Source organism: Acinetobacter sp. GW821-FHT09D10 (genome assembly GCF_059416285.1).
This window is the reverse complement of the sequence record NZ_JBWKOW010000004.1, coordinates 1-57,671: the sequence shown is the minus strand read 5'-3', so window position 1 is coordinate 57,671 and position 57,671 is coordinate 1. Positions and strand designations below refer to the sequence as shown.

Here is a 57,671-nt window from a genome sequence, read left to right as displayed (position 1 = left end):
CAGATCAAAAGTCATATGAACGTGGGTATAAAGAAGGTCTGGGGTATTATTGCCAGCCAACAAATATTTTTTATAACGCTTTAGAGGGTAGTGGCAATATCAATGTGTGCCCAGTTGAGCAGCGTAATCGTTTAAGACCTTATTATCAGGCAGCTTCCGATTACTACAATGCAAAAAATGAATATGACCGTTATGACGAAAAGTTTAAGCAATATTCTGATAATGCTTACAATGAAAAGTTGAAGCCAGAAGAGCGTGAACGTTATCGTAAACTTTTAAAAGAATTACAAATTGATCGTGACCGTATTAATCGAAACTATTGGAACTCAATTCGCGATATCGAACGTTTCAAATATGATCATGGCTTAAAATAATATTTTAAAAGGATTGATCTAGTTCAGATCAATCCTTTATTTTTTAAAGGTAATAACTGGTTTTTGTCATGAGTTTTGAAATGGCGGTCATGGTGATTTTTACTGCATATGGTAATTCAACGCCACCTGCTTCAAGTGCAGTGTGACGATGATGCAATTCATCTTCATTCATTTGCTCTAAAATTTTACGAGAGCGATCATCTTGAGGAGGTAACTGGTTTAAATGATCTTGTAAATGAAGGCTGACTTGACGTTCAGTTTCGGCCACAAAACCTAAACTATATTTGTCACCTGCGATACCCGCAAGTGCGCCCATGCCATACGAAAGCCCATACCAAATTGGGTTTAATAAACTGGTATGACTATTTAACTCTTTTAAGCGAACTTCACACCAAGCTAAATGATCTTGTTCTTCAATTGCTGCTTGTTGCATTTCTTGACGCACATTGGGTAATTTTGCAGTTAATGCTTGTCCATGATAAAGGGCTTGAGCACAGACTTCACCACTATGGTTAACTCGCATTAAACCCGCTACATGGCGAGCATCTTCTACCCCTAGTTTTGCTTCAACTGTTTCAGCTGGATTTTGGCGCTGCGCTGCTGTTGCACCCGGAACAAGACTACGTAATGCTTGATCAAAAGAGTTAATAAGTTGATCAATTCCAGTATAGTGGCGCATAAATTAGTCCTCCAAAGAAAGATGTGCTGTGGCAAGCATTGGTTTTAGTCGTGCTAGAAGCCAAATACTAAAGATTGCACTAAGTACAGCTGTAATAATAAAAAGTATTTTAATATCAATTTTTAAAACACTTAAGATTAAGATTGAAAAAATTGCAGAAGAAACCATAAAAACGGCATTTAAAATGTTATTAGCCGCAACAACACGGGCACGATGTGAGCGCGGAGAATAAGCCTGCATCATGGCATAAAGGGGAACAATATAAAAACCGCCACTAATCCCCAGTAAAGTCACTGCTAACATCACATGATAGTAAACCCAGCCTTGAGTAAAAATATCTTTTAACGTAAGTAATGCCCCAGTTCTTTCGGGAACAAAAGCTAAACTGGCAGCAAGGTAGAGCGCAAAAACAGTAAGACCAATGGCACCAATCGGTACCATTTTAATATTAATTTCTGAACCACCAATTTTACGGCAAAGAAGTGACCCGACACCAATACCGACTGAAAAGAAAGTAAGCAAAAGGCTGACGACATTTTCTGAAGCATGGAGATTTTGTTGGGTGAGCTGTGGAATTTGAGTTAAATAAGTAGCGCCATAAAACCAGTACCATGAGTTACCTAACAAAATAGTGAACACTAAAGGTAAGCTTTTGGCATATTTAATGGTTTGAAAACTCGTACGAATAAAATTCCAGTCAATCTTTAAATCAGGAGCAGCAACTTTTTGAGGTAAAATGAACCGACTACATAAATAGCCAATGCAAGCAATAATCACAACAGTAAGACTAATCCACAATAAGTTCCCATGTGATGATGCGATTACAGCACCACCTAAAATCATCCCAAATAAAATTGCCATTGAAGTGCCCGATTGAAACAGAGCATTGCCAGACATTAACTCGTGCGGCTTTAAAATTTCAGGCAAAATTGCGTACTTGATGGGTCCAAAGAATGTGGAATGTGTACCCATTAAGAATAAAGCAAGAAGAAGCAACCATAAGTGCCCCAATAAAAAACCAGCAGAACCAATGAGCATAATAATAATTTCTAAAATTTTTATGCCACGAACAAGTTGTGAACGCTCATATTTATCTGCAATTTGTCCAGCAGTGGCCGAAAAAAAGAAATAGGGCAAAATAAACAAGAGAGCCGCTAAGTTATTAAGGGTACTTACTGGGGCAGATTGTTGCTGAATCAAACCATAGGTAATCACTAATAATAAAGCTTGCTTAAAAACGTTATCATTTAATGCGCCAAAAAACTGGGTAAAAAACATCGGTACGAACCGACGTGATGTCATCAGGTGCTCATCTTGTTTCATCATGTGCAAACTTCATTGTGTTTTATAAAAAAATGTGACCGAGTGTTAATTTGCATCGAAAACCATGTATGATATTTTTAACGCTTGATTAAATGAAAAATCAATGGTTTTGAGTGAGTTTTACACTTACCTTGGTGCGTTTTATTAAAAAATAAGTCTAGAGTTTTCTATGCCTTCTAAAATTAAGTTTAAACAGTCAACTCTCACTCATTCTATGCATTTAATTTTAAAAATGCAGGGGATTCCTAAACTTATTTGTAGCAGCTTGTTGTTAACAGTTTGTGTAACCCCAAGCTTTGCTCAAACTTCTGTCGCAGCTATTTCGTCAACTGCAAGTGCAACTGTGTCTGATACTTCAGCAGAACAATTAGCGTCAGTGGATCAGCAAACTACTGCTCCAATTATAGATATTGCTACACTTGTTACCCAAGCTCAGCAACAACAAGATAGCTTGGCTATATTGCAACAACAAGAACAATTTCCAAATCAAATTGACGAATTTAAGCCAATTACACTGGATAATCTCGAAGATTTACCAGATATGCCTGTTGACCAAAACATGGCAAATGAAATTTATAGGGTAGCGGAAGAAGCTAAAAATGAAGCGCAGAGTTTTCAAAATGGCACTCAGAAGCTACCTGAAGTAACGGTAAGTGATGCAACGCAGTCTGAAGTACAGGAAATTAAACAAGCACCTGTAAATATTGACCAGCTTATGCAAGAGATTCAATCTGATAGCAAGATTGTAGTCGAAGCCAATGAAACAGGAAAAACCTTACCAGAGTTAACGCCAGAGACCGATGAACCACCTGAACAAGCTGGTTTCTTTAAGCGTATTTTAAATAAAGTGCGTCCGCCACGTGCAATTCCAATGGAACAAGTACCACGTATTAGTGCAGAAGTAAGTGGTGCTTCAGATTTGCTGGCTAAAAACATTAAAGGTAAGTTATCGACATTTACTCAAGAGTCATTTGAAGATTTCAATGCTGCTTTACCTCAACTTAGAACATTAAGTAATCAAGCAGCACAGGCAGTTGGTTATTATAATGCTGAGTTCCGCTTTGAAAAATTAAGTTCGAGTCGGGTTCGTGTAAATGTTACGCCGAATGAACCAGTACGAATTAATGAGCAAAATATTGAATTTACTGGTGCGGGTGAAAAGCAACCACAGTTTCAGGTTATTCGTTTAGTTCCTGATCAGGATGTAGGTGACATTTTTAACCATGGTTTATATGAAACCACTAAAAGTCGTATTGTTGATGCCGCATCTAATAATGGTTATTTTGATGCTTACTGGCGTTTGCATGATGTGAAAGTGAGTCAGCCAGAAAATAAGGCTGATATTAACTTACGCTATGAAACAGGTGAGCGTTACAAATTAGATAAGGTTGAGTTTCGTATGAGTGATCCATCGAAACCTTTGCCATTAAATTTGAATATTTTAGAAAGTATGGCGCCGTGGAAAGAGGGCGATGACTATGCATTTTGGCGGGTAAATACTTTAGCAAATAACCTAACCAACTCACGTTATTTTAATTACACTTTAGTTGACTCTGTTAAACCAGATCCAATTGAAAAACGACTTGAGCTACCACCAGATTTACAGGCTTTGGTCGATGAACAAAGCATTGATGTTGATGAGTCTAATTTACTTTCACCTGAACAACGACAATTGGCTAAAGCACGTCAATTAGCCACATCTAATAAAGAAGTTACACAAAACGTAGTCGATGAAAAACAGTTTGCAGGAACACAAAAGGCAAAAGAGGCAGAACCTCAAACTGCTATGTTGCAAAGTGCGTCAGTTCAGCAGGAAGAACAAGAAACTGAACAGGACCGCTTGCAAGCACAAGCACGTGAAACTAAAAGAATTCCAGTCATTGTGACTTTAAATGCAGATAAGCTAAATAGTTTAGAAACAGGTGTTGGTTACGGCACCGATACAGGCGCACGTTTACGTAGTCAGTATCGCCGTTCTATTGTCAATAAATATGGTCATTCTTTTGATGCCAACTTAGAAGTTTCTGAAATTCGTCAATCTATTGATGGTCGATATAGTATTCCCTATAAACACCCATTAAATGATTACTTTAACATTGTGGGCGGATATGAGCGTGAAACCCGTGATGATATTGGTCCAGATGTAAGTTTGCTTACTGAATCTGCTGTTGTTGGTGGAGAGCGTATCATTAAACGTCCGTTAGGGAACTGGCAACATACTTTTGGTGTCCGCTATCGTTTAGACCGTTTAACCCAACAAGGTAATGTTGATATTTCTGAATTACCAGATGCTTTTAAAACTGCCGCATCAGAGCAAGAAGCATTATTATTTAGTTATGAAACTTCTAAAACTTCTAGTAATACACGTTTGAACCCAACTAAGGCTTTTAAACAAACCTATAAAGTAGAATTAGGTAGCGAGAGTTTACTGTCCGATGCCAATATGGCAATTGCAAGTGCGGGTTGGAGATTTATTTACTCTCTTGGCGAAAATGATGATCATCAATTTGTTGGAAGATCTGACTTAAGCTACATTTTTACCGATGATTTTGACAAAGTTCCATACAATCTTAGATTCTTTACAGGTGGTGACCAAACCATTCGTGGCTTTGACTATAAGAGTCTTTCCCCAGAAGTAGATGGATATAAAATTGGGGGACAAGCTTTGGCTGTCGGTTCTTTAGAATATAACTATCAGTTTAAGGACGGTTGGCGAGCCGCTGTTTTCTCTGACTTTGGTAATGCCTATGATAAAGACTTTAGTAATCCAGCAGCTTATAGCGTTGGGGTTGGAATTCGTTGGAAGTCTCCAATTGGGCCAATCCGTTTAGATGTCGCTTCGGGTATTTCAGATGAAAACCATCCGATTCGTTTACATTTCTTTATAGGCCCACAACTTTAAAAATAAAATTTTATTAGGTTTATTTTATGGCGGAAGTAGAACAGCAGCCCACTTCGGCACCTGGCTCACCTAAGAAGCGACGCATTTTGCGTAGCTTCTTGCTGACGATATTGATCATATTTTTATTATTAGCGTCTTCGTTAGTGATCATGATGTCAACAGATCGCGGAAGTCGTTTTTTATTAGATCGGGTTTTAGACGCTCAGAAAATAATTAAATATGAATACGAGGGCGGGAACTTACTGCGCGGAATTATTCTTAAGAATGTTTTGGTGCAATTAAAGGACGTTGATGTTTCATTAGATAGAGCTGACGTAGGCTTAGGCTGGCGCTCTTTATTATTAGAAAAAGAAGTGCATTTGAGCCATGCGGATGTGCGTAACTTACGTATTATTAATAAAACTCCGCCTTCTGGTAAGGCGTTTGAATTTAAGCCCATTAAGTTGCCATTTGTTCTACGTGTTGATGAAGCCGATGTTGATCATTTAGAAATTAAGCTAGCAACCTCAGATGTAAGTTTTCATGATGTTCATTTGCAAGATGCACTTTGGTCTGAGACAAAACTGGAATTTGAAAAATCCAGTATGGATATGGGCTATCTCTCAGTCCACAACGCCACAGGAAAAATGGATTTCAGTGGTAAATATCCATTAGATGCAACAGCAGATTTAAGAATCCCATCTTTAAAAAGTTTAAATATTCAAGATATTAAAGTCGCAGCTCGCGGAACTTTAGATACTTTAAAAGCTGGTGTTGCAACAACAACCCCCGATTTGTTAACGGGTTGGGTGGTATTGCATCCTGTTCGTGATGAAGTTCCAATGCAAGGTGAGTTATTACTCAAAAATTATTATTTACCTTTATTGATTGAACAAAAATTATTTGCAAAAAATGGTGTGATCAAGTTTCAAGGCAATATTAAACAACTTAATTTAGCAGTTGATACAGATTTAAAGGGTGAGAATTTACCTGAAGGTCAATACAACGCTTTAATGAATACTGACTTAGTTCATCAACTTAATATTACCGATTTTAATGGCCAAGTCATGAAAGGGGTTGTTAACCTTAAAGGTTTGGTGAACTGGAAAGATCATGTTACTTGGGATATCAAAGGCCGTTTAGACCATATTAACCCTAAAGACAAAGCAATTCCTCAGGTTGTTCAAGACTTTTTACCGCCAAGTTTAGATGCTGCTGTTGCTTCAACCGGCTCTTTGGAAAAAGGTACTGAAGTATTTGCTAATGTTGATTTTGACCGTTACGAGTCTTGGAAGCTTAAGTTTAATCAAGCCCCAGAAAAAAATAATAAACCTCAACCGATGCTCATGAATGTGGCTTGGACGAAAATAGACCGTGCGATGCCTTATATTGGATGGTTAAGCAGTGACAGTGGTCAGGTTGATTTAACATTACGTGATGGTCAGCAAGACATTAAAGTTGCTACAAAAGTATATCAGCATGAAAAAACTTTATTGCCAGCAGGGCAATATCTAGCCGATCTGAATATTAAAGATAATGTTTTAAATGTTCCCAATTTTAGTTTTACTGCTGAAAAAGGTAGTTTAACTGGTCAGGCTAAAGTGTTGCTTCCTACCGAAAAACGTCAGTTGGTTTGGAACGCATTGTTAAATGCAAAAGATTTTAATCCACAAAGTATCCATGCAGCAGCGCCTGTTAATCTTTTAAATGGTTCGATTAAAGCAAATGGTTTTGCTAAACCAAACCAGCAAATCATTCAATTTGAAAAAATTGATTTAACTGGTCGATTGGCTCAAGCAGGTCAAGAAACTGTAAGTTTAGGTGGTAAAAGTACAGCAGCATTATTATTCAATGATGTGAAAGCTGGTGGTGGCTTTAAAGGTTTTGCAGTTAATTATGATGGATCTTTAAAAGCCTTAAAACAGGCAAATGGTTTATTGAAGTTTTCTATAGCCGGTACACCAGATTTTATTCGAATTAACCAGTTACAGCACGATGGCGTCGCTGGAAAAATCTATGCAACAGGTTCTGTAAATTTAAAAGATGGCATTGCATGGGATATTAATAGTTCACTGGTACGCTTTAAACCCCAATATTTTACCTCAACTGTAAAAGGTGAAATTTCAGGAAATCTGAAAACTCAAGGAGTTTGGTCAGACCATTTGAAACGAATTAATATTCAGCAATTGAACCTTGCTGGCTTTATAAATAATAAACCTGTTCGAGGTAAGGGTAATTTATCTTTATTGATGGACTCTAATCAAAAGGGCTTTTTTCCTCAGCAGTTTGAAGCCAATAATTTATTTTTAGTGTATGGGCAGAATCAGCTACAGGCGACAGGTAATGCACAAAATCTGAAAATCAAGCTCAATGCACCTGCACTCTACGAGTTATATCCGGGGTTGCGTGGTCGAGCTTATGGCGACCTAAATGTACAATCGCAGCCACGTTTAAAAGCAACAGCAAATATCGCTGTAGATAACTTTGCATTTAATACTTTAGTAAGTGTGAAGAGGTTGAGTATTCAAGGGGAGCTTCCAACATCGGAAACAACACCAACTCAATTAACCGCAAAATTAGATAATTTGCGTAGTGGAAATAGACAAATTCAGTCTGCCGAATTGAATTTAACTGGAACAAGAAAAGCGCATCTATTGAAAGTACTCGGCAATAATAGTATTTCCAAGTTCTATGTTCAGTTGGCAGGTGGGTTTAACCAAAATAATGATTGGTTAGGTCAAATTCAAAAAGGAAGTTTTGATTCAAGACGAATTCGTCTGGCACAAAATCAAAATGCTCCAGTGATTTTTTCTTCGGCACGGTCTGAGTTATATGTAGGTCAACACTGCTGGCAAAGTGCGAATAGCCAGCTCTGCTTTGACCAGCCGGTACGGGTAAGTAAAGCACGCGGTAATATTTCGTTTGTAACTCAGAACATGGATTTAAGTGACTTCGCGGCATTTATGCCAGAAGGCTTAGCGATGACTGGACAATTAAATGGTTATGCCAAGGCATCGTGGGTAAATGGAGGCAATCCAAAACTTGACGCACGTTTAATTACACGTAAAGGTGAAATTGGTTTAGCTGCTGAAGATCCTCAAGACCCTGCAACTACTATGGCTTATGATGAGCTAAGTGTTATTGCAAAAAGTGTATCAGAAGGTCTATTGTTCCGTGTTGATGTTAAAACACCTGATATTGGTACAGGATATGCGAATGTTATTATCAATCCATTCCAGCCATCAATGCCAATGTATGGTGAGGTTGCTTTTAATGATGTTCAATTAAAAGTCTTGAAACCATTTATTCAAGATGTCCGCACACTAAGTGGAACTTTAGCCTTGGCTGGTAAAGTCAACGGTACATTAACTCAGCCACAGTTTACTGGTGAAATGCGTCTGAAAAATGGTGCAATCAGTATGATTTCGCTGCCAGTTAATTTAACTAATGTTCAGGTTTACTCATCAATTCGTCAGAATATGGCAACAATTGATGGCGCGTTTAACAGTGGTCAAGGTGTAGGGCTTTTAAAAGGTAGTTTTGAATGGAAAGATGCACCGCGTCTTCAATTAAACCTCAAAGGTGATAATTTACTTGTACGTCAGGCGCCATTAATTACTGCAATTGCCAATCCAAACCTTACACTTGATATGTATCCTTTCGATAAGCGTTTAAGCTTAAAAGGATCGGTGGATGTTCCTCGTGCGCGAATTTCAATGCCAGAAACAACTGCTCCAGTCATTAATACTTCATCAGATGTCCGCATAGTTCGACAAGGCCAAGACCCGCTTGCAATTTTACGTGCTGCTAAACCTTGGGATATCCGAGCTGATATTACTGTTAATATTGGAAAGCAAGTAATATTCCAAGGCTTTAACAGTAATATTCCGTTAGTTGGTCGTCTAAACTTAAGTCAACGTGGTTACGAGACTGCGATGAGAGCTAACGGGGCAATTGGTGTCAGTCAAAAAGTGAAAATTGAAGCTTATGGACAAAGTCTAGATTTGAATCGAGCGATTGCCCGTTTTAATGGTCCATTGGCAAACCCAACATTAGATATAGATGCAAACAAAAATGTTCAGGGTAGTATGGTTGGGGTACGTGTCACAGGTACTGCGACATCGCCAAATATTCAGGTTTATAATGATGCAGGACTATCTGAGCAAGAAGCATTAAATGCGCTCGTCACGGGACGTATTAATGAAGGTTCAAGTGGTTTAAGTAATGCGGAAGGTTTTAAGTCTGATGTAAATAACACCATTGCTGCTGCTGGTATCAGTATGGGCTTGGGCGGTACACGTGCTTTAACTAACCAGATTGGACGTACTTTCGGTCTAAGTGGATTAGCTTTAGATGCTCAAGGTACAGGTGATGATACTCAGGTGAGTTTAACTGGCTATATCACACCGGATCTATTTATTCGTTATGGTGTCGGAGTATTTACACCAGTCAATAAGCTTACATTACGTTATCAAATGAACCGCCGGTTATATTTAGAAGCGAGTCAATCTTTAGAAAGAGCGATCGATTTATTCTACAACTGGCGTTTCTAGTAGATGGAAATTAAGTATTAGAAAAGTACGTTAAGTATCTCTGTAATACTGTAATTGATTTCAATCAGTAATAACTAAATTAAGAGCTCACCTTCGGTGGGCTTTTAATTTAATAACACCTTCATAACATTTAAAAAAGTTGAATATTTGTCATATAAACCATCGATTTTCTTAAAAGGAATCACACCTTGAACAGACTCTAATTAAAGAAAATTCACTTGAAAATTGTTGTTTTATAAATTAGTTTTCAGAAACATTAAATGAAATTAGATTGATAATACCTTGTTGATAAGTACAAATAAGGTGAATTTCTCAAGGAAATAACAGTGAAAATAGATACTTATGTTGAAATCAAACATGGCAAGGACAACGATACAAATATTAAATATCGTGGGCTAATTCACAAGTTAACAGCAACATTGTCGTTGACGCTTTTGTCATTTGGATGGTGCTCCACTGTAAATGCTGCACAGCAACAAATCGCTTTAGTGGGGACATGGACATCTATCCCTGATGCACCGCTTGTGCAAAAACCAAAACAAGCCAGTGAAGGTTTGTACCAGCTTCAAGTGAATAGCAATGGAACTTTAACTCCTATTAATGTGTTGAAAATGAAAAGTCCTTCTTGGATTGTAAAATCGAAAGATGGTCGTTTTGCCTATACCACTAATGAAGAAAATGAAGGAGCGGTGACTGCATTATCAGTTCAAAATGGTAAGGTAGAAGTGTTGAACACAGTGAATAGCCATGGTGGGCATCCAACACACGCATCAATCAGTTTAGATGGTAAATTCCTGTTTGTGTCGAACTATTCGGCATTCGATAAAGGTCGTGGTGGGGTGGCTGTTTTGCCAATTTTGCCAAACGGCCATTTGGGTGAAAAATTACAAAATATTGTTTTCGCGGAAGGTTCTGGTCATGTTAAAGGGCGTCAGGAGAGTGGTCATGCACATTCGACAACTTTCAGCCCTGATGGTAAATATCTATATGCGAGCGATCTTGGAAATGACAAAGTCTATACCTTTCGTTATAACCCGAATAAGCCTCAACCACTCGAAGCGGATAGTAGTCGAGATGTGACCTTTACGCATGGTTCTGGCCCGCGCCATATGGTCTTTTCACCAAATGGCAAACATGCGTACATTACTGCAGAAATGCGAAGTGAAATTGTGACATTTAACGTGCAAGATGGTCATTTGAAAAAAGTAGCTGAGCTAAAACTAATTCATGAGGACAAAACACCTGAATTTAAGAGTGCGAGTGGAATTATCCTCAGCCCAAATGGCAAATATGTGATTGCTGCTAATCGTGGTGCAGACAACAAACTTTTGGTATTTAAAATTCAACAAAATGGATTGCTAGGTAAACCAACAGTTTATAAAGCGAATGGTATTGAACCAAGGGCTTTCTCATTCGATGCGTCTGGTAAATACCTATATGTGACAAACGTTTTTAGTAATAACATTAGTTTATTCCGCTTTGATGCAAAAAATGGCACTTTAAAACCAGTTGGCGATGCAGCAAAAATATCAACACCGACTGATATCAAATTTTTTAATTAACCAGACTCATGAAACTGGCATTTCTAATGTTTGTATAAAAAGATCGAGGTTTTTATCTCGGTTTTTTTATGGCAATTTTTGCAAAAATGATGATTTTCCGTATGATATCAACAGCAATAATTAGTGTAGTGAAATGATGAAAAAGATTTTATTGATTGCAATGAGTTTGTTCTTTGTCGGTTGTTCAGAAAAGAAACCTTTAACACCTGAAGAGCAGTGGCATGGCTTTTGTACTAGCGTAGGAAATGCAGCGAGAAGTATTGTTTTTGATCGTCAGCAAGCAATTGAAAAAGCTCAAGCAGTTGAGCATGCAAATAAAATTGAAGATGAAATTACGAAAAAATTTATTCTTAATGTTATTGAAAAAGTTTATGCAATTCCAAAAGAAGAACTGACTAAAGATTCTCAAGCACTCCAAGAAAAAGTTAGAAAGCAAGCAATGGACGAATGTTTGGCAACGCCTCATGACAAAATGCCAAAATATAAATCGTTCTAATTGAGTACGGTTATTGAATTTTCTCTCATCTGAGGTTTTTTTGCTTAAAAATAGCCCAGATTTGGCTAATATGCTTATTATTTATACATGGGTATTTAGATACAAAATAATGGGCATCACGGAGAAACACCCCGTTTTCATTAACTTTTACCTTGAACTCTAGTAAACTTTTATAGTCCATATTACTTGTGAAGCTTTTTAAGAAAGCAGGAATTTGCAAGTAATTTTTCAAAAAAAGAGGAATGAACACCGTGCTAGAAGCTTACCGCCAACACGTTGAAGAACGTGCCGCACTCGGAGTCCCACCGAAGCCACTTGATGATGCTCAAACAGCTCAGCTTGTTGAACTATTAAAAAATCCACCAGCAGGCGAAGAAGCGTTCTTGGTTGATTTGCTTGAAAACCGTGTTCCTGCAGGTGTTGACCAAGCAGCTTACGTAAAGGCAGCGTTCTTGGCAGCAATTGCAAAAGGCGAAGCAACTTCACCACTCGTTTCTAAAGAACGTGCAGTTTACTTACTTGGCACCATGCTTGGTGGTTATAACGTAGCACCACTTGTTGAGCTTCTTGACAATGCTGAACTTGCAAGCCTAGCTGCTGAAGCGTTAAAGAAAACGCTTCTTGTATTTGATGCATTCCATGACGTAGCAGATAAAGCAAAAGCGGGTAATGCCAATGCTAAAGCTGTTTTACAATCTTGGGCAGACGCAGAATGGTTCACAAGCCGTCCTGACGTTCCAGAAGAAATTAAAATCACTGTATTCAAAGTAACTGGTGAGACAAATACTGATGACTTGTCTCCAGCACAAGATGCTTGGAGCCGTCCAGATATCCCATTACACGCAAATGCAATGTTGAAAAACGAGCGTGATGGTATCAATCCTGAAAAACCAGGTGAAGTTGGTCCATTAAACCAAATCAAAGAACTCATCGCGAAAGGCAACCAAGTTGCTTATGTTGGTGACGTTGTTGGTACGGGTTCTTCACGTAAATCTGCAACTAACTCTGTACTTTGGTTCTTCGGTGACGAACTTCCACACATTCCAAACAAAAAAGATGGTGGTGTGTGCTTAGGTTCTAAAATCGCTCCAATTTTCTTTAATACAATGGAAGACGCAGGTGCATTACCTGTAGAAATCGACGTTGCTAACATGAACATGGGCGACGAAGTAGTATTGAAAATTGACCACGCTGCTGCAAAAGTTACTGCTTTTAAAGATGGCGTACAAATTTCAGAAGCAGAACTTAAAACTCCAGTACTTTTAGACGAAGTACGTGCTGGTGGTCGTATTAACTTGATCATTGGTCGTGGTTTGACAACTAAAGCACGTGAAGAATTAGGTCTTGCACCTTCTACATTGTTCCGTACACCTGTACAACCTGCTGACACTGGTAAAGGCTTCACGCAAGCTCAGAAGATGGTTGGCCGTGCATGTGGTTTAGCTGAAGGTCAAGGTATTCGTCCGGGTACTTACTGTGAACCTAAGATGACGACTGTTGGTTCTCAAGATACAACTGGTCCAATGACTCGTGACGAGTTAAAAGACTTAGCTTGCTTGGGCTTCTCAGCTGACTTAGTAATGCAGTCTTTCTGTCACACTGCTGCATATCCAAAACCAGTTGACGTAACAACTCACCATACATTACCTGACTTCATCATGAACCGTGGCGGTGTATCTTTACGTCCAGGTGACGGTATTATCCATTCTTGGTTAAACCGTATGTTACTTCCAGATACAGTTGGTACTGGTGGTGACTCACATACTCGTTTCCCAATCGGTATCTCTTTCCCTGCGGGTTCTGGTCTTGTTGCGTTCGCAGCTGCAACTGGCGTTATGCCACTTGATATGCCTGAGTCTGTACTTGTTAAGTTCAAAGGTAAAATGCAACCTGGTATCACTTTACGTGACCTTGTACATGCGATTCCTTACTACGCGATTCAAGCGGGCGACTTAACTGTAGAGAAGAAAGGTAAGAAAAACATCTTCTCTGGTCGTATCCTTGAGATCGATTTATCAGAAATGGAAAATGACTTGACTGTTGAGCAAGCATTCGAACTTTCTGATGCATCTGCTGAACGTTCTGCTGCTGGCTGTTCAATCACACTTTCAGAAGAGAAAGTTGCTGAATACTTACGTTCTAACATCACCATGTTGAAGTGGATGATTGCAGAAGGTTATGGCGATGCTCGTACAATGGCGCGCCGTGCTGAAAACATGCAGAAGTGGTTAGACAACCCAAGCCTGTTAAAAGCTGATGCTGATGCAGAATACTTAAAAGTTTACGAAATCGATCTTGCTGACATCAAAGAACCAATTCTTTGCTGCCCGAACGATCCAGATGACGCGAAACTTCTTTCTGACGTTCAAGGCGACAAAATTGATGAAGTATTCATCGGTTCTTGTATGACTAACATCGGTCACTTCCGTGCAGCTGGTCAGTTACTTGATAAAGTACCTAGTGGCTCACTGTCTACTCGTTTATGGTTGGCTCCACCAACACGTATGGACGAGCACCAATTGATGGAAGAAGGCTTGTATAACATCTATGGTCGTGCAGGTGCGCGTACAGAGATGCCAGGTTGTTCACTTTGTATGGGTAACCAAGCACGTGTAGCACCGAACACAACATGTGTATCTACTTCTACTCGTAACTTCCCTAACCGTTTAGGTCAAGGTGCAAACGTTTACTTAGCCTCTGCTGAGCTTGCATCTGTAGCTGCAGTTCTTGGTAAATTACCAAGCCCAGAAGAATATCAACAGTACGCGTCGCAAATCGACAGCGCTTCTGCTGAGATCTACAAATACTTAAACTTCGACAAGATGAGCGAATATACTAAAGAAGCTGATCAAGTTGATACTAAGAAAATCTCTGCTGCTCAATTGACTTAATGAGCTAGGATCAAGAAAAGCCGGTAGGCTTTTCCCTAGTGCAAGAGCAAATCTATGATTTGCTTGAGCAAAAAGCTAGAATAAGGGCTGATTAATCAGCCCTTATTTTTATAATGAAAAGCATTTTAAATATAGAAGACAATATTCTTGAATTAGAAAATATTTTGAATAAAAAACAAAAAATTGAAGAGTTAGAAAGCTCAATTCAGCAATTATTCTCCACAATATTAAAAGATTATCCTTATCTAAAATCACCAACGTTTTCAATGATTCCAACAAAGGATCTAGAGTTTATTCTTTGGTATCAAGATCCGAATGCCATTACTGAAACCTTATTAATTAAGCAGAATAGTTTTGAAGCATATATATGGAGAAGTTCTGATCAGAAATGGTATTTGGATGATTTTTATTCTGAACCGCATCAAATTGCCAGCAAAATAATAGAAAGTATTCCTATGTTTCATTCTATTCCTGAAAACCCTAAAGAGGTGAAGCACTTGCTTGAAGTTGGAATAATGCTTTTTGATATGAATGTTTTGCCAAAATTTTCAGAAATAAAGCCAATGGATTGTAGAGAGGTGCTTACATGGGATGATCACTTTTTACTAGTAGGTACCCAATTGACCAATCTTAAACTTTATAATCATGAAGAGTGGAATGCCTTGATTGATAGAGAGAATTCTTATTTAAATTAAAATTAGGCAAAAGATTTTTAAGATTAAGAGATATTTATACTGATGGTAATATTATTTATACATTCGCATTTAAATTTAGAGGAACATTCCTATTAGCATAAGAATGTTCCTCCATATTTATAAAATCACCAATAACCCAACACTTTCCACCAAAGTCCGCCAATCACCACAAAAATAATGATATTAACCACGCTCATGACAAAGCCAGCTTTCCACCATTCACCCAGAGTGGTGTAACCCGAACCGAACACTACAGGGGAAGTGCCAGTCGCATAATGGGTCAATGTCATCATAATACTTGAAGCCGCTGCCATCATTAAGGCAAACAACATTGGCGGTGCACCGAGTGCAAGTCCCGCCGTATAAAAGGCTGCAAACATTGCGGTAATATGTGCCGTGGTGCTAGCAAACATATAATGTGCATACAAATAAGCCAGCATTAACAATAAACAAGCAGGCATCCAGCTTAGACCTAAATGACCAATACTAGTTTCTAAAACACCCGAGAACCACGTGATCAAACCCAGTTTATTTAAATAAGTCGCCATCATGACTAGTGCTGCAAACCAAGTAATAGTATCCCACGCATTCTTTTGCGTCAGAATATCATCCCAAGTTAAAACACCTGTAAGTAGTAATAATCCTAAACCAATAAAGGCAGTCGTAGTTGGGTCAACAGCCCAAGCAGAGCCAAAAATCATGGCAGGAATACCCGCCCATAGCATCAATAAAATACCGAATACACCAAGCATGATGATTTCATTTTTACTGACTGACCCCATTTCTTTTAATTTAGTTTTAGCAAACTGAGCAGCATTAGGTGTTTCTTTGACTTCGGGTGGATACATCAAATACATAATCAAAGGCATGATGATTAAAGCAATTAATCCAGGTAGTAACATCGCCAGTGCCCACGTGCTCCAACTTAAAGAAATTTCACTGTGGGTAGCCTTTGCCACTAAATCAACTACTAAGGGGTTAGGGGCAGTTGCTGTAATGAACATTGCAGAGGTAATCGGGTTGGCTTGGTAGTTAACCAAGGATAAGTATTTTCCCATCCGACCTTCGGTGCCTTTGGCAGGATCAGAATCATAACTAGTGGAAATTGCCAGTACAATTGGGTGAATAATTCCACCACCACGTGCCGTATTGCTGGGTGTTACAGGGGCGAGAATGAGTTCGGAAAGCACCATGCTATAGCCGATACCAATGGTTTTTTTGCCCCAAACTGCGATAAATAAATAGCCTAACCGTGCACCTAATCCAGTTTTTTGCAAACCTTTAGAGATCATGATGGAAATACCAATCAACCAGATTAGGGGATTAGCAAAGCTACTAAGGGCATCTTGAATGGCTCCACTTGGGCTGTCATTGGTAACACCTGTCACAGCGACTAAGGTGATAGCAATAATCGCAATTGCACCAATTGGCATAGCTTTACCGATGATTGCGGCAATCACACCTACAAACATCGCTAATAAATGCCATGCATCAGGATCAACACCTGCGGGTACAGGAATCACAAACCAGATTAACAATGTAATAAATAAAGAAATAAGTGTAGGGAGGGCTTTAAATCCCATGTAATTTCCCCTTGTTTTCATATGTTTAAAAAAATAAAGTTCTTTATGAGTGAATCGCTAAAGAAATAAGTATTAAAGTTCTATTATCGATTAAATGATACAAAAATTCAAAAAACTTAAAAATAACGAGTGGGAAGTACTAATTTTCATCTTAATAAAAGGGATGAAATTTTTGTGTTAAGAATTTCTTTGGTTTATTTGGTATTATTAAGTTTTTCTGAAGTTTTGGCTCTGAAATTGATTCCAAAATTATAAATTCTCTGTATAGATATCAGCCTAATAAATAGTACCTAGTATTGTTAGTTTTAGAAAAAGCTATAAAGATATCTAATTAAATTAATATATTCTAATACTAATTTTTAGAAAATTTTAAAGATCAAAAAATAATTTATATATCTAGATTAAGATATAAAGAGTGAAAAAACTATTTAATAAAATAACTTATATATAATTTTGGGTAAAAAATAGACTTTATGAATTATTGTTTTTATTAAAAGTGTGAATTGTTTCATATTTATATTTAAAAATAATAAATATGACATTTTTTAATTTGATATATATAAAATTAAATATAGTACTAGAAATTAACTGGTTTTTTGTTTTAAAATAATTAAACGAACTTAAAAATAATTAAAAAAAATATGGGTATTTTATATAGGGAATTTAAGAATGCTAAAGACAATTGTTGAATTTAAATTTGATGATTATCAACGATATGATCAAAAAACATACTCTGATGAAGGAGGTGTTTTAGTTCAAAAAACTGAAGATATTGCACAATATATTTTTAGTATTTTGAAAAATAGATATCATTTAAATATAGAGCTATATAGTGAAAACTGGGGATGGCAAATTGAAATTCCTTTGCCAGAAATAACCATGTATCTTGGAATCAGTGTCTATGAAGAATATAGTAATGGATTCGCAATTTTTATTTCTCCAAATACACCTATTTTAAGAAAGTTTTTATTTAGAAAGCTTGATATTACTCATCACATTATGTTGCTGCAAAACTATATTAATCTTATTTTGAAATCACACCCAGGCATCTATGATGTGCAGTGGTGGGAAGAAAATGAATTCCGATGTGTAGCGATGACTTGACCTGAGAAAAAAGTAGAAAATTTTAAATGCTCAAGTGAGTGAAGTAAAATTTATTAAAGACTATATTGGTCAATAGAGGGCGAGAGCTTACTATATCTTTAATATCAAGTGGTCAGATCAATATGCAAAATTCAGCTTGGAAGGTATTGCGTAAGTTTTTCTATAATAATCTTCATAATCATGACTATGAAACTGCCGTAAGTAGATGTATTAATTATTTTTTAGTTGTTTTAATTGTTGGCAACGTCGCTGCCGTTTTATTAGAAACAGTAAATGATTTGTACACAAGCTATCATGTTTGGTTCGACTATTTTGAAGTTATTTCAATTGCAATTTTTAGTATTGAATATCTATTAAGACTATGGAGTGTTGCAGATCGAGATACGACACAATCTGCATGGAAAATCCGCTTGAACTGGATGAAAAGTGGGGAAGCAATTATTGATTTGATGGCAATCTTACCTGCTTATCTCAATTTCTTCGTACGAATCGATCTTCGTATGCTCAGAATATTACGTTTACTTCGTTTATTAAAATTAACGCGGTATTTTATCTCACTACAGATATTGTTATGTGTGATTAAGCGTGAGAAGGGCTCTTTTCAGGCAGTTATCTTTATTTTAATTATTATGATTATTATGACTGCTTCTGGCATTTATGTGGTTGAAAATAAAGCTCAGCCAGAAGCTTTTAGTTCAATACCTAAATCTATGTGGTGGGCCGTTGTTACTTTAACCACAGTAGGTTATGGCGATGTCACCCCAGTGACCAGTTTAGGAAAGTTATTAGGTGCACTCATTACCATTTTAGGTGTTGGTATTGCAGCGTTACCAGCTGGTATTTTAGCATCTGGTCTGGCAAATGAGCTCAATCAAAGGAATCAAAGACTAGAGCAAGAGTTTCGTGAGTTACTTCAGGTACGAGGGATTGATATTTTACATGACGAAATTGAAATAGAGCGGATACGTCAAAAAGTGGGATTGCCAAAAGAACAAGCGCATAACCTGATTATTCAAATTATGCGTGAAAAAGTATTAGAGGAAGAAGAGTCGGTTAGAGAGACAAAATGTTATTGTCCTCACTGTGGCGGTAAGCTAACTGACTAGAAATAATAAGTTAGCCTCTTCTTTGATTAAATTTTCTTACGTGCTTTTTCTACTGCAAAGGCAATAAGTAAAATGATAAGACCACCGAGGCTTAAGACAAAACCGACCCAGATTGGCGCGATCCAACCCATTTGGTGACTGAGTACCCATCCACCTAGAAATGCACCTAATGCATTGGCCATATTAAAGGCAGAGTGGTTGAGTGAAGCTGCTAATGTTTGGGCATCGCCCGCGACATCCATTAGGCGAGTCTGTAATGCTCCACCTAACCCCATTACGGTAAGACCGATCAAGAATAAAGAGGCAATGGCAGTATAGATATTACTCATTAAGAAACTAGCCACAACAAAAGCGATCGCTGAGCTAATGAGTACGCCTACAATCGTTTTGTTTAGATTTTTATCTGCAAGCCATCCTGCGGCTAAGCCACCAATAACCATACCAATACCCCAAATAGCCAAAGCGATAGGGACGATTTGGATATTCACTTGTGTATATTCAGTCAAAATGGGGGAGACATAGCTGTAAACAGAAAACATGCCTCCAAAACCGATTGCACCTACCGCTAGTGTTAACCACATGTTGATATTTTTAAGTCCAGCTAATTCTGTTTTTATGCTTGCTTTTGCTTGGACTGGAATATTGGGTACAAAGAAGCCAACAGCAATTAAGGTGAAGAAAGCGATAGTCGCTGAAAATTCAAAGCCTGCTCTCCAACCAAAATTTTGACCTAACCAAGTTGCCAAAGGTACACCAATCACAGTTGCAACTGTAAGACCCATCATCATTTGGGCAACAGCAGATGCTCTTCGTGAAGGACCTGCTAGTTCAGCTGCAACTAATGCACCAACACCAAAATATGCACCGTGTGGTAAACCTGCAATAAAACGTGAGATTAAAACAGTTTCAGGTGTATGGGCTAAAGCGGTACAGGCATTTGCGATACCATAAAAAAGCATTAAGCCGAGTAATAAAGTTTTTCTAGGAACTTTGGCACCAAGAATAGCAATGATGGGAGCACCAATAACCACACCTAATGCATAAGCACTAATAAAGTGTCCAGCTTCTGGTACTGTAATTTTTAAGTTATTGGCAATTTCCTGAATCAGTCCCATTGCGACGAATTCAGTGGTTCCAATACAAAAACCACCTACAGCGAGTGAGAAAATTGCTAAAAAGAGTGAATAGTGTTGATGTGTAGATAGAGGGGATTGCGGGGACGCCATAATAGGTTAAGAAGAGACTCAAAAAAGAGAAGTATAAGGGAAAAGAGATCAAAATAATAAAAAACTAAAATATTGAGAAAATGATTACATATTCAAATGAAGTAAATTTAAATTTTTTCATGGGAAATAATTCATCGAAAAACTTTTGAAAATTATATATGATTGGCGCGTAATACTTTAAGCATTACAACAAGTTGTATAAATATCTAAAAATAGAGATTTTAAGTCGTGAGAAAATTATTTATTACCTGCCTTATGGGTGTGGTTATTTTATATATGTCTGGTTGCTCAGTATTTATGGCGGGTAATCAACCAAGTAAAAAAAATGTAAATGTTCTAAATCCAGGTAGTTCTCGTAACTATGTGATTGCCGAGTTTGGAGCACCTGTACTTTCAGAATACCGTGATGGAACACGGGTTGAAATCTATACTTTTCAGCAAGGTTATTCAAAGTGGGTGAAAGTCGGCAGAGCTTTTGGTCATGGTGTAGCAGATGTTGCTTCAATCGGTCTTTGGGAGGTATTTGGGACGCCGACAGAAGCATATTTTAACGGTAAAGAAACATCTTATGAAGTATCTTACGGACCAGATGATTTAGTAAAAAGTTATAAGCTTATTGATTTTAATCAGGCATTTCCAAAAGTAAAAGAGCAATAATGTAGATGAAAGAGGCCTATGGGCCTCTTTCTTTTTGAATAAAAGATTCGAGAATTTTAAGCTTAAATATTAAATGATAATAATAATGATTTTTATTTATGTATACTGTAGCTGCTTATCTTCTGTCTAAATTTTTTTTAACTTTGTGTACAACAGGATTTTGTAAGAATGAATAAATTTTTAATTGTGCCTCTTGCATTTATATGTACCACAGGCTTTGCTCATGAGCCCTATGTAGCGCCTTTAGCTTATAAAACAGAACAAACTCAAGTACCCGTAATTGCAGGTTATGCCGAAGAAGCATTAAATAGTGAGTATGCTTTAAAGGATGCCAAACTTACTGTAATTACTCCTAAAAATGAGCTTAAGACGATTACTGCTGAAGCTTTGCATAAATCGGCCACGGTTTTTGATGTAGATTTGCCGGAAGAGGGAACTTATATCATTCAGACACAAGCAAGTTATCCTTTAAAATATGTATATGATCAAAAAACATGGCATTTATTTTTTGATATGCCAGCTGATAAGGCTCCACCGAAAGCAGAACGTGAATATTTAATTCCAGCTGATATTAAAGCGAAAAATATTAAAACAGAGGAAGTAACGAGAGAGTGGGTATTACAAAGTTATCTTTCTAAAGGAAAAGTTTCAGATATTCAACTTCCAAACACACCGATTAAAGTTAACTTCTCTGTACATCCCAACGCAATTAAGGTTGCTCAACCTGTTAAATTAACCATAAGTGAGAAAGGAACGAGTCTCGCGAATGCTGAAATTAATTTAAGAGAAAAAGGCACGACTGATAAACAAGTGCAGCAGTTTAAAGCAGATAGCAACGGTCAGGTTGAGCTTAAATTTCCAAAGGCTGGAGAGTATTTAGTAGAAGTAACAGCTCCACTAAATTTAAAGGAAAAACCTAAAAATCAAAGTTATACGATTGTTAGCTTAAATGTGTGGGCGCAGTAATTATTACTTTTTATAAGAAATAGACCTAGAATGGGTCTATTTTTTGTTTTTATAAAATTCTTTTCGATTTCAATTAAACAGTAATTGTAAGCTACACAGTTGTACCTTCACCTTTAAATTAAAAAAATTCATCTAATAGAATAATTATGAAAAATAATTCATGTTGAGACAAATTAATTAATTCCATGGTAAAATGAATAATATTCATTAGTGAAGATTTATCTACAGTTATCCTATTTGTTGAAAGGCAAAGATGAGATTAAGACATTCATAGATAAATCTCTTTTTTAGGCTTGGGCCCATGTTAGAAATACGCCACCTTAAAACCTTAGTTGCTTTACGTGAACATGGTTCATTAGTTTCAGCTGCGAATGATCTTTGTTTAACGCCCTCGGCTATTTCTCACCAATTAAAAGAATTAGATCATTGGTATGGGGTAGAGGTGGTGAATCGACGTAGCCGGCCTGTTAGCTTTTCTAATGTTGGGCAACGCTTACTCAAGTTAGCCGATGATGTTTTACCGCAAATACAGATTACACATAGTGATATTACTCGTATTGTGCATGGGCAGACAGGCAGAATTATCTTTTCATCTGAATGTCATAGTTGCTTTGACTGGTTAATGCCGTTGTTGAATCAATATCGACATCAATACCCAGATGTTGATTTAGACTTTGCTTCTGGATTTGAAGCTAATCCACATGAGCTTTTACAAAATGCTGAATTTGATTTGCTTATTACAGCCGATCCAATTGCATTAAAAGGAATTGAGTATTTCCCTATTTTTGAATATGAATCGCGTTTGGTTCTATCCAACACGCATCCATTGGTTCGTGCTGAAAATATTACAGTTCAAGAGTTAGCAGAAGAAGTTTTAATTACTTATCCAGTTGATAAGCATCGTTTAGATATCATGTCGAAACTTTTCATTCCGGCGAATATTCAGCCTAAACAAATACGAACAACAGATTTAACCCAAATGCTTATTCAGCTTGTTGCGAGTGGGCGGGGCATTGCGGCATTGCCTGATTGGGTAGTGAATGAATATGAACAAAAGGGATGGGTTACGAGTCGCCGTTTAGATTGCGTTTCACCCAACGGCTTACGACGGACGTTATATGCGGGCTATCGAACTGAAGAAAAAGAAAAAAGTTATTTTGAAGGGTTCTTAAAGCAGTTAGAAAAGTTCTCTTTAAAACGAACTTCGTATTATTCTGGCTAGAACAATTCATTTAGCTTAAGCATAAAAAAGGCACCCAATGGCGCCTTTTTTTAATATCGAAAAAATTTATTTACCGATAAACAACGAGAGCAAGCCTGCTGCAATAAGAGGGCCGACAGGTACACCACGGAGCAAGGCGACGCCTGCAACTGTACCAATTAATAAACCTGCAACAACATCAGGCTGACTCGACATAAGTTTTACACCGCGACCACCTAACCATGCGACTAACAGACCGATTGCAATGGCAACCAGTGATTTAAAACTAACAAAGGACTTTAAAATAGTCTCTCCACTCAGTTTTCCACTGGCAATTGGTGTGAGTACCCCAATGGTTAAAATAAGAATTCCTAAATTAAGACCATGTGCTTGAATAAAAGGGAAAAACTGATTTAAAGGCGTAATTTTAACGACAATTAACACACCTGCTGCAATGGTTACAGCTGCATTTTGACTTAGTAAACCACAGATAAGTAGAACTAGAAGGACAACTAAATTAACATCAAATTGGGCAAGCATGGGAGCGGGATAGGCAAGTAAATAAAATGGAATTGTATAATATTTAAGAGTAGGAATGTGAAAGCTTTAAACGATTCAACAGATCTTAGATTTTATCTTTAATAAAATTTCATTGTATATCGCTCATTGATAAAGAGTTTTAATTTTCGGTTACGCTTGGACACAATGTTATATAAATTAACAAGTTAAAACTTATAGTTTTTCGAAGTTGTGTTATAAAAATAGTCATTACTCATGAACATAGGATAATGACTATGGAAATTGTAGATATCAAAATTAAAGATCAGTTTGATCAGATTCATGATGCCAAGGCTCAACTAAAGCAAAATTTAGTTGAACACGAAAATGAAATTTTAAAGCTAAGCCAGCGTATTGAACATATTATTGTTGATAATGAAATTATTTTACCTACAACCGAATTGTTATTCGAAAGTGAACAGAACGAAAATATTTATCGAGTAGTTGAAGAATAGAGTGCAGTTTAATGAACTAAATGCAAAGAGTAGTGAGTAGGGAGTTGAAACTACGTTAAAATAAGTGTTTTGTTCTAAAGAGAAACCTCCATGCTGCTGGAAAAAATTTTACAATCACAAGGGTTTGGTTCACGTAAATATTGTCAGCAGTTAATAAAAAATGGTTCTGTAAGTGTTGATGGAGAAATTGCTGATGATCTTAAAAAGCAATTTTCTCCTGAAAATTTAGAATTTTCGCTTTTTGGACAAACTTACCAATATCGAGAACAAGTTTATATTGCATTAAAAAAACCAAAAGGTTTTGAGTGTTCACATCAGCCTCAGCATCATCAAAGCGTTTTTAGTCTTTTACCTGAAATCATGATTCATCGAGGCGTCCAAGCAATTGGGCGTTTAGATCAAGATACAACAGGCTTACTTTTATTGACTGATGATGGTAAATATCTTCAAGCTTTAACCCATCCTCGTAAACATGTTCCAAAGGTTTATCATGTTACGACTCTCGATCCAGTTACACCTGAGCAAATCGTAATGTTAAGCGAAGGTGTCAGCTTACATCAGGAAAAAGGCATTTTTGCTGCAACCGATGTAGCAATGTTGGAAACTCACCAATTAACGATGACCATTCATCAAGGTGTTTATCACCAAGTCAAAAGAATGATTGCTGCTGTAGGAAATAAAGTAGAAGCATTGCATCGCCATCAAGTAGGTCAATTGGTTTTACCTGAAATAGCAGATGGGGAATGGATTTATTTAACAGAGCAGCAAAAGCAGCTAGCACAAAATATTATTTAAGAAAGCAATGGAATGTCTGGAACTCACTATCCCGAATGAAGCCCATTTGTTCATATAGACGATGAGACTCATGGTTATTACTTTGAGTTTCTAGGCTAATGCGTAGGGCATTTTGTTGTTTTGCAAATAAAATGGCAGTATCAATTAACTGTTTGGCTGAGCCTTGGCGACGAAAAATTGGCGTAACATATACATCATCTAAAATATAATATGTTGAACAAGCAACTGAAGAAAAACCTAAATAGAGTAGAACGAATCCGGTGATTTTTTCATCTTTAATATGAATGAAAAAAACACTTTCTCTATTCTCAAAACGTTGTTTAAGAAAGTAAAGTGATTCATTAAAATTAGAAGAAGCCCCATAAAACTGGCGGTATTCATCAAACAAAACGGCGAGTTGGTCTAAATCTTCAAAAGTCGCTCGTCTAACGATCATTTGGTACTCCTTGTAACTTATCATTATATTTTTACAAAGAGAGCATAACGAAAAAAAGAGCTTTTTGACGTTAAAACTTGTTTATAAATGCAACAGTGTTAAGTTTTGTCGCTCTCACCAAGAAGTGCGTTTAGTTCTTCAAACAAATCTTCATGGTCATCATCTTCGCTTAAAGTCGATGGGTTTTGATTTAATGAAGATGCTTTTGCTTTTCGGAGTTTTAATAATTGTTCCATATTAATACTCTGATTTTCGATCGCAAAAGGAATAGATTTAGTTAATACGACCTGTTTAAAAAAAAGTCGTACCGCTTGGGCAGGGGTAATTCCCAATTGTTTAAAAACAGCAAAAGCCTGCTTTTTCTCTTGGGAGTCCAGTCGAACCTGATAAACTTCTGTTTTTCGCATGAATAACAAAACCAAATGATTTTTAATTTTTAGGAATTTATTTTAAACCATCGCAATGTAATTTCAATGTTTTTCGGCATAAAAAACAATCTTTTTGTCATTACGCTTACATTACAACGTCAATTCAAACTGAGAATTGAAAAACATTTCCCCTTTTGTGAGTGGATCGACAAATGAAATGTGCTTAGCTAAAAGTTGTAATGGCTCTGAAAAATCATCATCTACCTTATGTTGAACAGTCGGATAAAATGGATCATTTTTAATCGGAATATCTAGATAATTAAGATGAACACGAAGCTGGTGCTGTTTACCTGTCGTTGGTGTTAACCGATATTTAGCCCAAGTCTGGTTGTGTTCAATAAGCTCAATATAGGTTTGAGTGTTTGCTTTAGCATTTGCCACAACTTGCATGGTGTAAAAAGGAGTCCCTTTATCTAAATGCAAATGTAATGTTTGAGGAAGTTTTAATTCTTTTTTATAAGGAGCGATAGCGTGGTAAGTTTTATTGACTTGACGCTCTGCAAATAATTGTTGGTAAATACCTCGCGATTCAACCCGTTTGCAAAATAGAACAACTCCAGCAGTTTCACGGTCTAATCGATGTATCGGTGTTAAAAATTCATTGCCTGTCTGTTTTTTAAGTCGAACTAATAATGTTTCTTGTACATATTGTCCAGTTGGGCTAATTGTTAAAAAATGAGGTTTATCGACCACTAGTAAGTCATCATTTTCAAATAAAATCCGATGTTCGAAAGGAACATGTGGCTCATAGGCAAGAAATCGATAATAAAAAATATGGGTATTGCTTTGATAAGGGCTATCTAATGTTAATTTTTGTCCATTTGCCCCATAAATAAGTCCATCTTGAAATCGTTGCTGCCACTCTTGTACTTTAATATGTTGAAAATTTTGGCATAGATACTCATAAATAGTTTGAGTATTTGTTTGTGCAGGAAGATAAACTTGGCTTGCGCTTACACCATCAACCATAGGTGGCAAAAAATCGTTCGGACTAGACATAAAAAAGTATAAATATGTAAGAGAATTGATATAAAAAAAGCCAACTTCTAGGGCTTGAGTAGGCTTTTAAGGCAGGGCAATGTTATCATATCGATTATTTTGAATCATGTTATGTGTGCTATGTCGTATTCATTGAAATTGGTCTTAAATCATGAAGAAGATACTGGGCGTCTAGCTCAAGCGTTGGCGCAACATGTTCAGTCAGGTGTGATTTATTTAATTGGAGACTTAGGTGCGGGTAAAACCACACTTACGCGCTATTTCTTACAAGCTTTGGGTCATAAAGGCTCTGTTAAAAGTCCAACCTATACACTAGTTGAGCCGTATAAAATCAATGAGAAAGAAATTTTTCATTTTGACTTATATCGTTTGAATGACCCTTATGAACTTGAATTAATGGGAATCCGTGATTATTTAGATGTCACAGATGCATTATTTTTATTTGAATGGCCATCAAAAGGTGGTGATGAAATTCCTCAGGCAGATATCATTATCGATATTCAAAAGTCAGAGGATGAGTTGAGTCGTTTTGTAACTTTAACTCTACCCACAGAACATTTGTATCAGACTTTGCAGGAACAGCTTCATGACTGATGAAAAGCTAACACAACGTCGTATTCATACTTTAGACGCAGCGTTAGCCAACCAGATTGCTGCTGGTGAGGTGATTGAACGTCCTTCGTCTGTTGTTAAAGAATTATTAGAAAACTCGATCGATGCGGGTGCAACTGAACTCATTGTACGGATCGCTCAAGGTGGTTCGACGCTAATAGAAATTATTGATAATGGGCATGGTATTCATTCTGAGGATTTAGCATTAGCCGTAATGCGCCATGCGACAAGTAAAATTAAAACTGCAGAAGATTTACACGCTATTGTAAGTTTGGGATTTCGCGGGGAGGCACTTGCTTCGATTGCCGCAGTTTCAAGATTGACATTGACCAGTAGCCAAGATGAAAGTGGTATTGGTCATCAGGTTGAAGTCAATGGTACAGCCTTTGATCATCAAGAAGTGCAAGCTGTTGCTGCTCAAAAGGGAACCCACATACGTGTTCAGGACTTATTTTTTAATGTACCGGCGCGTCGTAAATTCTTAAAAAAACCAACGACTGAATTTGGCCATATTGAAGAGATTGTTCGTCGTCTGGCTTTAACACATTTCGATATACGTTTTGTGCTTGAGCATAATGATAATATTCGAATTAATTTACCTATAGCAGATAGCGGAGAGCTCCGTTTTCAGCGCGTACAGCAATTATTAGGTTCGCAATTTGTACAAAATGCATATTGGATGGATGCTGAAAGTATTAGCATGCGTTTATCGGGGTGGCTTGGTCATCCTTCAGATGCACGTGCGCAGGCTGATATGCAATATGTCTATGTGAATGGTCGTATTGTTAAAGATAAAACGATTTCTCATGCATTACGCATGGCATATGACGGTATTTTACATGGCCATCAACATTCATCTTATTTACTTTTCTTAGAAGTTGACCCTGAAAATATCGATGTGAATGTTCATCCTACAAAACATGAAATTCGCTTTTTAAATCAGAGAGAAGTGCATGAGTTTGTAAGACATTACGCAAAAGAAACTCTGGCGCAATTTCAGACAGCGACTGCTGATTTAGCTCAAGCGATGAAAGTGGATGAAACCTCAGATTATTCTGTACAGCCTCAACCTAAATATCAGGAACAATTTACGCTGCATCGGGCAAATGAAGCTTTAAATCCAGACAATGAAGCGCGAGCTCAGAATGCACCGACAGAGCTATTAACTGATTTTAATGCTAGTCGTCCGCAAGCTGTTCACTATGCAGATCAAACACCAAAATATAACGGTTCTCCTCAGTTAAATAATGCGTTAAAGACATACTTAGCGCCACTGCGTGATCAACCTGCTAATTTTTCAGTAAATCAAGATATTGAGCCCGTAACTAAAGTCGATGAATTTCCGTTAGGCATCGCAATTGCTCAACTTCATGGAATTTATGTTTTAGCGCAAAATACTGAAGGGCTGATTATTGTTGATATGCATGCAGCCCATGAGCGTATTTTATTACAGCAAATGAAAAATGCTTGGGACAAACCAGAGTTTTGGACATCTCAGCAGTTGCTTATACCTAAAGTCATTTCTATTAGCCGTATGCAGGCTGTGCGGGTAGAGGAGTTGAAACCTCAACTGGAGCGTTTAGGACTTGAAATTGATTTATATGGGGACGAGCAGATTATTGTACGTGGTGTGCCAGCTATATTACAAAAAGCTGACTTTGAAAATCTTATTCCTGAACTTTTAAATGATTTAGATCCAAATGATGAAGCACAAGGATTACTTCAAAAAAGAGATGAGTTATTAGCTGGAATGGCATGCCATGGAGCAGTACGTGCACATCGACAACTCGGTCTTTCGGAAATGAATGCTTTACTTCGTCAAATGGAACAAACTGAATTTGCGAGCCAATGTAACCATGGAAGGCCAACTTGGCGTGCATTTCCATTATCTCAATTAGATAAATTATTTGCTCGAGGAGAGTAGTTTTACATGTCAAATCAATTGCCCGTCATCAATTTAATGGGACCAACTGCAAGCGGAAAAACCGCTTTGGCATGTGAATTATACGAGCGTGGAAATTTTGAGCTGATTTCTGTTGATTCTGCTCTCGTTTATAAAGATATGGATATCGGTACTGCTAAACCAACTCGTGAAGAACAAGCGCTATATCCTCATCATTTAATTGATCTGATTACTCCTCTTGAAGTTTATTCAGCTGCTCAATTTGTGGAAGATGCATCTAAGTTGATTGATGACATGCATTCACGTGGGAAAACTCCTATCTTGGTAGGAGGCACAATGTTGTACTTTAAGGCACTCTTAGAAGGTCTATCGAGTAATTTGCCGAGTGCAGATCCCCAAGTTCGGGCAGCAATTGAAGAAAAAGCTTTAAATGAAGGATGGCAGGCTGTTTATGACGAATTAGTTTCCGTAGATCCTGCCGCGGCTATAAAATTTAATGTGACTGATAAGCAAAGGATTATTCGAGCAATAGAAGTTTATAAGCTTACGGGTGAGCCAATTACTAAATTGCAGGCAGAACAACCCAAAAACGTACCATATCGATACATATTTCATAATTATGCTTTACTTCCAGATCGGGTAGAATTACATCAACGCATTGAGCAAAGATTAAGCAAAATGTGGGATATCGGTTTTTTGAGTGAAGTTGAAGCTCTAATTGAAAAATACGATTTAGATGAAAATTTACCCTCAATGCGTTCAGTGGGTTATCGACAAGCACTAGAATTTCTATTAAAAAGTGATATAAGTCTCAAAAGTAAACGTGAAATGGAGGATAAAGCTTTATTTGCAACACGACAACTTGCCAAACGTCAATATACGTGGTTACGTTCTTTGCAAGAAATACACGATTTTAAAACTTACTTGACGATAAAGCAGGCGAAAGAAGACTTGCGAAACTCTTATGGATAAAGCAAAATTTGCACACTGTCTTTTTATAATTTTTAGTTGAAAAATAAAGATAGTTTTTTTTGCGCTGATTTAAAAATTTTTTTTTGGAGTTAAAAATGTCTAAAGGTCAAACTTTACAAGATCCGTTCTTAAATTCTCTCCGTAAAGAACGTATCCCTGTTTCTATTTTCCTTGTGAACGGTATTAAATTACAGGGTCATATTGAATCATTTGACCAATATGTTGTTTTATTAAAAAATACAGTAAGTCAAATGGTTTACAAACACGCGATTTCAACTGTTGTTCCAGCTCGTAACCCACGCCCAGCAGGCGCGCAAGGTACAGGCTTCCCAGCACAAGGTGGCACACAAGGCGGCTTTGGTGGTGGTCAACCTACTGGTGGCTTCGGTGGCGCTCAAGGCGGCTTCGGTGGTGCTCAAGGCGGCTTCGGTGGCGCTCAAGGTGGCTTCGGTGGTCAAGGCGGCTTTGGTGGTGGTCAAGGTGGTGGCTTCGGCGGTCAAGGTGGCTTCGGTGGTCAAGGCGGTGGTTTCGGTAGTCAAGGCGGCTTCGGTGGTCATCAAGGTGGTTTTGACAACGATACTAAATTTGAAGATGGTCAAGAAGACGAAAATAATCGTTAATTGATATCTAAAAAAAACCAGTCAGATAATGACTGGTTTTTTTATGTTTATTTAAAAGTTAATTCAAAATATTAAACTCATCAAAGGTCATAATTTGACCATGGTGACTCATATATTTAAATAAATAGAGTTTTAATCGATGATATTAATATTGGCTGCTGCTTTAAGTAGTGTTTTGGTGTCTATCTTATTAAAAAATTTAAAGAAAAAAGGGTATCAGCCATTACAAATGATTGCATGGAACTATGTGAGCGCGAGTCTTCTTTGCTTTTGGTGGTTTCAGCCTGATATTCAACACATTTCAATATCAAAGACCCCTTGGTGGCTAATTGTTGCATTAGGATTGATTTTACCCAGTATTTTTCTGTGTTTAGCTAAATCATTAGAATATGCAGGAATTGTTAAGACTGAAGTTGCACAGCGCCTTTCTGTCGTACTTTCTTTACTCGCAGCTTATTTCTTTTTTCATGAACAATTTAATGCTTTAAAGCTATGGGGAATAGGTTTAGGAATTTTTGCTGTTTTACTTGTCCTCTTTGGACAAATGAGTAATTCTTCGAATCATCAATCTCGAAAAGCAATTTTTGCTCTATTAAGTGTTTGGTGTGGATATGCCGCAGTAGATATTCTCTTAAAATATACGAGTAGTTTAGGTCTTCAATTTACACTGACTTTGAATCTTATTTTTATTACAGCTTTTATATTATCAATTTCATATTTATTGGTGCAGAAAACCCAAAAATGGCAGTTTAAAAGTGCTATAGCTGGGTTGGTTTTGGGGGTGCTTAATTTTTCGAATATTGCTTTATATGTGAAAGCTCATATTCTTTTAAAGGATTCACCTGCAATTGTTTTTGCAAGTATGAATATTCTTGTGGTGCTATTAGGCATTGCAAGTGGCGTTATTTTATATAAAGAAAAATTAAAATGGCCTACCACTTTAGGTATTTTATTTGGAATAAGTGGCGTGATTTGTTTAGCTAGGGCAATGGCTTTATAGTTCAAGAGAATTGAATCTCTTGAACTATTCTAATTTTATAAAGAGGTAAAAATAACTTCATCTGGTAGGCGTGATTTAGGTAGTTTGGCATTAAAATCGTTTTCACTGCGATAACCTAGGGAAACAATGACTGAACTACGTAGGCCTTTTTCAGTTAAACCTAACTCATTATTTAAAATGTCTTCATCAAAGCCGCCCATTGGGGTTGCATCAATTCCTTCTAAACCCGCAGCAAAAAGTAGTTGCCCCAGAGCAATGAATGTTTGATTTTCCATCCATCCAAATAAATTTTTCTGCTCATTTCGATAGAACTCAACATAGCCATGGCGAGTATCTTTTTGGCCTAATTTAGCTTTTTCATCTTTAAAACGACCACTTAAATCATCTTGTTCAAGTAATTGATTTAAGTATTCAGATGAAATATCTGTTTTTGTGCAAAATACAAGTGTGTGTGATGACTCAAGCACTTTGGGACCATTGTAAGCATATTTACCTGTTAAGGCTTTTGCAATTCTTTCTTTAGCTGCAAGGTTATCTGCAACGAAAAAGTGCCAAGGCTGTATATTCACTGAAGAAGGTGAAAAACGTAAAATTTCTAATAATTTATTAATTTTTTCTTGAGGAATTTTCTTTTCAGAATCATACGCTTTTGTTGTGTAGCGGCTTTTAACAGAATTCAATAGGTCCATATATGTACTCCATATCAATCTTATGGCAATTGAGAGAATTTAATCTTTGTCATCATACGCTATTTTATTCAAAAACATTTCCTATGTAATTTGATAAAGAAATATAATACTTATATAAAGTTTTAGTAATCTATTGAAAATGATTAATTTAATGCCAACAGGTGCAAAGAGTAAGCTGCGAGAAATTAGAATTGTTAAAGCCTTTATCATTCTTGCATTTGTACTGTGTCTTTTAATTTTATACATTGAGTATCAAAAGTATGGACATATAAATTGGCGATTTGTATTTATTACTGGGGTATGTGTGATTTGGGATTTTGATTTAAATAAAAAAATTAAAGAATTGAAATTTCAAATAAAAAGTGACTAATTTCTAGCTAATAATTCCAGACAACCAATTCGAGCTGTTGTGGATTTGAAGACGGGTCAATTTCCAAAATATAAGCCTGATCTTCACGCCAATCGCCAAGAACAATTCGTTGTTTATCTTGGACTTGATGAATTGAAGGGCGGTGAGTATGTCCATGAATCAGTGTATCTACATTTGCTAAAGCAGACAGAACTGCTTGCTCATTTACATCCATGATTTCATAGCTTTTTTGCTGTTTATCCGCAGAGCTTCTCTTGCGGAAGCCATTAACCAGCTTAGTGCGAAAACTGAGTGGAGTTCGACGTAAAAGAGAGACTAAGAGCGGATTTCGAATAATCTTTTTAAATCTTTGATAAGAAACATCATCTGTACATAATGCATCGCCGTGTTCTAGACGATATTGATGTCCTGTAATATTAAGGGAATAAATATCAGGGAGTAAGACGCCATTAAATTTATTGAGGAAAACTTGATTAAGCGCAAAATCACGGTTGCCTACTTGAAAGTAAACACGATTCCCTTTTTGAGTAAAAGCCTTTAGGGCATCGACAATTTCATCTAGCCATGGTGCTGAATAGTCATCTCCAATCCAGGCATTAAACCAGTCACCTAAAATGTAGAGTTGAGTATTTTTATCTTGGTAATGTACCAATAAGTCTAAAAACCCTCGAACGAGTCGAGGGTGTTCAGGTGACAAATGTAAATCTGAGATAAACAGATAAGTCACAGCTTTATCCTAAAATTATTCAGAAATAATTTTAGCAGATTCGATTACAACGTTTTCTAAAGGAACGTCAGCGTGATAACCACGGTTACCAGTGCGAACACCTTTGATCGCTTCAACAATGTCTAGACCTTCAACAACTTTACCAAATACAGCATAACCCCAACCTTGAGCAGTTTTAGAGGTATGGTTCAAGAAAGAGTTATTTTTCACGTTGATAAAGAATTGAGCAGACGCTGAGTGAGGAGCTTGAGTACGCGCCATTGCAATCGTACCTTCGTCGTTGCTTAAACCGTTATCAGCTTCATTTTCAATTGAATCACGTGTTGCTTTTTCTTTGAAGTTTTCATCCATACCGCCACCTTGGATCATGAAACCATCAATGACGCGGTGGAAAATAACGCCGTCATAAAAACCGTCACGTACATATTCTAAAAAGTTTGCTACTGTTTTAGGTGCTTTTTCAGCATTCAGTTCAAGAACAATACGACCTTTATTGGTGTTTAATTCGACTTGAGGAAAACTCATTACATTAATCTCCTAAACATGGGCTTATGACCATGGGTTTTTGGTTGAGAGAAGCATAAGCAAACTGTAAACTACAAGGCAAGTAAAAAACGTTAAAATCTTTGTTAAAAATGAAGATAGCGTTTAAATTTTTCGAAATTTTATCTACAAAGAAGTGATTGATACACTATGAAGCCTAATGATGTTGTCTCGAGCCTGCCAAATAACCCGACACCGAATACTCATGCCTCTGTCGATTCTGCGCAGCAAGAACAACAGGCTGGCTTAGATTTTGTTCGCCAAGTCATTACTGAAGACTTGGCTGCTGGACGTGCAAATCAGATCGTAACGCGTTTTCCACCAGAACCAAATGGTTATTTGCATATTGGTCATGTAAAAGCGATTTGCCTAAACTTTGGTGTGGCTGAAGAGTTTGATGGTTTATGTAATTTACGTTTTGACGATACAAACCCTGATGCTGAAGAACAAGAGTACGTTGACGGTATTGCGAATGATGTGAAATGGCTTGGTTTTAACTGGAATGGTGAGCCACGCTATGCATCAAGTTATTTTGATCAATTATATGCATGGGCTGTTCAATTAATTGAGCAAGGCGATGCTTATGTTGATTTACAGTCTCCAGAAGAAATTAAGTTAAACCGCGGTAGTTTTGTTGAACCGGGTAAAAATTCACCATACCGTGATGCATCTGTTGAAGAAAACCTTGCTCGCTTTGAAAAAATGCGCAGTGGTGAGTTTAAAGAGGGTGAAGCTGTTTTACGTGCCAAAATTGATATGGCAAGCCCAAACGTACACATGCGTGATCCAATTTTATATCGCGTATTGCATTCAGAGCATCATCAAACAGGTGATAAGTGGAAAATCTATCCAATGTATGACTATGCTCATCCATTGTCAGATGCTATTGAGGGGATTACTCATTCTCTTTGTACATTAGAGTTCCAAGATCACCGTCCGTTTTATGACTGGATTGTAGAAAAGGTAAAATCTAAAGCAGTTCCACATCAGTACGAATCTTCACGTTTAAACGTGGACTACACCATTACATCAAAACGTAAATTACGTAAGTTGGTGGAAGGTGGTCATGTAAATGGTTGGGATGACCCGCGTATGCCAACAGTAGTAGGTATGCGTCGTCGTGGTTTTACTCCAGAAGGTTTACGTGATTTCTGTAAACGTGTAGGTGTGTCAAAAACTGATGGTATTGTAGATGTTGCAATGCTTGAGTTCTGTATTCGTCAATCTTTGGAAAATACAGCTGCGCGTGGTATGGCTGTTTTAAGTCCACTTAAAGTGACTTTAACTAATTTACCAGAGGATATGGATCTTACGCATGCTCGCCATCCTAACGTTGATATGGGTGATCGTGTAATTCCTTTAACTAAGGAAATCTATATTGACCGTAAAGATTTTGAAGAAGTGCCGCCAAAAGGCTTTAAACGCTTAATTCCTGACGGCGAAGTACGTTTACGTCATGCTTACGTGATTAAATGTGATGAAGTCATTAAGGATGCAAATGGTGAAGTGGTTGAGCTGAAATGTTCAATTGACCCTGAAACGTTAGGTAAAAATCCTGAAGGTCGTAAAGTGAAAGGCGTGATTCACTGGGTATCTGCAACCAAAGGTATTCCTGCTGAAGTACGTATTTACGATCGTTTGTTCACAGAAGCAGACCCTGAAACAGGTGATGATTTCTTGGCAAACCTAAATCCAGATTCGATGAAAGTGTTAGAAGCTGTAATTGAACCTGCTTTGGCACAAGCTAAGCCAGAAGATCGTTTCCAGTTTGAACGTGAAGGTTATTTCGTTGCAGATCAGCACGATCATTCACCTGAAAAACCAGTGTTTAACCGTATTCTCGATTTGAAAGATAGCTTTAAGCCTGAGAAAAAGTAACACGAGTAACAGGTTTTGAGTAAATAGCAGATATAAAAAGGCCCAACTCAGTTGGGCTTTTTTATATCTATTTTCTTACATATATTATTCTTTATTGTGCTTTGGCAAATAAGCTAAGCTGGATTAACCACATAAAAATAAAGAACAATGATTATAAGAAGAATAAATGCTAGCGATAAATAAGTATTCACCGTGTTAAAGCTTTTAATAAATTTCAGGATTTCCATAGTAAATCAGCGTTTATTTTATGTTACAAAATGAATAAATTAATAATACACGGAAATTAATTATAAAGGTTCCCAAAGATAGATTAATAATCCATCTTTGGGTGAAAAGTAAGCATTTGGCTTTATGGATATAATTTAATTTAATTGTATTTTTATAATTTAACCGCTATATCCAATACGTTTGAGAAATTTTTGAATAATTTCAAATGCAGCATGTTCGAGCGCTTGAGCGTATTGCAAATTATCTTCGCGAAGCTTTGGAATCGAAACATTTGCATGGCGAAGTTCACATGTATGACCAATTAACCACTTTTCAAAATGCTCTTCAGTGGTTTCAATGTGGAACTGCAAGGCAAGAATATTATTTCCGACTTCAAATGCCTGATTGGTATAAATATCGGAACTTGCTAATAGCACCGCATTTTCAGGAAGGTCGAAAGTGTCGCCATGCCAATGTAGAACATGAACATTGTTAAGCAAGCCAGATAAAACCTGATTAGCACGTAAGCTTAAGCTTAGTGGACCCCAGCCAATTTCTTTTTGATGTCCTGCGTATACTTTTGCGCCAAGTGCATGAGCAATAAGCTGTGCACCTAGGCAAATGCCAATTGTAGGCTTGTCAGCTGCTAAACGTTGTTTGAGTAAAGCGATTTCATCTTTTAAGAATGGATAATCGTCAGTTTCATAAACTCCGATTGGACCACCTAAAATAATGGTTAAACCTTCATGTGAAAAAGCAGGGGTTAAATCATCAACACCCGCCTCAAAATAACGGACGCGAAATCCGAGTTGATAAAAAACATCTTCTAATGAACCTAAGTCTTCGAAAGCAAGATGCTGAATGGCATAAATAGTTTTAGGGAAGGCGTTTGTTGTGTTCATACAAATGATTCATAGAAGATCAATACGTGGAGTATAGCGATAAATATAAAGAAGAGAATATCTGTATAAATCACCAATACTCGGAAATTGATATTTTTCGTTAAAATGATGTTGTTATGCAAAGGATTATCTATTTATGAATAAATCCCTAAACATATTCTACTGTTTAAAATAATAGCTTTTGATTTTCCTCAAAGCCTATGTTTGAAAGTTGATGTTCATCTTTTAAATTAACTCCTGAAAAGCCGAGTTGTTTTGATTTTTTCATTAATGCGATTAAACGTTGTACTGCAACCGGAATACTTAAGCCTGCTGGGCGAACATTGGAAATACAGTTGCGTTTCGCATCGAGGCAGCCTGAATATGCATTCCATGTATAGTAAATGCCCATACTGTCCGGAGAGCTTAATCCCGGACGTTCGCCAATAAGCATAACAAGCATAGATGCTTTGAAAATTTCTGCGACTTCATCGCCAAGAGCAACTCGGCTACCTGTCGCAAGTGAAATTGGTGCAAGACTCCAGTTTTCTTGCTGAATTTGTTCGCTTAGCGCTGTAATAAATGTCACAGCGTTTGCTTCAATTGCTCTTGCAGAGAGTCCGTCACCTACCACAATACAAACATCGTATGGCTTCGGATTTTCTGCATATTCCTTAATTAAGACATCTTTTGATTGATCTGAAAGCTGACGTCCTAAATCTGGGCGTTTGAGATAAATTTCTTTATTGGATGCATTACTTTGTACATGAATGCTTGGAAGCTGCTGTTGCTGTAATTGTTCAGATAAATGAAAAACGTCCAGATCTTGATAAACCGCATCTTTTGCTTGTGCATGAGATAACTGGAATTCGAGTAAGGCTCGTGTTGGGATACTGCAACCTGCACGACCCAAAGCAATACGGGCATCGGTAAACTGTTTGAGTTTTTCCCACTGATCTTGATGGGTAGAGGAGGGATATTGAATATCACGACTGATTTTCATAGTGTTCTCCCTAATTCATGAGCAGACGAGAGAATTGGTCGGGCATGTGATCTGCCCAACAAATTTGAGAGTTTTGTTGTTTAAAAATACCCTGTTGTTCAAGCCAAGCAGAAAACTCAGGAGCAGGTTTTAAACCTAAAAGCTGTCTTAAGTATAGGGCATCATGGAACGAAGTCGTTTGATAATTGAGCATGACATCATCTGAGCCCGGAATCCCCATAATAAAGTTGATGCCCGCGGCGCCAAATAAGGTAAGGAGAACATCCATATCATTTTGGTCTGCATCTGCATGGTTGGTGTAACAAATGTCGCAGCCCATTGGCACACCAAGTAACTTGCCGCAGAAGTGATCTTCTAGACCTGCACGTATAATTTGTTTACCGTTAAAAAGGTACTCTGGGCCAATAAAACCGACGACTGTATTTACTAAAAGTGGGTTGTATTTACGGGCTACAGCATAGGCGCGAGTTTCTAAAGTTTGCTGGTCAACGCCGTGATGTGCATTACTTGATAAGGCACTGCCTTGACCAGTTTCAAAGTACATGACGTTTTGCCCAATGGTCCCGCGTTTGAGTGCGAGCGTGGCTTCATATCCTTCTTGTAGTAAATCGAGTGAAATTCCAAAACCTTCGTTAGCCAGTTGTGTGCCAGCAATCGATTGAAACATTAAATCAATTGGCACATTTTTTTCAGCGAGTTGAATACCTGAACTAATATGCGTGAGTACACAAGATTGTGTCGGAATTTGATACTCCTGAATTACATGATCAAGCAATTTCAGTAGCTCTGACAAATTATGTAAATTATCGGTCGCAGGGTTAATGCCAATCACAGCATCACCATTGCCATACATCAAGCCATCTAAAATACTGGCGGAAATACCAAGTACATCGTCGGTCGGGTGATTGGGTTGCAGACGGGTAGAAAGATGGCCTTTTAGACCGATGGTGTTGCGAAACTGGGTAATGACTTCACACTTGCTCGCGACATAAATCAAATCTTGATTGCGCATAATTTTGCTAACAGCAGCCACCATTTCTGGAGTTAAACCTGATGCTAATGCTTTTAAGCTTTGTGCAGTTGCTTCTTCTCCAAGTAACCAATTCCGAAAATCGCCTACTGTAAAGTGTGAAATAGGGGCAAAAGCCGCCAAATCATGTTCATCAATAATCAGACGCGTAATTTCATCAGTTTCGTAATCGACCACTACTTCATTTAAAAAAGTTTTAAGTGGTACATCGGCCAGTGTCATTTGTGCCGCAACATGTTCGGTTGCATCTCTGGCAGCTACACCTGCTAATTTATCGCCAGAACGTAATGGCGTTGCTTTTGCCATTAAAGTTTTTAAGTCAGCAAAGTGATACTGTTGATTGGCGACAATATTGCGATAACTCATGGTTGCTTCCTTTTATTTATAGTTCTTGTTCTGCGGCTTTAATATTTACAAACTCTTCTTCTGGGGTCCCTTTCACTAAATGATAACGGCTATAGAATAAAAAGTAAGCAATAAATACCATATAGATAGCGGCAGCAATAAACCAGACTTTAGGGTTTACCACAAAACCTGCAACTACCGCAGCCATTGCTAAAACTAATGCAATGCTTGAGGTCACAATGCCACCTGGTGTTTTATAGGGACGGGGCATGTTAGGTTTAGATAGGCGTAATTTGATGTGGGATAAAAGAATCAACACATAAGAGATGGTTGCACCAAAAACCGCGATTAAAATCAGTGAATCGCCTTCTTTAGTAAGTGAAAGCAAGAAACCGATAATGCCCGGAATAATAATCGCTAGGTAAGGCGCTTTATTTTTGTTAGTTAACGAAAGTGAAGTGGGTAAGTAACCAGCACGAGAGAGTGCAAAGATTTGACGTGAATAAGCATAGATAATTGAAAAGAAACTCGCGATTAAACCTGCTAAACCAACAAAGTTAACAAAAGTCGCAAGCCAAGTGTTGGTGCCATAAACTTTAACCAGAGCATCGACCAGAGGAGCGCCTGAGTTTTGTAAAGTACTTGCACCTGCTGCGCCCGCACCCAAGAATAAAATGAGCATGGCAAACGCCGTTAATATGAGCATTGCACCGATTAAACCACGTGGTAATGATTTTGCAGGATCTTTTGCTTCTTCGGCTGCTAAAGGAACACCTTCAACTGCAAGAAAAAACCAGATTGCAAATGGAACAGCGGCCCAGATGCCTAAATAGCCATGAGGTAGAAAACGACTTGCGCCAGCGGCTGTGCCAACGGGAATATCTAACAGGTTTTGTGCATTAAAATGTGGGATCATTGCTGCAATAAACACAACAAGAGCAACCGCTGCGACAAGTGTAATTGCAAACATGATTTTTAAGGCTTCGCCAGCACCTTTCAAATGTATGCCCATAAAAATGGCATAGCAGGCGAGGTAAATCATCCAACCATTAATGCCAAATAAAGATTCACAATAACCACCAATAAATACGGCAATAGCAGCAGGGGCAATCGCGTATTCAATTAAAATAGCTGTACCTGTTAAATAGCCACCAAAAGGACCAAAGGCAGCGCGTGCAAAGCTATAACCACCACCTGCTGTCGGCATCATGGTGGACATTTCCGACATAGAAAGACATAGGCACAGATACATGATTGCAGCGAGGGCAGTGGCAATAAACATACCACCCCAGCCACCTTGGGCTATGCCAAAGTTCCAGCCAGCAAAATCACCAGATATCACATAAGCTACACCTAAACCAATCAGGAGTAACCAACCCACAGTACCTTGTTTAAGTTGACGCTGAGCAAAATATTCTGCTGATGAAACTTCTGCGCTTGAAGCAATAACGGAAGCTGTTTCTGGTTGATTCATACAATACTCCTGCGAGTGGGTTTGTATGAATCAATGCAAAAGCAATGCCTAAATGAAGAGCTTTAGATAATAGATGACGCTTTTTTATTCCAAATGATAAAAACTTGAGAACTAACAGTACTAAATAAAGAAGCCAGCAATCTAAATTACCGGCGTCTTACATAATTAATGAGCTTACTTCTTTCTAATGTTGATAGTCTGGTATCAACTTGGTGCAGAAATTAGAAGAAGCCCATTGGTTTAGTTGAATAACTCACCAACAAGTTTTTAGTTTGTTGATAATGATCTAGCATCATCTTATGGTTTTCACGGCCAATACCTGACTTTTTGTAGCCACCAAATGCAGCATGAGCAGGGTAGATGTTATAGCAGTTTGTCCAGACACGACCCGCTTCAATAGCGCGACCAGCACGATAAGAAATGTGTGCTGAACGTGACCAAACACCTGCACCTAAACCATACATGGTGTCATTGGCAATTTTAATTGCATCGTCAAAGTCTTTGAACGTTGTCACAGCAAGTACAGGTCCAAAAATTTCTTCTTGGAAAACTTGCATGCCGTTGTGACCTTTAAAAATAGTCGGATCAACATAGTAACCATCGCCTACTTCTTTACGACCACTACCGCCTAGTAAGAGTTCTGCACCTTCTTCACGACCAGTGTTAATACAACGTAAAATTTTCTCTTGCTGTTGTAGAGATGCTTGAGCACCAATCATAGTTTCAGTATCAAGTGGATGACCAGTTTTAATACGTTTTACACGTTCGACAGCCAATTCCAAGAACTGATCAGCAATGCTCTCTTGTACTAAAGCACGAGAAGGGCAAGTACATACTTCACCTTGGTTTAAGGCAAACATGGCAAAACCTTCAAGCGTTTTTTCTAAGAAATCATCTTCTTTATCCATGATATCTTCAAAGAAAAGGTTTGGTGACTTACCGCCAAGTTCTAATGTCACTGGAATAATATTTTCGGTTGCATATTGCATCACCATTTGTCCAGTTTGTGTTGAACCTGTGAAAGCAATTTTGGCAATACGTGGGTTTGTCGCTAACGGACGACCGACTTCTGAACCGAAACCATTAACAATATTAAGTACACCCGGCGGTAAGATATCTTGGATGAGTTCAGCAACCAGTAAAATACCTACTGGTGTTTGCTCTGCTGGTTTAATCACAACGCAGTTACCAGCTGCTAGAGCAGGAGCAAGTTTCCATGCTGCCATTAAAATTGGGAAGTTCCATGGAATGATTTGGCCAACTACACCAAGTGGTTCATGGAAGTGGTAGGCAATGGTATCTTCATCAATTTCAGAGATGCCGCCTTCTTGAGCACGAATACAACCTGCGAAATAACGGAAATGATCAATCGCAAGCGGAAGATCAGCTGCTAAAGTTTCACGAACCGCTTTACCGTTATCCCAAGTTTCTGTAACAGCAAGCATTTCAAGATTTGCTTCTAAACGATCAGCAATTTTTAAAAGTATATTTGAGCGTACCGTTGGCGAGGCTTTATTCCATGTTGCTTTCGCTTTATGTGCTGCATCTAGAGCAAGTTCGATATCTTCGGCACTAGAGCGTGGAATACGTGTGAAAGCTTTTCCATCAACAGGAGATACATTATCAAAATATGCACCCTTTACAGGTGCAACCCATTCACCGCCAATAAAATTTTCATATTGTGATTTAAATTGAACTTTTGAGCCTGGTTGATTTGGATCGATATAGCGCATATAAATATTCCTTTGCTTTTTAGGACTAAAGACTAACAAGAACCCTGTCAGTAGGTACTTTCGTACTTTGTATAATTAGGATATAAAGAAGAAGGTTGGAGAAAGGTTGGAATAGAAATGTGGATATATAAGGAATTTACAAATGTTCACAAAAAAGGATTTATTGCAGCAACGGACGTTGATTGATCAACTGCGTACGCAAAATAGTCTCTCTCCTCAAAATGCTGCCAAACTGGGTCAAAGTATTGCAAGTTCATGGGAACGGTCAGCCTCTGCTGCGATTCCTAAAGAGCGTTTTGCTGCTCCATTAGTCGAGAAAAAATCTGCTTCACAAAATGCTTTAGATATGGCTTTAAGTCAGTGTGCCGACGACTTACGTCATATCGCTGAACAATCCTCAATGGTGATTGCTGTTGGTGATATCGGCAGTACCATTATTTGGACGGCAACAAGTGCTCAAATGCAAAGTGCAGCTGAGCGTGTTCACTTTGTGCAGGGTGGGCAATGGCGTGAAGAATTTGTTGGCACCAATGCATTGGCTTTGTCTTTAAAAACTCAGCAATCAAGTTGTGTTTTTTCAAATGAACATTATATGGAATCGATTCATGATTGGGTGTGCTATGCCGCGCCAATTATCGATCCATACTCGAAACAAACCCTTGGTGTCGTTGATTTATCGACAACTTGGAAGAATCATAATAGTTTAGGAATATTGGCCGCTGAACGATGTGCATCCATTATTCAATCCGCTTTGCTAGAGCAGCAGCGTCAACAGTTACATATTCGTGCATTTTCGACACCGCAAGTTAAATTTAACGGTAAAAGCTTGTTATTAACGCCGCGTCAAATTGAAATTTTGACAATATTGGCGTTATGTCCGCATGGCTTAACTTTAGAGCATCTTTATCAGGCACTGTATGGCGAACGTAAAGTCAGTATGGGGACGCTTAAAGCTGAAATGTCTCAGCTTCGAGATATTTTGGGTGGTTTACTTGGATCTCGGCCATATCGTTTGCTTGTACATGTTGAAGCGGATTTTTTACAAGCTGAACAGGCACTGGATGCGGGATATGCGGCTTCTGCTTTGCAACTTTACACAGGCGTTTTTCTGGCCAAAACGGAAAGTCCGTTTTTATGTGCATGGCGTGATTGCCTAGAATCACGTTTAAGCGATGCGATTTTTAAAACACAAGAAACAGATTTATTACTAAAGCATTTAGCTCATTTCCCTGAAGCAATTGATGCGGTAGAACGTCTTATGGAGTTAGTACCTAGCGAACATCCCGCACATCAATTGCTGATGAAATACCTTGACTCACCTAAGCTCAGTTAAGTGATTTTTTGATCCAGCCACTGGAACAATTGTTGATAGACTTGTTCTCGTACTGGCTGGGCTGAAAGGACTAAATCGTGCAATCCATTGTGAATAGAGACAACGGATATATCTCCTTTGATTTTTTTACCGTGTTTTTCAATGTCTTTAACATCTAAAATCACATCACTTTGAGTGGCATCAACTTCCCATTTTTTAGGGTTTTTAGTTTGATGGGAGTGCATAATCAGTGCAGGGATATCGAGTTTAACCCCGCGATGAATCTCTTTTTGTGCCGTATGAATCGCATGTACAAAGCTGAGTTGAACAGTAGGGGCAGACGTTGGTTTCCAGTCCAGATTAAAGTCCCATTCGCCTTTAAGTTCTTTGTGAAGACTCGCGGTGTACCATTTGTTCAGTTGGCTTGGGAATTTAACTTTAGGTAGATATTTTCCTACTCGACTGAGCATTGGAATACCAAATTTCTTTTCGACCAAGCTTAAATTAAAGTCGTAAAATGGACTATTTGCCCACAGCGCTTTAATAAGAGGATGGTTTGGGTGATGAGCCGCGTACAGCGTTGCTGTCAGACCACCAGTCGAATGGCCTGCAAGTAAGACTTGTGTGTGCTGTTCTTTAGCAATGATATCTAATGATTGAGTAATTTCGGCATCGTATTCATTTAAATCAAGCACATTATAGAAAATTTGATGAGGCAGCTTTGAACGGCCGTATTTCCTTAAATCCAAGGCATAGAAGTCGTAACCATGAGCATTGAATTGCTCAGCCATTTCGGTTTGAAAGAAATAATCTAAAAAACCATGAATATACAGCACGGCTTTTTGAGTGGATTGAGCGGCCTTTTTACGCACTAAGGTAGCTACAACTTTTCCTTCGTAATCATTAGGAAAGTTGAGTGTAAGCTGTTCGTAGCCAGTACCTAAAATATCTGGAACATAATTTTGATTAGCTGAAGATGTATTCATTTTTATCGAGCTATTGTAATTAAGACATGCTGAGTATCCTTCAATGAAATGGGCGAATTGTCAATCAGGTTTAGAGGTTGGATTGGAATAGAGGTTTAAAAAAAGGGAATACCGCTGGAGCTAAGTATTCCCCAAAAAGTAAGTCAACGGTCGGAGGGGTTTGACTTACTAGAGGGATATGCCATTACATTAGTATTAAAGTGCTGCTTTAAAAATCTCCACAACTTGTGCATGGTTTGCTTTACGAGGGTTGGTCAGCATACACGCATCTTTTTGAGCATTATCGGCCATAACTGCAAGGTCTTCAGTTTTTACGCCTAGCTCTGTTAATCCAGATGGAATACCAATGGATGAAGACAGTTTACGAATGGCATCAATTGCAGCATACGCAGCTTCCATCACGGTCAGTCCATGAGTTTTTACACCCATTAAATCTGCGATTTTTGCGTAACGATCTGGACAGGCAATTAAGTTAAATTCGCACACGTGTGGTAACAAGATTGCGTTACATACGCCGTGAGGTAGGTTATAGAAACCGCCCAATTGATGCGCCATCGCATGTACATAACCTAAAGATGCATTGTTAAACGCCATACCAGCCAAGTACTGTGCATAGCTCATTGCATCACGAGCTTCGATATTTTCACCGTTTGCGACAGCAGGTTGTAACCATTGACTAATCATGGTGATGGCTTTTTCTGCACAAGCATCGGTAATTGGGTTGGCCGCCGTAGAAACATAGGCTTCAACAGCATGGGTTAAAGCATCCATACCTGTTGCTGCTGTTAAACCAGCCGGTTTTGCAATCATGAGTTTCGGATCATCAATTGCAATGAGTGGGGTACAACGCCAGTCGACAATTGCCATTTTTACGTGAGTGTCTGTATTGGTAATAATACAGAAACGGGTCATTTCAGATGCAGTACCAGCTGTGGTGTTGATCGCAATCAGCGGTGTCATTGGGACTTTACTTTTATCGATACCTTCGTAATCACGAATATGACCACCACCAGCAGTTACGAGGCCAATCCCTTTTGCACAGTCATGAGATGAACCACCACCTAGTGAGACAATAAAGTCACAGCCATTGTCGTTATAGGCATTTACGCCATTATGAACATTGACGTCAGTTGGGTTTGGTTCAGCACCCGGGAAAATATGGCTAGCAACGCCTGCTTCGGTTAAATAGTTTGCGATAAGATCTGCGACACCAAATTTAAATAAGCCTTCATCGGTCACAATTAATGCTTTTTTTGCGCCGAGGTTTTGTGCCTTTGTACCTATTTCTTTGGCACATCCTGGTCCAAAGAGTGATACACAGGGAATATAAAAACCGTTTGTTTGATCTGCAATATTTTTAAAAGCCATGGAGTGATTCCTTCTTCCATAAATCCATTGTTTGTTATTACAGGTGAGCCTCACCATGGCCTTAGTATTGTGATGTGAAGATTATTTTCCTACCTACCAAAAACCTACCAAATATTATTTTATTATTAGTTGTTGATTTATAATGATTTTACAGAAATTCTGGCGCATTCATTTAATTTTTTCGGGAAAGTCGTTAAGCTATGGGCTGTTGAAGATGTACTTATGAGATTATGAAACAGGAAACTGCGCTTAAACTGCTTAAAGCAGGTGAAAATGTCTTTTTAACCGGTTCGGCTGGTGCAGGGAAAACCTATACACTCAATCAGTACATCCAATACTTAAAAGCACGTAAAGTGCCTGTGGCTATTACGGCATCTACAGGTATTGCTGCAACGCATATGAACGGTATGACGATTCATACATGGGCAGGCATCGGGATTAAAGATCAGTTAACTGACGATGACCTAAAACGTATGAAAGAGCGTAAATATCTCAAGGAACACCTTGAAAATGCGCAAGTTCTCGTCATCGATGAAATTTCGATGTTACATGCAAAACAGCTTAATCTGGTGAATCAGGTTTTAAAATATTTTAAAGAGAGCGACGAGGCATTTGGTGGCATCCAAGTCATTGTCGCTGGAGATTTCTTTCAGTTGCCACCAGTTGGACGTAATAGTGAAGCCAACCGTGACAAGTTCTGTTTTATGTCTGATGCATGGGTCGAAGCTAAATTCCGCGTATGTTATTTAACAGAACAACACCGCCAAGACGATGAAATTCTTAACCAGATTTTAAATGCCATTCGCGCGCAAAATATTCAATCAGACCATATACAAGCACTGCGTCAATCACGCTCACAAGATATTGGTGAGACCTTTACTCGTCTCTATACGCACAATATGGATGTCGACAATATCAATTATCAGCACTTAAATGAAATTGATAATGAAGGACATCAATTTAATGCAGTTTTAGATGGTAATGAAAAACTGGTAGAAACTTTAAAATCTTCGGTTCGTGCACCAGAAGAACTCACCCTTAAGAAACATGCAAAAGTCATGTTTGTAAAAAACAACTTTGATATGGGATATATCAACGGGAGTTTAGGTGAAGTCATTGGTTTTGAAGAAGATGATGAAAACGGATTGCTACCAAAGGTGAAACTAACCGATGGTACGACATTGCTTGTTGCGCCTGAAACTTGGTCAGTTGAAAATGATGCAGGTAAAGTGATTGCCAGTTTCCAGCAAATTCCACTTCGTTTGGCGTGGGCGATTACCATTCATAAAAGCCAAGGGATGACCTTAGAAGCTGCTGAAATTAACCTCATGAACACCTTTGAAAAAGGTCAGGGTTATGTTGCGCTTTCACGTTTGAAATCTTTAACTGGGTTAAAGTTATTAGGGATTAACGAGCAAGCTCTAGAGCTAGATAGCTTGGCTGTAAAAGCCGATCGTCGTTTCCAAGAGTTGTCTAAAGAAGCAGAAGACAACTTTGCAGATGTAGATTTAACTGCTCAGCACAAAGCATTTATTCGTCATTGTGGCGGAACTTTAAATGAAACCGAGATTTCTCGTAATGAGAAAAAAATCGCAAAAGGTGGAAAGCAAAATTACGCTACGGCAACCCTAGACGAAACACGTGCGTTGTTTGAAGAAGGCTATGAGATTGAAGATATTGCACATGAACGTGGCCTTACCCCAGCGACAATCATTAACCATTTGGCTCGACTTCATAAAGAACAAAAACTGGATATTTCGGTTGTCCATCCTGGGGAAGAAGTGGTCGAAGAAATCCGAAAAATTTATAAGAAACTGAAAAAGCGCCAAAATCCAGATCATTTTTCTGATGATGGTTCGATCAAACTAAGACCAATCGTTGAAGCAACCAGTCCTCGAATGGGATATGATCAGGTTCGATTAGCTTTATTATTTATTGAGTAAAGTTTAATTAGCTTCATTACTTATTACATAAATTGAGGTGGCTATGCCGCACATTGTAGTTGATTATTCAGATAACTTAACTGGATTAAACGCAAAACAATTACTTGAAGAAATTAATACCACACTTATCGAGACGACTTTATTTAGTCCAGAAGACATTAAAAGCCGTGCACGTAAAGATGATGTTTTCCTAATTGGTTTGGGACTGGAACAGGCTTATATTCATGTAAAAGTTTATATTTTGTCGGGAAGAAATGCAGAGCAAAAACAACTGATGGGTGATCAATTGTTAGCAGCACTCAGCAATAAAAATTATCTACAACAAGAGTTTAATAAAGAAATTCAATTGTGTGTTGAACTTGTTGATATGCCAAAAGAAGATTATTTTAAGCAAGTTGTATAACTTTAAAAAGCGCAATTTCGATCAAGAATAGAGATCAGCACTATGTAAAAGTAGTGCTATCGAATGAACAGACATAAATGTATGGCTGTATATACACAAAAGCTGCAACTGGTTTGCGATTATATTCAAAGACATTTAGATGAAGATTTAGATGTTGATCGATTGAGCCAGATTGCAGCCTTATCCAAATTTCATTTTCATCGTATTTTTGCCGTTCATATTGGTTTAAATGTGATGAAGTTTATTCAACTTTCTCGTTTAAAGCGGGCCTCTTTTCAATTGGCTTTTGAACCTGATCTCAAAATTATTGAGATTGCATTACAAGCAGGGTTTGATAGTCCAGAGGCATTTACTCGTGCATTTAAGCGTTCATTTGATCAAACTCCTCGGGCTTTTAGAGATAAACCGGACTGGGAATCTTGGCACCAGAAGTTTGTTTTTACACTTCCGAAAAGTGAGCTAAAAATGCATGTAAATATTGTTGAGCGCCCTGCCCAAAAGATTGCGTATCTGTCGCATCTGGGAAGTCCAGATAAAGTTTTTGAAACTGCTGCGCGTTTTATTGCTTGGCGTAAAGAAACGGGTTTATCACCCGTGACTAAATCAAGAACGTATGGCATTCCTTTTTCTGACCCTGAACAAACGCCATCAGTCGCGTTTAGGTTTGACATTGCAGGGTCAATTGAAACGGCTGTACCTGAAAATATTTATGGCGTACAAACAGGGGAAATTCCTGCCGGACGTTACGCGACCGTAAGACATTTGGGTAGCCATGACCAGATTAAAGATAGCGTATATTACATTTTTAAAAACTGGTTACCTGAGCAGCCCGAAGAAGCTGGAGATTATCCAGTTTTCTTTCACTATCATAACTTTGTGCATGATGTGAAAGAATGTGATCTTATTACAGATATCTATTTACTTTTAAAGTAGTCCGTTACCCACAAAGGCATAACTTCTTGTGGCTATGCCTTTAAACCAAATAGTTTGATATTTGCATATTGCTCAATTAGGTTGGCATCTAACATATGGATATAGTCCATAAAAATGGTACTAAAACTTCCCATGGTTTGTGCCTGATTGGATGCAAGTTTACCCGCAATTGCAAAATGTATATGAGCTGAAAGCGCTGCAATGGTAGGAGTCGTTACCGCACTATATGCAGCGATTAACGCCCCCAAAGCACATCCTGTTGCTGTAATTTTAGGTTGTAAGGGGCTGCCGCCGTTAATTTGGATAACGACATCTAGTTCTTTAGATAGAATGTAATCTGACTCGCCCGAAATTGCGATACAGTCTGTATGTACTAATAGCGCGTAAGCCTGTCGATAGACATCATCACTACTTAGGGTGCTATCTACACCTTTAGATTGAACCTGATTACCTGCAAGCGTACTGATTTCTGAAGCATTACCACGAATAACGCTTGGCTTAAATTGTAAAAGCTCGTCTGTCATTTGACTACGCCAAGCTAAAATTGGCCCATACCCAACCGGATCAAGTACCCATGGAATATCATTTAGCTGAGCTGTTTTAGCTGAGATCTGCATGGCTTGCATTTGCTCAGTGGTGGGCGTACCTAAATTAATGCTCAAGGCCGATGCGATTTTGGTAAAGCTTTCTGCTTCATAAGGATTATCAATCATCGCAGGCGAAGCACCAGACGCGAGTAATACATTGGCCGTATAGTTTGCAGCAACGCTATTAGTAATACATTGTACAAGAGGCGTTTTGGCTTGCATGTTGTGCCAAGCTTCAATGACCTGTTCAATCAAACTAGATGTCGATGTCATATTATTATCCCTAGTAAGCCAAAGTGATTATAAATTTAGTGGGTAAAATAGTGGTCTTGATGCTTACATTTTTGGCAAATCAAAGAAACATAATCTGCTGCATCATATTCAACGCTTAGATCATTTGAGCCACAATACATACAACGTTTGACAGAATAAAAGTTTAAACGTGGTTCAATTTTTCGCCATGCTTTCCATACAGGTTGCACAAATATCTGTTCGTCGTACCCTAAGAAACGATTAAGCAAAATATAACTCATTTTACTGTAAGGAATATTGTGAGGACGAGGGAGCATAGAGGTTTCCCACTTTTCGGTCACGGCTCTTTCGCGATATTGTTCTAAAGTCTTCTTTAATAAATTGGTATTAATAAACTTATCATTGCGAGGCTGTAAAACTTTTTGTTTATACAGATATTCGAGTGCAGTTTGTACCAGATAATAAATCTGCCCAATTGCGAGTGAATCCATTAAACGATAGCAAAAGCTTTGAAAATTTGAATTTCCGGCAATTTGGATACCCCAAGTTCGGCAGTAGAACTGCATGAACTGGATAATTTCTTGATAGAGCACCTGAAAAAGTACGTCTTTCACTTCATCTGTACTACGAAAAGGAATACCAAAGCTTAAATTTTCATAAAACCAATTACGTAGTTGCTGAGCCACACTAAATAAACTTGGATCGCTGTAGCCATCTAAACGAATATTTAAGTGAAAACATTGTGGGTCATCAGTTTGGTCATGTGCATTCAAAATGCCATCTTTATGCAACTGTTTAATTAAATAGTTCTGAAACATCCAGTTAGGCGTGATGTGATGGTATTTAATTTTGTCCCAATGAATATATTCATCATGAGAGATTTCTTCACGGGCATAGTCGTCTAGGAGACTTAGCAAGAACAGTTTATGTAAAAAGCTGAGCTGTTCCAGACTGCGTTGTGGTTGTTCTTTTGACTTAAATTGTCGTTGTTCTTGTAGGCGTGTTTGTTGTAGAAGCTTTTTCCGTTGTTTTGTGCATGTATCACAGTGGCAAGTCATTCTTTGATCTTTAAATAGACGGTGCTGACAATGACTGCATTCATGAAATTGAATGTCTTGTTCAAATTGCTCGGCATCTACCCAGTACATTGAGGCTTGGCAGAGAGGACAATGGCTACTTTCATCTAGCTGTTTCTGTAGAATTTGTAAGGCCATTTTGCTCCGAACATAAAATAAAAATGATGGGGCTATTATACACAGCCGCGATGTAGATGGCGGAGATTGCCAATTTCGTTTGTTGCTAAAATAGAAAAACCTAAAATCTATGTTTCGATTTTAGGTTTTCATAGTGGGCTAAAAAGTTGAATTAAACAGGGCACGGCAAGCTCTCATCATTTTGGCCAAGCTTTTTGGCTTTAATAAGAGCCTGTACTTTTTTACTTGGTAATTTCAGTTTCCCTAACGCATCGTAAGTATTAACAATAGAAGTAACCTCCTGAGTTGTAATAGAAATACCTTCTGCAGATAAGAACACGGCAATCACATGGTGATCGAGTCCTGCTGCTGATAGATCATGAATAGCTTTAATGTTCTCTAGTCGATGAAAATGTGCTTTGAATTCCATGCTGACACCTCTTGTTCTAATTTAGATACCCATATTGGTATATTTAATTAGGCAAGAACCATGCCCAAAATGTAAGCTGACTCTAAAAAATGTTAAAAGCTAAATATGTTTTATTTTTATTGTATAGATTGCTTATATAAACAACGATTATCGTAAATTTGGTCTAATCTGTGCTAATAAAACAAGATTCTAATTTGAAATGTATAAATGAAGTCCCATTAATTTCATAAAGGTAATCAAATACAGTATGTATGACTTGGCGTATGATATTTCATGACGACTCATACTACCGTTTAGACGAGTATATAAGGAATAAAGATGAATATTGCGGCGCAGCCTCCAGTTCAGGCAGATCAGACAGTTTATTTAAAAGATTATCAAAAACCTGCGTTCTTGGTTGAATCAATTAATCTTGATATCCAAGTATATGATGACAAAACAATTGTTGATTCGACATTAGTGATGAAGCGTCAAACTGCTGGAGATCTGGTGCTATTAGGCCGTGACCTAGAATTACAGTCTGTTCAGTTAAATGGACAAATTCTCACTCCTGCACAATATTCACTCGATAGTGAGCAACTGGTGATCACTAATGCACCAGATGAAGTCATTTTACAAACGCAAGTCATTATTCATCCTGAAACGAATACTCAATTAGAAGGCTTATATAAAGCAGATGACTTGTTTGTAACGCAAAACGAACCTGAAGGTTTCCGCAAAATCACATTCTATCCAGACCGCCCAGATGTACTTTCTGTATTTACTACACGCGTAGAAGCAGACAAAAAATATCCAGTGCTACTTGCCAATGGTAATTTGCTAGAAACAGGTGAGGCTGGTGAAAACCGTCACTTCGCGATTTGGCAAGATCCGACCAAAAAGCCAAGCTATTTATTTGCTTGTGTCATTGGTGATTTAGCAGTTCTTAAAGATCGCTATACGACCTCTGAAGGACGTGATGTTGCTTTAGAAATCTATGCAATTGAGAAAGATATTCCAAAATGTCATATCGCGATGGAAGCATTAAAGCATTCAATGCGTTGGGATGAAGAACATTATGGTCGTCCTTATGACCTCGACAACTATATGATTGTTGCAGTCAGTCAGTTCAACATGGGCGCAATGGAAAATAAAGGTTTAAATATCTTTAATACAGCATGCGTGCTTGCCGATGAAGAATACACCACTGATGCTGCGATTATGCGTGTACAGTCTGTGATTGCTCACGAATATTTCCATAACTGGACAGGGAACCGTATTACTTGTCGTGATTGGTTCCAGCTCTGCTTAAAAGAAGGCTTAACGGTATTCCGCGATCAGTCATTCTCTGAAGATTTACAATCTGCTGCGGTTCAACGTATTGATGATGTAGCTGTACTGAAATCACATCAATTCCCTGAAGATGCAGGTCCATTGTCGCACCCACCACGTCCAGATCACTTTGTCGAAATTAATAACTTCTATACGGCGACTGTCTATGAAAAAGGTGCGGAAATTAACCGCATGATGTCGACCTTGTTAGGTAAAGAAAAATACCGTCAAGGGACCGATGAATACTTCCGCCGTCATGATGGACAAGCCGTGACTGTAGAAGACTGGGTTGCTGCGTTAACTGCTGGCTCAGGTGTCGATTTATCTGCATTCTTAACTTGGTATAACCAACCGGGTACGCCAAAGCTTGAAGCAAAAGGTGAATATGATGCAGCAGCACAAACTTACCGTTTAAGCTTTAAACAAAGCCTAAAAGCACATCCTAAATATCCAAATTTAAAAGCTGTTCCGATTCCTGTGGCATTGGCACTATTTAATGCTAAAACAGGTGAGCAATATACATTGCATAGTGAAAGCTTGTTTGTAAACGGTGTTAAAGATGGCGTGTATTTGTTTGACCAAAATGAAGCAACTATCGAATTTACAGGCGTGACTGAGCAACCCGTTGTGTCACTACTCCGTAATTTCTCTGCACCCGTAAATCTTGTGTTTGATTATACCAATGATGAATTAGCTTTTTTAATTCAGCACGAAACAAACGGCTTTAACCAATGGCAAGCAACGCAAACTTTGCTTGAACGTATTTTGCTAGAAGACCATTCTGCGGATGCATACATTCAAGCCATTCAAAGTACTTTGCCTGAGTTAGTTGGTCGCGACCCGCTATTGGCATCGCGCTTGTTTGATGTACCAAGCGAAGGTTATCTGGGTAGTCGTATAGATCATGACTATGCACCAGCCGATATTCATGTAAAACGTGAAGCATTGCTCAATCGTTTAGCACAAGAGTTGGGTTCATTCTGGAAAGATACGTACCTTACACTTGACCCAGATTTGCAAAAAGAGTTTTCTTTGGCAATGGGTGTGCGTGCGTTAAAGAACATTATGCTCATGATGATGGCTCGTCAGGGTGATCAAACCGCATTTGAACTCGCACATGTGCAATATCAGAACACAGGTAATATGTCTGAACGATTAGGTGCGCTACGTGTATTGGTTTGGCAAAATGCGCCTCAAGCTCAAGATGTACTTGCTGATTTCTATGACCGTTTTAAAGATGAAGCTTTATCTTTAGATCAGTGGTTTATGATTCAGGCTGCAAACCCAAATGCGACAACTGAAACAATTGAATACCTTACTCAACATCCTGATTATGATTTAACAACTCCAAACCGTATTCGTGCGGTGAGTGGAGGATTATCAAATAATCCTGAAAACACGTGGGGCTTTGGTGTAGCTCACTTTATTAACCTTGCACAATATCTTGACGAGAAGAATCCAATTTTAGGTTCACGACTGTTACAGGTATTGTCACGTTGGTACACTTTGGCAGAACCTCAGCGGACTCAAGTGCAACAGGCTTTGCAAGCATTGCAGCCTAAAGTGAAATCGAAAAATGTCTCTGAAACTTTAAATAGTATGTTGAGTGTTTAATTATACTTAAATATAAAAAATAAAGGTCTCGTAAGAGGCCTTTATTTTTTATATCTCTATAGCGATTTAACGCTTAAAAAATAAAACTTTCCTTATAGTGGTTCGTCTTTAGCTCCACTGCGAATCATTTTACTTTTATTTAAACTATAATATTTGATGGTTTGTTTGAAATTTATCTTTAAGTAATCATATACAATCAAAATTTAAGAGAGCAATAATATAAAAATAAAGTAAGTAAATCTGTATTTAGCATTTAGTTTCATAAAATTAGCTGAATTTTTGACATATTTATTTAAATTTTACTTAATAAACTTTGTGAGGGTTTTATTTAAATTATTTAAATCAATAGGTTGAGTTTTTGATATGTTAATTTTTGTATCTGTGGGGTTGGTTTGAGTAATTATATTTTGTTAATTAGAAATTAAAATAATAATAAGTTCATGCATTTTAATTGTTTTTATGTATGATGTTTAAAAATAGGGTAAAAAATAAACTTTAAAAGGAGCAGTCAAATAAAAAATGATTGTAAGAATAAGTGCTAAATTTTTTATATCTATTAGTTTTAACAATTTAATTTAAAAGGTTTTGACTATGAAAAAGACTTTTTTTCATTTATCAGTAATTGCTATAGCATTATTTTCTCTCAATTCAGCAAATGCAGCTACAGCAACGGGTACATTAACTGTTAAGGCAACAGTAACGAATAGTTGTGTATTGAATACTTCCGCTACAGGTACAACAGCGAATGCGGTTTTAGACTTTGGGACTTTAAGTTCTCTTGCTAGCAACGTCGATGCAGACACCACAACCACAGGTGGTACCTCAATCAAAGTCCTTTGTAACAACACTGTGCCGTGGACCTTGGCTTTCGATGCTGGGCAAAATGCTCAGACAACTCAACGTCGTATGATTGGTGGAGCAACAAGCAACGAATATATTCCTTATAACCTCTACTCAGATTCGGGGCATGCCACAGCAATCGGCATTGCAACGACTGCCTATAGTGGAACTGGTAGTGGTGCAGTACAAACAGTGAATGTATATGGGCGTATTCCTGCTGGCTCAACGCTGCCGAGTGCGGGTAGCTATCTTGATACAGTAACAATAACAGTAACTTATTAATTTTTATAAATTAGAAATATTGTTAGCCCTTTTGAAAGGGCTAACACATTAAAAAAGTTATATTTGAGTAAATCATGAAAAAAAATATCTTTATTATTACGGGATTATTCTTATCTTTATCATCTAACAATATTAATGCCGCTACAATTCGTCTTTCGCCTGTGAATGTAGAAATATTAAGTAATCAGAGTGCTGCTTCAATTAGTTTATTTAATCAATCGAATGAAAGTAGTGATTTGCAGATTCGTGTATTTGAATGGACTCAGAAAAATGGACAGGATCAGTTAACACCTACAGATGAAATCGCAATTAGCCCGCCATTTTTAAAATTACAGTCTAATGATTCTTATAATTTGCGTGTAGTTAGAATTAATCCTAAACCTGTTTCTGGCGAAAAAACGTATCGCATTATTATTGATGAACTACCAAAACCGATTGATAGCCGTAAAGCAGCTCAAGGGGTTAACGTACTTTTACGCTCGTCATTGCCTGTATTTGTAGTAAATAAAGACGCGATTACTCAATTGAATTGGAAAATTGATGCTAATCAGGAGGTACCTTCCTTAAATATTAGCAATATTGGAAACAGGCATGCACTTTTAAATGACTTAGCGCTTGTGGATACCACAGCGAATAAAAGCTATCCCATTAAAGTAAATACCGTGAATGGTTATATTCTTGCGGAGCAGGCACGAAGCTACTCTATTAATAATTTTACATATCAGCCAAATCATAAATACAGCGTTTCTCTGACAGTTAATGGTAAGAAAACCACACTTTAAGAGGCTTCTATGAAATACATTATAGGTGTCTTATGTGTTGCATATCTTCCAGCGTATTCTTTTGCTGAGCAACTCCAAGATAATACTAACACTCCAATTCCCAGTGTTCCTAAATCTATAGATAGCAATAATAAATATGCACAGGGGAATATAAGTGGAGAGGAACAATATCTTAATTTTACTCAGCTTTTTTTAGTTGTTTCTATTAATTTAAATGCTGCTGAAGACTTGGTTGCTGTGAAGCAATCTAAGGATGGAAAGTTATATATTCGCTCTGGCGCCTTAAAAACTTTAAGAGTGAAAATGGATGAGCATGTTGCTGATAGCCAATGGGTGTGTATTAATGAGCTAAAAGAAATCCAGTTTAAATATCTAGAGAATGAGCAGTCTCTAAACTTACAAGTTCCTTCAAACATGTTGGCGGATTATTCAGTTGACTTAAATGGTCAACAGCTCACGAGTCCTCATTTACTAAAAATA

General features: G+C 37.8%; 49 protein-coding genes and 3 pseudogenes (1 of these 52 running past the window's edge). 30 read left to right on the top strand and 22 right to left on the bottom strand.

All coding sequences use genetic code 11. The annotated features are described in order from the left end of the window. A protein-coding gene (locus AC07M3_RS11030) for a DUF2799 domain-containing protein (RefSeq protein WP_080027388.1) crosses the window boundary here: on the top strand, window positions 1-374 show its 3' portion. It extends 175 nt beyond the left edge of the window; only the last 374 of its 549 coding nucleotides appear in the window; its start codon lies beyond the left edge, outside the window; it ends in the stop codon at window positions 372-374. Window positions 375-417: 43 nt separating this feature from the next. Here the strand turns inward: AC07M3_RS11030 and coq7 are convergent, their stop codons facing one another. Both coq7 and AC07M3_RS11020 read right to left on the bottom strand, forming a co-directional pair. Beyond that, window positions 418-1,053: a 2-polyprenyl-3-methyl-6-methoxy-1,4-benzoquinone monooxygenase gene (coq7, locus tag AC07M3_RS11025; protein WP_309949184.1), complete on the bottom strand. Its 636-nt coding sequence runs from the start codon at window positions 1,051-1,053 to the stop codon at window positions 418-420. Between the two features lie 3 nt (window positions 1,054-1,056). After that, the gene (locus tag AC07M3_RS11020) at window positions 1,057-2,379 is read right to left on the bottom strand and encodes an MFS transporter (protein WP_080758369.1); all 1,323 of its coding nucleotides are present in this window, start codon (window positions 2,377-2,379) and stop codon (window positions 1,057-1,059) included. Between the two features lie 166 nt (window positions 2,380-2,545). Here AC07M3_RS11020 and AC07M3_RS11015 point away from each other — a divergent pair. From AC07M3_RS11015 to AC07M3_RS10985, 7 genes and pseudogenes are all read left to right on the top strand, one after another. Further along, a pseudogene (locus AC07M3_RS11015) lies at window positions 2,546-4,126 on the top strand (POTRA domain-containing protein); the annotation flags it as partial. A gap of 90 nt (window positions 4,127-4,216) precedes the next feature. Further along, a pseudogene (locus AC07M3_RS11010) lies at window positions 4,217-5,278 on the top strand (autotransporter assembly complex protein TamA); the annotation flags it as partial. Window positions 5,279-5,304: 26 nt separating this feature from the next. Continuing rightward, window positions 5,305-9,810, top strand: a complete 4,506-nt coding sequence (locus tag AC07M3_RS11005) for a translocation/assembly module TamB domain-containing protein (protein WP_494567299.1) — start codon at window positions 5,305-5,307, stop codon at window positions 9,808-9,810. Window positions 9,811-10,136: 326 nt separating this feature from the next. Then, the gene (locus tag AC07M3_RS11000; RefSeq protein ID WP_307009027.1) at window positions 10,137-11,372 is read left to right on the top strand and encodes a lactonase family protein; all 1,236 of its coding nucleotides are present in this window, start codon (window positions 10,137-10,139) and stop codon (window positions 11,370-11,372) included. 133 nt (window positions 11,373-11,505) lie between these two features. Then, the gene (locus AC07M3_RS10995) at window positions 11,506-11,868 is read left to right on the top strand and encodes a hypothetical protein (RefSeq protein WP_133746889.1); all 363 of its coding nucleotides are present in this window, start codon (window positions 11,506-11,508) and stop codon (window positions 11,866-11,868) included. A 251-nt stretch (window positions 11,869-12,119) separates the two neighbouring features. Further along, window positions 12,120-14,759: a bifunctional aconitate hydratase 2/2-methylisocitrate dehydratase gene (locus AC07M3_RS10990; RefSeq protein WP_004643279.1), complete on the top strand. Its 2,640-nt coding sequence runs from the start codon at window positions 12,120-12,122 to the stop codon at window positions 14,757-14,759. Window positions 14,760-14,872: 113 nt separating this feature from the next. Next, entirely contained in the window at window positions 14,873-15,454 is a 582-nt protein-coding gene (locus tag AC07M3_RS10985; RefSeq protein WP_494567298.1) for a hypothetical protein, read from the top strand. Between the two features lie 125 nt (window positions 15,455-15,579). Here AC07M3_RS10985 and AC07M3_RS10980 read toward each other — a convergent pair whose 3' ends face one another. Further along, window positions 15,580-17,037 carry a DASS family sodium-coupled anion symporter gene (locus AC07M3_RS10980; RefSeq protein ID WP_494567297.1) on the bottom strand — a complete coding sequence of 486 codons (1,458 nt, stop codon included), beginning with the start codon at window positions 17,035-17,037 and terminating at the stop codon, window positions 15,580-15,582. Window positions 17,038-17,706: 669 nt separating this feature from the next. Between AC07M3_RS10980 and AC07M3_RS10975 the strand changes: the two genes are divergently transcribed. Next, window positions 17,707-18,141, top strand: coding sequence for a hypothetical protein (locus tag AC07M3_RS10975; RefSeq protein ID WP_127492364.1), 435 nt, complete (start codon window positions 17,707-17,709; stop codon window positions 18,139-18,141). 122 nt (window positions 18,142-18,263) lie between these two features. Then, entirely contained in the window at window positions 18,264-19,247 is a 984-nt protein-coding gene (locus AC07M3_RS10970) for an ion transporter (RefSeq protein WP_494567296.1), read from the top strand. A 26-nt stretch (window positions 19,248-19,273) separates the two neighbouring features. On the opposite strand, the gene AC07M3_RS10965 is transcribed toward AC07M3_RS10970, so the two are convergent. Beyond that, entirely contained in the window at window positions 19,274-20,473 is a 1,200-nt protein-coding gene (locus AC07M3_RS10965) for an MFS transporter (RefSeq protein ID WP_348948020.1), read from the bottom strand. Window positions 20,474-20,701: 228 nt separating this feature from the next. Here AC07M3_RS10965 and AC07M3_RS10960 point away from each other — a divergent pair, with 228 nt between their 5' ends. The 3 genes from AC07M3_RS10960 (at window position 20,702) to AC07M3_RS10950 (ending at window position 23,318) form a co-directional block, all read left to right on the top strand. Then, window positions 20,702-21,130, top strand: coding sequence for a hypothetical protein (locus tag AC07M3_RS10960; RefSeq protein ID WP_307009040.1), 429 nt, complete (start codon window positions 20,702-20,704; stop codon window positions 21,128-21,130). Between the two features lie 168 nt (window positions 21,131-21,298). Next, the gene (locus tag AC07M3_RS10955; RefSeq protein WP_494567295.1) at window positions 21,299-22,096 is read left to right on the top strand and encodes a DUF4198 domain-containing protein; all 798 of its coding nucleotides are present in this window, start codon (window positions 21,299-21,301) and stop codon (window positions 22,094-22,096) included. Between the two features lie 301 nt (window positions 22,097-22,397). Then, window positions 22,398-23,318 carry a LysR family transcriptional regulator gene (locus AC07M3_RS10950; RefSeq protein WP_209733913.1) on the top strand — a complete coding sequence of 307 codons (921 nt, stop codon included), beginning with the start codon at window positions 22,398-22,400 and terminating at the stop codon, window positions 23,316-23,318. Window positions 23,319-23,384: 66 nt separating this feature from the next. On the opposite strand, the gene AC07M3_RS10945 is transcribed toward AC07M3_RS10950, so the two are convergent. Beyond that, on the bottom strand, window positions 23,385-23,837 hold the full coding sequence (locus tag AC07M3_RS10945) for a DUF441 domain-containing protein (RefSeq protein ID WP_017388114.1): 453 nt from the start codon (window positions 23,835-23,837) through the stop codon (window positions 23,385-23,387). Window positions 23,838-24,091: 254 nt separating this feature from the next. Here AC07M3_RS10945 and AC07M3_RS10940 point away from each other — a divergent pair, with 254 nt between their 5' ends. Both AC07M3_RS10940 and AC07M3_RS10935 read left to right on the top strand, forming a co-directional pair. Continuing rightward, complete coding sequence (locus tag AC07M3_RS10940; protein WP_307009047.1) at window positions 24,092-24,310, top strand: hypothetical protein; 219 nt, start codon at window positions 24,092-24,094, stop codon at window positions 24,308-24,310. Between the two features lie 90 nt (window positions 24,311-24,400). Continuing rightward, a complete protein-coding gene (locus AC07M3_RS10935) occupies window positions 24,401-25,105 on the top strand; it encodes a pseudouridine synthase (RefSeq protein WP_307009049.1) in 705 nt (234 codons plus the stop codon). Here AC07M3_RS10935 and AC07M3_RS10930 read toward each other — a convergent pair. The 3 genes from AC07M3_RS10930 to AC07M3_RS10920 all read right to left on the bottom strand — a co-directional run bounded on the left by AC07M3_RS10930 (window position 25,098) and on the right by AC07M3_RS10920 (window position 26,968). After that, window positions 25,098-25,541: a GNAT family N-acetyltransferase gene (locus AC07M3_RS10930; protein ID WP_004643268.1), complete on the bottom strand. Its 444-nt coding sequence runs from the start codon at window positions 25,539-25,541 to the stop codon at window positions 25,098-25,100. The two genes, AC07M3_RS10935 and AC07M3_RS10930, sit on opposite strands and share 8 nt — an antisense overlap. A gap of 98 nt (window positions 25,542-25,639) precedes the next feature. Further along, entirely contained in the window at window positions 25,640-25,948 is a 309-nt protein-coding gene (locus AC07M3_RS10925) for a type II toxin-antitoxin system RelB/DinJ family antitoxin (RefSeq protein ID WP_004643266.1), read from the bottom strand. Window positions 25,949-26,059: 111 nt separating this feature from the next. After that, on the bottom strand, window positions 26,060-26,968 hold the full coding sequence (locus tag AC07M3_RS10920; RefSeq protein WP_494567294.1) for a pseudouridine synthase: 909 nt from the start codon (window positions 26,966-26,968) through the stop codon (window positions 26,060-26,062). Between the two features lie 120 nt (window positions 26,969-27,088). Between AC07M3_RS10920 and tsaE the strand changes: the two genes are divergently transcribed. The 5 genes from tsaE to AC07M3_RS10895 all read left to right on the top strand — a co-directional run bounded on the left by tsaE (window position 27,089) and on the right by AC07M3_RS10895 (window position 32,075). Next, complete coding sequence (tsaE, locus tag AC07M3_RS10915) at window positions 27,089-27,562, top strand: tRNA (adenosine(37)-N6)-threonylcarbamoyltransferase complex ATPase subunit type 1 TsaE (RefSeq protein ID WP_035357976.1); 474 nt, start codon at window positions 27,089-27,091, stop codon at window positions 27,560-27,562. Beyond that, window positions 27,555-29,504: a DNA mismatch repair endonuclease MutL gene (gene mutL / locus AC07M3_RS10910; protein ID WP_494567293.1), complete on the top strand. Its 1,950-nt coding sequence runs from the start codon at window positions 27,555-27,557 to the stop codon at window positions 29,502-29,504. The genes tsaE and mutL overlap by 8 nt, the downstream gene beginning before the upstream one ends. Window positions 29,505-29,510: 6 nt before the next feature. Then, entirely contained in the window at window positions 29,511-30,455 is a 945-nt protein-coding gene (miaA, locus tag AC07M3_RS10905; RefSeq protein WP_494567292.1) for a tRNA (adenosine(37)-N6)-dimethylallyltransferase MiaA, read from the top strand. Between the two features lie 95 nt (window positions 30,456-30,550). After that, the gene (hfq, locus tag AC07M3_RS10900; RefSeq protein WP_494567291.1) at window positions 30,551-31,075 is read left to right on the top strand and encodes an RNA chaperone Hfq; all 525 of its coding nucleotides are present in this window, start codon (window positions 30,551-30,553) and stop codon (window positions 31,073-31,075) included. 139 nt (window positions 31,076-31,214) lie between these two features. Beyond that, window positions 31,215-32,075 (top strand): EamA family transporter, encoded by an 861-nt coding sequence (locus AC07M3_RS10895; RefSeq protein ID WP_494567290.1) that lies wholly within the window; start codon window positions 31,215-31,217, stop codon window positions 32,073-32,075. Window positions 32,076-32,110: 35 nt separating this feature from the next. On the opposite strand, the gene nfsB is transcribed toward AC07M3_RS10895, so the two are convergent. Further along, window positions 32,111-32,764: an oxygen-insensitive NAD(P)H nitroreductase gene (gene nfsB, locus AC07M3_RS10890; RefSeq protein ID WP_494567289.1), complete on the bottom strand. Its 654-nt coding sequence runs from the start codon at window positions 32,762-32,764 to the stop codon at window positions 32,111-32,113. 139 nt (window positions 32,765-32,903) lie between these two features. On the opposite strand from nfsB, the gene AC07M3_RS10885 reads away from it, so the two are divergent. Then, complete coding sequence (locus AC07M3_RS10885; RefSeq protein ID WP_494567288.1) at window positions 32,904-33,134, top strand: hypothetical protein; 231 nt, start codon at window positions 32,904-32,906, stop codon at window positions 33,132-33,134. 7 nt (window positions 33,135-33,141) lie between these two features. Here the strand turns inward: AC07M3_RS10885 and AC07M3_RS10880 are convergent, their stop codons facing one another. Beyond that, window positions 33,142-33,861 carry a UDP-2,3-diacylglucosamine diphosphatase gene (locus tag AC07M3_RS10880; protein ID WP_494567287.1) on the bottom strand — a complete coding sequence of 240 codons (720 nt, stop codon included), beginning with the start codon at window positions 33,859-33,861 and terminating at the stop codon, window positions 33,142-33,144. Between the two features lie 15 nt (window positions 33,862-33,876). Further along, window positions 33,877-34,386: a peptidylprolyl isomerase gene (locus AC07M3_RS10875; RefSeq protein WP_003652397.1), complete on the bottom strand. Its 510-nt coding sequence runs from the start codon at window positions 34,384-34,386 to the stop codon at window positions 33,877-33,879. Between the two features lie 168 nt (window positions 34,387-34,554). Between AC07M3_RS10875 and AC07M3_RS10870 the strand changes: the two genes are divergently transcribed. Further along, window positions 34,555-36,282, top strand: coding sequence for a glutamine--tRNA ligase/YqeY domain fusion protein (locus AC07M3_RS10870; RefSeq protein WP_494567286.1), 1,728 nt, complete (start codon window positions 34,555-34,557; stop codon window positions 36,280-36,282). Between the two features lie 113 nt (window positions 36,283-36,395). Here AC07M3_RS10870 and AC07M3_RS10865 read toward each other — a convergent pair whose 3' ends face one another. The 6 genes from AC07M3_RS10865 to exaC form a co-directional block, all read right to left on the bottom strand. Then, the gene (locus AC07M3_RS10865) at window positions 36,396-36,509 is read right to left on the bottom strand and encodes a hypothetical protein (protein ID WP_080592263.1); all 114 of its coding nucleotides are present in this window, start codon (window positions 36,507-36,509) and stop codon (window positions 36,396-36,398) included. 159 nt (window positions 36,510-36,668) lie between these two features. Then, window positions 36,669-37,391 (bottom strand): glutamine amidotransferase, encoded by a 723-nt coding sequence (locus tag AC07M3_RS10860; RefSeq protein WP_494567285.1) that lies wholly within the window; start codon window positions 37,389-37,391, stop codon window positions 36,669-36,671. A gap of 166 nt (window positions 37,392-37,557) precedes the next feature. Further along, window positions 37,558-38,373: an ethanolamine ammonia-lyase subunit EutC gene (gene eutC / locus AC07M3_RS10855; RefSeq protein WP_494567284.1), complete on the bottom strand. Its 816-nt coding sequence runs from the start codon at window positions 38,371-38,373 to the stop codon at window positions 37,558-37,560. 10 nt (window positions 38,374-38,383) lie between these two features. After that, a complete protein-coding gene (locus AC07M3_RS10850; RefSeq protein WP_494567283.1) occupies window positions 38,384-39,769 on the bottom strand; it encodes an ethanolamine ammonia-lyase subunit EutB in 1,386 nt (461 codons plus the stop codon). 16 nt (window positions 39,770-39,785) lie between these two features. Then, window positions 39,786-41,222, bottom strand: coding sequence for an ethanolamine permease (gene eat, locus AC07M3_RS10845; RefSeq protein WP_494567282.1), 1,437 nt, complete (start codon window positions 41,220-41,222; stop codon window positions 39,786-39,788). Between the two features lie 221 nt (window positions 41,223-41,443). Continuing rightward, window positions 41,444-42,955, bottom strand: a complete 1,512-nt coding sequence (exaC, locus tag AC07M3_RS10840) for an acetaldehyde dehydrogenase ExaC (RefSeq protein WP_494567281.1) — start codon at window positions 42,953-42,955, stop codon at window positions 41,444-41,446. 142 nt (window positions 42,956-43,097) lie between these two features. Between exaC and AC07M3_RS10835 the strand changes: the two genes are divergently transcribed. After that, window positions 43,098-44,288, top strand: a complete 1,191-nt coding sequence (locus AC07M3_RS10835) for a helix-turn-helix domain-containing protein (RefSeq protein WP_003652386.1) — start codon at window positions 43,098-43,100, stop codon at window positions 44,286-44,288. Here AC07M3_RS10835 and AC07M3_RS10830 read toward each other — a convergent pair. Next, window positions 44,285-45,253 carry an alpha/beta hydrolase gene (locus AC07M3_RS10830; RefSeq protein WP_494567280.1) on the bottom strand — a complete coding sequence of 323 codons (969 nt, stop codon included), beginning with the start codon at window positions 45,251-45,253 and terminating at the stop codon, window positions 44,285-44,287. The genes AC07M3_RS10835 and AC07M3_RS10830 overlap by 4 nt on opposite strands. 195 nt (window positions 45,254-45,448) lie before the next feature. Further along, the gene (mdh, locus tag AC07M3_RS10825; protein WP_307009076.1) at window positions 45,449-46,621 is read right to left on the bottom strand and encodes an iron-dependent methanol dehydrogenase; all 1,173 of its coding nucleotides are present in this window, start codon (window positions 46,619-46,621) and stop codon (window positions 45,449-45,451) included. 230 nt (window positions 46,622-46,851) lie between these two features. On the opposite strand from mdh, the gene AC07M3_RS10820 reads away from it, so the two are divergent. From AC07M3_RS10820 to AC07M3_RS10810, 3 genes are all read left to right on the top strand, one after another. Further along, entirely contained in the window at window positions 46,852-48,564 is a 1,713-nt protein-coding gene (locus tag AC07M3_RS10820; RefSeq protein ID WP_494567279.1) for an AAA family ATPase, read from the top strand. 43 nt (window positions 48,565-48,607) lie between these two features. Next, on the top strand, window positions 48,608-48,967 hold the full coding sequence (locus AC07M3_RS10815) for a 5-carboxymethyl-2-hydroxymuconate Delta-isomerase (protein WP_494567278.1): 360 nt from the start codon (window positions 48,608-48,610) through the stop codon (window positions 48,965-48,967). A gap of 81 nt (window positions 48,968-49,048) precedes the next feature. Next, window positions 49,049-49,900 carry an AraC family transcriptional regulator gene (locus tag AC07M3_RS10810; protein WP_494567418.1) on the top strand — a complete coding sequence of 284 codons (852 nt, stop codon included), beginning with the start codon at window positions 49,049-49,051 and terminating at the stop codon, window positions 49,898-49,900. A 32-nt stretch (window positions 49,901-49,932) separates the two neighbouring features. On the opposite strand, the gene thiM is transcribed toward AC07M3_RS10810, so the two are convergent. The 3 genes from thiM to AC07M3_RS10795 form a co-directional block, all read right to left on the bottom strand. Next, the gene (gene thiM, locus AC07M3_RS10805; protein ID WP_465082171.1) at window positions 49,933-50,760 is read right to left on the bottom strand and encodes a hydroxyethylthiazole kinase; all 828 of its coding nucleotides are present in this window, start codon (window positions 50,758-50,760) and stop codon (window positions 49,933-49,935) included. 35 nt (window positions 50,761-50,795) lie between these two features. Beyond that, a complete protein-coding gene (locus tag AC07M3_RS10800) occupies window positions 50,796-51,953 on the bottom strand; it encodes a hypothetical protein (protein ID WP_494567277.1) in 1,158 nt (385 codons plus the stop codon). 151 nt (window positions 51,954-52,104) lie between these two features. Continuing rightward, on the bottom strand, window positions 52,105-52,362 hold the full coding sequence (locus tag AC07M3_RS10795) for a hypothetical protein (RefSeq protein ID WP_004643236.1): 258 nt from the start codon (window positions 52,360-52,362) through the stop codon (window positions 52,105-52,107). 318 nt (window positions 52,363-52,680) lie between these two features. On the opposite strand from AC07M3_RS10795, the gene pepN reads away from it, so the two are divergent. From pepN to AC07M3_RS10775, 4 genes and pseudogenes are all read left to right on the top strand, one after another. Continuing rightward, window positions 52,681-55,287, top strand: a complete 2,607-nt coding sequence (gene pepN, locus AC07M3_RS10790) for an aminopeptidase N (RefSeq protein WP_494567276.1) — start codon at window positions 52,681-52,683, stop codon at window positions 55,285-55,287. A gap of 591 nt (window positions 55,288-55,878) precedes the next feature. Further along, on the top strand, window positions 55,879-56,409 hold the full coding sequence (locus AC07M3_RS10785; protein WP_045430719.1) for a Csu type fimbrial protein: 531 nt from the start codon (window positions 55,879-55,881) through the stop codon (window positions 56,407-56,409). A gap of 74 nt (window positions 56,410-56,483) precedes the next feature. After that, entirely contained in the window at window positions 56,484-57,191 is a 708-nt protein-coding gene (locus AC07M3_RS10780; RefSeq protein WP_494567275.1) for a fimbrial biogenesis chaperone, read from the top strand. A gap of 9 nt (window positions 57,192-57,200) precedes the next feature. Continuing rightward, a pseudogene (locus AC07M3_RS10775) lies at window positions 57,201-57,671 on the top strand (fimbria/pilus outer membrane usher protein); the annotation flags it as partial.

Coding starts and splice junctions, on each gene's coding strand:
- AC07M3_RS10940 (WP_307009047.1), top strand. CDS start 24,092: ATGGAAATTGTAGATATCAAAATTAAAGATCAGTTTGATCAGATTCAT.
- eat (WP_494567282.1), bottom strand. CDS start 41,222: ATGAATCAACCAGAAACAGCTTCCGTTATTGCTTCAAGCGCAGAAGTT.
- AC07M3_RS10965 (WP_348948020.1), bottom strand. CDS start 20,473: ATGGCGTCCCCGCAATCCCCTCTATCTACACATCAACACTATTCACTC.
- AC07M3_RS10810 (WP_494567418.1), top strand. CDS start 49,049: ATGGCTGTATATACACAAAAGCTGCAACTGGTTTGCGATTATATTCAA.
- AC07M3_RS10870 (WP_494567286.1), top strand. CDS start 34,555: ATGAAGCCTAATGATGTTGTCTCGAGCCTGCCAAATAACCCGACACCG.
- AC07M3_RS10780 (WP_494567275.1), top strand. CDS start 56,484: ATGAAAAAAAATATCTTTATTATTACGGGATTATTCTTATCTTTATCA.
- AC07M3_RS10925 (WP_004643266.1), bottom strand. CDS start 25,948: ATGCGAAAAACAGAAGTTTATCAGGTTCGACTGGACTCCCAAGAGAAA.
- AC07M3_RS10920 (WP_494567294.1), bottom strand. CDS start 26,968: ATGTCTAGTCCGAACGATTTTTTGCCACCTATGGTTGATGGTGTAAGC.
- mutL (WP_494567293.1), top strand. CDS start 27,555: ATGACTGATGAAAAGCTAACACAACGTCGTATTCATACTTTAGACGCA.
- nfsB (WP_494567289.1), bottom strand. CDS start 32,764: ATGGACCTATTGAATTCTGTTAAAAGCCGCTACACAACAAAAGCGTAT.
- AC07M3_RS10970 (WP_494567296.1), top strand. CDS start 18,264: ATGCAAAATTCAGCTTGGAAGGTATTGCGTAAGTTTTTCTATAATAAT.
- AC07M3_RS10980 (WP_494567297.1), bottom strand. CDS start 17,037: ATGGGATTTAAAGCCCTCCCTACACTTATTTCTTTATTTATTACATTG.
- AC07M3_RS10885 (WP_494567288.1), top strand. CDS start 32,904: ATGATTAATTTAATGCCAACAGGTGCAAAGAGTAAGCTGCGAGAAATT.
- hfq (WP_494567291.1), top strand. CDS start 30,551: ATGTCTAAAGGTCAAACTTTACAAGATCCGTTCTTAAATTCTCTCCGT.
- AC07M3_RS10850 (WP_494567283.1), bottom strand. CDS start 39,769: ATGAGTTATCGCAATATTGTCGCCAATCAACAGTATCACTTTGCTGAC.
- AC07M3_RS10935 (WP_307009049.1), top strand. CDS start 24,401: ATGCTGCTGGAAAAAATTTTACAATCACAAGGGTTTGGTTCACGTAAA.
- AC07M3_RS10795 (WP_004643236.1), bottom strand. CDS start 52,362: ATGGAATTCAAAGCACATTTTCATCGACTAGAGAACATTAAAGCTATT.
- AC07M3_RS11005 (WP_494567299.1), top strand. CDS start 5,305: ATGGCGGAAGTAGAACAGCAGCCCACTTCGGCACCTGGCTCACCTAAG.
- AC07M3_RS10875 (WP_003652397.1), bottom strand. CDS start 34,386: ATGAGTTTTCCTCAAGTCGAATTAAACACCAATAAAGGTCGTATTGTT.
- AC07M3_RS10865 (WP_080592263.1), bottom strand. CDS start 36,509: ATGGAAATCCTGAAATTTATTAAAAGCTTTAACACGGTGAATACTTAT.
- mdh (WP_307009076.1), bottom strand. CDS start 46,621: ATGGCTTTTAAAAATATTGCAGATCAAACAAACGGTTTTTATATTCCC.
- tsaE (WP_035357976.1), top strand. CDS start 27,089: ATGTCGTATTCATTGAAATTGGTCTTAAATCATGAAGAAGATACTGGG.
- AC07M3_RS10835 (WP_003652386.1), top strand. CDS start 43,098: ATGTTCACAAAAAAGGATTTATTGCAGCAACGGACGTTGATTGATCAA.
- thiM (WP_465082171.1), bottom strand. CDS start 50,760: ATGACATCGACATCTAGTTTGATTGAACAGGTCATTGAAGCTTGGCAC.
- AC07M3_RS10975 (WP_127492364.1), top strand. CDS start 17,707: ATGCTAAAGACAATTGTTGAATTTAAATTTGATGATTATCAACGATAT.
- pepN (WP_494567276.1), top strand. CDS start 52,681: ATGAATATTGCGGCGCAGCCTCCAGTTCAGGCAGATCAGACAGTTTAT.
- AC07M3_RS10950 (WP_209733913.1), top strand. CDS start 22,398: ATGTTAGAAATACGCCACCTTAAAACCTTAGTTGCTTTACGTGAACAT.
- AC07M3_RS10930 (WP_004643268.1), bottom strand. CDS start 25,541: ATGATCGTTAGACGAGCGACTTTTGAAGATTTAGACCAACTCGCCGTT.
- AC07M3_RS11020 (WP_080758369.1), bottom strand. CDS start 2,379: ATGATGAAACAAGATGAGCACCTGATGACATCACGTCGGTTCGTACCG.
- AC07M3_RS10945 (WP_017388114.1), bottom strand. CDS start 23,837: ATGCTTGCCCAATTTGATGTTAATTTAGTTGTCCTTCTAGTTCTACTT.
- AC07M3_RS10785 (WP_045430719.1), top strand. CDS start 55,879: ATGAAAAAGACTTTTTTTCATTTATCAGTAATTGCTATAGCATTATTT.
- coq7 (WP_309949184.1), bottom strand. CDS start 1,053: ATGCGCCACTATACTGGAATTGATCAACTTATTAACTCTTTTGATCAA.
- miaA (WP_494567292.1), top strand. CDS start 29,511: ATGTCAAATCAATTGCCCGTCATCAATTTAATGGGACCAACTGCAAGC.
- AC07M3_RS10895 (WP_494567290.1), top strand. CDS start 31,215: ATGATATTAATATTGGCTGCTGCTTTAAGTAGTGTTTTGGTGTCTATC.
- AC07M3_RS10820 (WP_494567279.1), top strand. CDS start 46,852: ATGAAACAGGAAACTGCGCTTAAACTGCTTAAAGCAGGTGAAAATGTC.
- AC07M3_RS10995 (WP_133746889.1), top strand. CDS start 11,506: ATGATGAAAAAGATTTTATTGATTGCAATGAGTTTGTTCTTTGTCGGT.
- AC07M3_RS10985 (WP_494567298.1), top strand. CDS start 14,873: ATGAAAAGCATTTTAAATATAGAAGACAATATTCTTGAATTAGAAAAT.
- AC07M3_RS10860 (WP_494567285.1), bottom strand. CDS start 37,391: ATGAACACAACAAACGCCTTCCCTAAAACTATTTATGCCATTCAGCAT.
- AC07M3_RS10955 (WP_494567295.1), top strand. CDS start 21,299: ATGAATAAATTTTTAATTGTGCCTCTTGCATTTATATGTACCACAGGC.
- AC07M3_RS10830 (WP_494567280.1), bottom strand. CDS start 45,253: ATGAATACATCTTCAGCTAATCAAAATTATGTTCCAGATATTTTAGGT.
- AC07M3_RS10815 (WP_494567278.1), top strand. CDS start 48,608: ATGCCGCACATTGTAGTTGATTATTCAGATAACTTAACTGGATTAAAC.
- eutC (WP_494567284.1), bottom strand. CDS start 38,373: ATGAAAATCAGTCGTGATATTCAATATCCCTCCTCTACCCATCAAGAT.
- exaC (WP_494567281.1), bottom strand. CDS start 42,955: ATGCGCTATATCGATCCAAATCAACCAGGCTCAAAAGTTCAATTTAAA.
- AC07M3_RS10800 (WP_494567277.1), bottom strand. CDS start 51,953: ATGGCCTTACAAATTCTACAGAAACAGCTAGATGAAAGTAGCCATTGT.